At 63.6% G+C, this 56,621-nt stretch carries 53 protein-coding genes and 1 pseudogene (2 of these 54 cut by a window edge); 17 read left to right on the top strand and 37 right to left on the bottom strand.

From position 1 onward, the window contains the following. Positions 1-1,563, bottom strand: partial view of an FAD-binding monooxygenase gene (locus NCR39_RS22270; protein ID WP_250454232.1) — the 5' portion only. The gene continues 351 nt to the left of window position 1, outside the view; the window shows 1,563 of its 1,914 coding nt (coding positions 1-1,563); it begins with the start codon at positions 1,561-1,563; the stop codon falls past the left edge of the window. Between the two features lie 167 nt (positions 1,564-1,730). Then, on the bottom strand, positions 1,731-2,978 hold the full coding sequence (locus tag NCR39_RS22265; protein ID WP_250454231.1) for an NAD(P)/FAD-dependent oxidoreductase: 1,248 nt from the start codon (positions 2,976-2,978) through the stop codon (positions 1,731-1,733). Positions 2,979-3,105: 127 nt separating this feature from the next. Between NCR39_RS22265 and NCR39_RS22260 the strand changes: the two genes are divergently transcribed. Continuing rightward, positions 3,106-3,846, top strand: a complete 741-nt coding sequence (locus tag NCR39_RS22260) for a class I SAM-dependent methyltransferase (protein WP_250454230.1) — start codon at positions 3,106-3,108, stop codon at positions 3,844-3,846. Positions 3,847-3,907: 61 nt separating this feature from the next. On the opposite strand, the gene NCR39_RS22255 is transcribed toward NCR39_RS22260, so the two are convergent. The 17 genes from NCR39_RS22255 to NCR39_RS22175 are packed head-to-tail and all read right to left on the bottom strand — an operon-like array spanning position 3,908 to position 19,306. Continuing rightward, the gene (locus NCR39_RS22255) at positions 3,908-4,342 is read right to left on the bottom strand and encodes a heavy metal-binding domain-containing protein (RefSeq protein ID WP_250454229.1); all 435 of its coding nucleotides are present in this window, start codon (positions 4,340-4,342) and stop codon (positions 3,908-3,910) included. A 25-nt stretch (positions 4,343-4,367) separates the two neighbouring features. After that, positions 4,368-4,793 carry a hypothetical protein gene (locus NCR39_RS22250; protein WP_250454228.1) on the bottom strand — a complete coding sequence of 142 codons (426 nt, stop codon included), beginning with the start codon at positions 4,791-4,793 and terminating at the stop codon, positions 4,368-4,370. A gap of 39 nt (positions 4,794-4,832) precedes the next feature. After that, positions 4,833-6,080: a beta-ketoacyl synthase N-terminal-like domain-containing protein gene (locus NCR39_RS22245; RefSeq protein WP_250454227.1), complete on the bottom strand. Its 1,248-nt coding sequence runs from the start codon at positions 6,078-6,080 to the stop codon at positions 4,833-4,835. After that, positions 6,077-7,303 carry a beta-ketoacyl-ACP synthase gene (locus tag NCR39_RS22240; RefSeq protein ID WP_250454226.1) on the bottom strand — a complete coding sequence of 409 codons (1,227 nt, stop codon included), beginning with the start codon at positions 7,301-7,303 and terminating at the stop codon, positions 6,077-6,079. The genes NCR39_RS22245 and NCR39_RS22240 overlap by 4 nt, the downstream gene beginning before the upstream one ends. After that, positions 7,303-8,028 (bottom strand): 3-ketoacyl-ACP reductase FabG2, encoded by a 726-nt coding sequence (locus tag NCR39_RS22235; RefSeq protein WP_250454225.1) that lies wholly within the window; start codon positions 8,026-8,028, stop codon positions 7,303-7,305. Before NCR39_RS22235 ends, NCR39_RS22240 begins: the two co-directional genes overlap by 1 nt. After that, complete coding sequence (locus tag NCR39_RS22230) at positions 8,025-8,513, bottom strand: hotdog family protein (RefSeq protein ID WP_250454224.1); 489 nt, start codon at positions 8,511-8,513, stop codon at positions 8,025-8,027. Before NCR39_RS22230 ends, NCR39_RS22235 begins: the two co-directional genes overlap by 4 nt. A 6-nt stretch (positions 8,514-8,519) precedes the next feature. After that, positions 8,520-9,704 (bottom strand): beta-ketoacyl-[acyl-carrier-protein] synthase family protein, encoded by a 1,185-nt coding sequence (locus tag NCR39_RS22225; RefSeq protein ID WP_250454223.1) that lies wholly within the window; start codon positions 9,702-9,704, stop codon positions 8,520-8,522. After that, positions 9,701-12,097: an MMPL family transporter gene (locus NCR39_RS22220; protein ID WP_250454222.1), complete on the bottom strand. Its 2,397-nt coding sequence runs from the start codon at positions 12,095-12,097 to the stop codon at positions 9,701-9,703. The genes NCR39_RS22225 and NCR39_RS22220 overlap by 4 nt, the downstream gene beginning before the upstream one ends. Beyond that, positions 12,097-12,765 (bottom strand): LolA family protein, encoded by a 669-nt coding sequence (locus NCR39_RS22215; protein ID WP_250454221.1) that lies wholly within the window; start codon positions 12,763-12,765, stop codon positions 12,097-12,099. Before NCR39_RS22215 ends, NCR39_RS22220 begins: the two co-directional genes overlap by 1 nt. Continuing rightward, entirely contained in the window at positions 12,762-13,199 is a 438-nt protein-coding gene (locus NCR39_RS22210) for an acyl-CoA thioesterase (RefSeq protein WP_250454220.1), read from the bottom strand. The genes NCR39_RS22215 and NCR39_RS22210 overlap by 4 nt, the downstream gene beginning before the upstream one ends. Further along, the gene (locus NCR39_RS22205) at positions 13,192-14,943 is read right to left on the bottom strand and encodes a glycosyltransferase family 2 protein (RefSeq protein ID WP_250454219.1); all 1,752 of its coding nucleotides are present in this window, start codon (positions 14,941-14,943) and stop codon (positions 13,192-13,194) included. The genes NCR39_RS22210 and NCR39_RS22205 overlap by 8 nt, the downstream gene beginning before the upstream one ends. Continuing rightward, the gene (locus NCR39_RS22200) at positions 14,940-16,643 is read right to left on the bottom strand and encodes an ApeI family dehydratase (RefSeq protein WP_250454218.1); all 1,704 of its coding nucleotides are present in this window, start codon (positions 16,641-16,643) and stop codon (positions 14,940-14,942) included. Before NCR39_RS22200 ends, NCR39_RS22205 begins: the two co-directional genes overlap by 4 nt. Beyond that, entirely contained in the window at positions 16,640-17,275 is a 636-nt protein-coding gene (locus tag NCR39_RS22195) for a COG4648 family protein (RefSeq protein ID WP_250454217.1), read from the bottom strand. The genes NCR39_RS22200 and NCR39_RS22195 overlap by 4 nt, the downstream gene beginning before the upstream one ends. Next, a complete protein-coding gene (locus tag NCR39_RS22190; RefSeq protein WP_208863131.1) occupies positions 17,275-17,526 on the bottom strand; it encodes an acyl carrier protein in 252 nt (83 codons plus the stop codon). Before NCR39_RS22190 ends, NCR39_RS22195 begins: the two co-directional genes overlap by 1 nt. 2 nt (positions 17,527-17,528) lie before the next feature. Further along, positions 17,529-17,828 (bottom strand): phosphopantetheine-binding protein, encoded by a 300-nt coding sequence (locus NCR39_RS22185; RefSeq protein WP_250454216.1) that lies wholly within the window; start codon positions 17,826-17,828, stop codon positions 17,529-17,531. Beyond that, positions 17,809-18,600, bottom strand: a complete 792-nt coding sequence (locus NCR39_RS22180) for a lysophospholipid acyltransferase family protein (protein WP_250454215.1) — start codon at positions 18,598-18,600, stop codon at positions 17,809-17,811. The genes NCR39_RS22185 and NCR39_RS22180 overlap by 20 nt, the downstream gene beginning before the upstream one ends. After that, a complete protein-coding gene (locus NCR39_RS22175) occupies positions 18,587-19,306 on the bottom strand; it encodes a beta-ketoacyl synthase chain length factor (protein ID WP_250454214.1) in 720 nt (239 codons plus the stop codon). Before NCR39_RS22175 ends, NCR39_RS22180 begins: the two co-directional genes overlap by 14 nt. 463 nt (positions 19,307-19,769) lie before the next feature. Between NCR39_RS22175 and NCR39_RS22170 the strand changes: the two genes are divergently transcribed. Then, entirely contained in the window at positions 19,770-20,615 is an 846-nt protein-coding gene (locus NCR39_RS22170) for a polysaccharide deacetylase family protein (RefSeq protein WP_250454213.1), read from the top strand. 97 nt (positions 20,616-20,712) lie between these two features. Here the strand turns inward: NCR39_RS22170 and tssJ are convergent, their stop codons facing one another. From tssJ to NCR39_RS22145, 5 genes and pseudogenes are all read right to left on the bottom strand, one after another. Then, positions 20,713-21,465, bottom strand: coding sequence for a type VI secretion system lipoprotein TssJ (gene tssJ, locus NCR39_RS22165; protein ID WP_502800269.1), 753 nt, complete (start codon positions 21,463-21,465; stop codon positions 20,713-20,715). Positions 21,466-21,489: 24 nt separating this feature from the next. After that, positions 21,490-22,470 carry a type VI secretion system baseplate subunit TssG gene (gene tssG, locus NCR39_RS22160; RefSeq protein ID WP_250454212.1) on the bottom strand — a complete coding sequence of 327 codons (981 nt, stop codon included), beginning with the start codon at positions 22,468-22,470 and terminating at the stop codon, positions 21,490-21,492. Between the two features lie 86 nt (positions 22,471-22,556). Beyond that, positions 22,557-24,371: a type VI secretion system baseplate subunit TssF gene (gene tssF / locus NCR39_RS22155; RefSeq protein WP_250454211.1), complete on the bottom strand. Its 1,815-nt coding sequence runs from the start codon at positions 24,369-24,371 to the stop codon at positions 22,557-22,559. A 21-nt stretch (positions 24,372-24,392) separates the two neighbouring features. After that, a pseudogene (locus NCR39_RS22150) lies at positions 24,393-24,638 on the bottom strand (type VI secretion system domain-containing protein); the annotation flags it as partial. A 25-nt stretch (positions 24,639-24,663) separates the two neighbouring features. Further along, the gene (locus NCR39_RS22145; protein ID WP_250454384.1) at positions 24,664-27,405 is read right to left on the bottom strand and encodes a type VI secretion system Vgr family protein; all 2,742 of its coding nucleotides are present in this window, start codon (positions 27,403-27,405) and stop codon (positions 24,664-24,666) included. Between the two features lie 311 nt (positions 27,406-27,716). Here NCR39_RS22145 and tssC (NCR39_RS22140) point away from each other — a divergent pair, with 311 nt between their 5' ends. The 5 genes from tssC (NCR39_RS22140) to NCR39_RS22120 all read left to right on the top strand — a co-directional run bounded on the left by tssC (NCR39_RS22140) (position 27,717) and on the right by NCR39_RS22120 (position 32,004). Beyond that, entirely contained in the window at positions 27,717-29,129 is a 1,413-nt protein-coding gene (gene tssC / locus NCR39_RS22140; protein WP_250454210.1) for a type VI secretion system contractile sheath large subunit, read from the top strand. A 74-nt stretch (positions 29,130-29,203) separates the two neighbouring features. After that, entirely contained in the window at positions 29,204-30,550 is a 1,347-nt protein-coding gene (gene tssK, locus NCR39_RS22135) for a type VI secretion system baseplate subunit TssK (RefSeq protein WP_250454209.1), read from the top strand. 11 nt (positions 30,551-30,561) lie between these two features. Further along, on the top strand, positions 30,562-31,218 hold the full coding sequence (locus NCR39_RS22130; protein WP_250454208.1) for a DotU/TssL family secretion system protein: 657 nt from the start codon (positions 30,562-30,564) through the stop codon (positions 31,216-31,218). A 46-nt stretch (positions 31,219-31,264) separates the two neighbouring features. Further along, the gene (tssE, locus tag NCR39_RS22125; RefSeq protein ID WP_250454207.1) at positions 31,265-31,699 is read left to right on the top strand and encodes a type VI secretion system baseplate subunit TssE; all 435 of its coding nucleotides are present in this window, start codon (positions 31,265-31,267) and stop codon (positions 31,697-31,699) included. A gap of 29 nt (positions 31,700-31,728) precedes the next feature. After that, on the top strand, positions 31,729-32,004 hold the full coding sequence (locus NCR39_RS22120; protein ID WP_250454206.1) for a PAAR domain-containing protein: 276 nt from the start codon (positions 31,729-31,731) through the stop codon (positions 32,002-32,004). 363 nt (positions 32,005-32,367) lie between these two features. On the opposite strand, the gene tssC (NCR39_RS22115) is transcribed toward NCR39_RS22120, so the two are convergent. Beyond that, positions 32,368-33,924 carry a type VI secretion system contractile sheath large subunit gene (tssC, locus tag NCR39_RS22115; protein ID WP_250454205.1) on the bottom strand — a complete coding sequence of 519 codons (1,557 nt, stop codon included), beginning with the start codon at positions 33,922-33,924 and terminating at the stop codon, positions 32,368-32,370. 78 nt (positions 33,925-34,002) lie between these two features. Beyond that, positions 34,003-34,515, bottom strand: a complete 513-nt coding sequence (gene tssB, locus NCR39_RS22110) for a type VI secretion system contractile sheath small subunit (RefSeq protein WP_250454204.1) — start codon at positions 34,513-34,515, stop codon at positions 34,003-34,005. Between the two features lie 589 nt (positions 34,516-35,104). Between tssB and NCR39_RS22105 the strand changes: the two genes are divergently transcribed. From NCR39_RS22105 to NCR39_RS22075, 7 genes are all read left to right on the top strand, one after another. Then, positions 35,105-35,863, top strand: coding sequence for a DotU family type IV/VI secretion system protein (locus tag NCR39_RS22105; protein WP_250454203.1), 759 nt, complete (start codon positions 35,105-35,107; stop codon positions 35,861-35,863). Then, complete coding sequence (locus NCR39_RS22100; RefSeq protein ID WP_250454202.1) at positions 35,860-37,614, top strand: OmpA family protein; 1,755 nt, start codon at positions 35,860-35,862, stop codon at positions 37,612-37,614. The genes NCR39_RS22105 and NCR39_RS22100 overlap by 4 nt, the downstream gene beginning before the upstream one ends. Before the next feature lie 90 nt (positions 37,615-37,704). Beyond that, positions 37,705-38,190, top strand: coding sequence for an Hcp family type VI secretion system effector (locus NCR39_RS22095; RefSeq protein WP_040049754.1), 486 nt, complete (start codon positions 37,705-37,707; stop codon positions 38,188-38,190). A gap of 155 nt (positions 38,191-38,345) precedes the next feature. Continuing rightward, positions 38,346-41,006, top strand: coding sequence for a type VI secretion system ATPase TssH (tssH, locus tag NCR39_RS22090; protein WP_250454201.1), 2,661 nt, complete (start codon positions 38,346-38,348; stop codon positions 41,004-41,006). Between the two features lie 501 nt (positions 41,007-41,507). Next, positions 41,508-42,329, top strand: a complete 822-nt coding sequence (locus NCR39_RS22085) for a hypothetical protein (protein WP_250454200.1) — start codon at positions 41,508-41,510, stop codon at positions 42,327-42,329. A gap of 368 nt (positions 42,330-42,697) precedes the next feature. Beyond that, on the top strand, positions 42,698-43,843 hold the full coding sequence (locus NCR39_RS22080) for a GGDEF domain-containing protein (protein WP_250454199.1): 1,146 nt from the start codon (positions 42,698-42,700) through the stop codon (positions 43,841-43,843). Between the two features lie 178 nt (positions 43,844-44,021). After that, positions 44,022-44,849 (top strand): CHAD domain-containing protein, encoded by an 828-nt coding sequence (locus tag NCR39_RS22075; protein WP_250454198.1) that lies wholly within the window; start codon positions 44,022-44,024, stop codon positions 44,847-44,849. Between the two features lie 12 nt (positions 44,850-44,861). Here NCR39_RS22075 and NCR39_RS22070 read toward each other — a convergent pair whose 3' ends face one another. The 8 genes from NCR39_RS22070 to phnG form a co-directional block, all read right to left on the bottom strand. Next, positions 44,862-45,989, bottom strand: a complete 1,128-nt coding sequence (locus NCR39_RS22070) for a sensor histidine kinase (RefSeq protein ID WP_250454197.1) — start codon at positions 45,987-45,989, stop codon at positions 44,862-44,864. Positions 45,990-46,115: 126 nt separating this feature from the next. Beyond that, positions 46,116-47,249: an alpha-D-ribose 1-methylphosphonate 5-triphosphate diphosphatase gene (locus tag NCR39_RS22065; protein WP_250454196.1), complete on the bottom strand. Its 1,134-nt coding sequence runs from the start codon at positions 47,247-47,249 to the stop codon at positions 46,116-46,118. Further along, positions 47,243-48,025, bottom strand: coding sequence for a phosphonate C-P lyase system protein PhnL (gene phnL / locus NCR39_RS22060; protein ID WP_502800268.1), 783 nt, complete (start codon positions 48,023-48,025; stop codon positions 47,243-47,245). Before phnL ends, NCR39_RS22065 begins: the two co-directional genes overlap by 7 nt. Before the next feature lie 10 nt (positions 48,026-48,035). Continuing rightward, complete coding sequence (phnK, locus tag NCR39_RS22055; protein WP_250454194.1) at positions 48,036-48,806, bottom strand: phosphonate C-P lyase system protein PhnK; 771 nt, start codon at positions 48,804-48,806, stop codon at positions 48,036-48,038. Next, on the bottom strand, positions 48,803-49,666 hold the full coding sequence (locus tag NCR39_RS22050; RefSeq protein WP_250454193.1) for an alpha-D-ribose 1-methylphosphonate 5-phosphate C-P-lyase PhnJ: 864 nt from the start codon (positions 49,664-49,666) through the stop codon (positions 48,803-48,805). Before NCR39_RS22050 ends, phnK begins: the two co-directional genes overlap by 4 nt. Next, complete coding sequence (locus NCR39_RS22045; protein WP_250454192.1) at positions 49,663-50,763, bottom strand: carbon-phosphorus lyase complex subunit; 1,101 nt, start codon at positions 50,761-50,763, stop codon at positions 49,663-49,665. The genes NCR39_RS22050 and NCR39_RS22045 overlap by 4 nt, the downstream gene beginning before the upstream one ends. Continuing rightward, entirely contained in the window at positions 50,763-51,386 is a 624-nt protein-coding gene (gene phnH / locus NCR39_RS22040; protein WP_250454191.1) for a phosphonate C-P lyase system protein PhnH, read from the bottom strand. Before phnH ends, NCR39_RS22045 begins: the two co-directional genes overlap by 1 nt. Beyond that, the gene (phnG, locus tag NCR39_RS22035) at positions 51,383-51,874 is read right to left on the bottom strand and encodes a phosphonate C-P lyase system protein PhnG (RefSeq protein ID WP_250454190.1); all 492 of its coding nucleotides are present in this window, start codon (positions 51,872-51,874) and stop codon (positions 51,383-51,385) included. Before phnG ends, phnH begins: the two co-directional genes overlap by 4 nt. Before the next feature lie 152 nt (positions 51,875-52,026). Between phnG and phnF the strand changes: the two genes are divergently transcribed. The 3 genes from phnF to phnN are packed head-to-tail and all read left to right on the top strand — an operon-like array spanning position 52,027 to position 54,040. Further along, complete coding sequence (gene phnF / locus NCR39_RS22030; RefSeq protein WP_250454189.1) at positions 52,027-52,785, top strand: phosphonate metabolism transcriptional regulator PhnF; 759 nt, start codon at positions 52,027-52,029, stop codon at positions 52,783-52,785. Then, positions 52,782-53,486, top strand: coding sequence for a DUF1045 domain-containing protein (locus NCR39_RS22025; RefSeq protein ID WP_250454188.1), 705 nt, complete (start codon positions 52,782-52,784; stop codon positions 53,484-53,486). The genes phnF and NCR39_RS22025 overlap by 4 nt, the downstream gene beginning before the upstream one ends. Further along, positions 53,483-54,040, top strand: coding sequence for a phosphonate metabolism protein/1,5-bisphosphokinase (PRPP-forming) PhnN (phnN, locus tag NCR39_RS22020; RefSeq protein ID WP_250454187.1), 558 nt, complete (start codon positions 53,483-53,485; stop codon positions 54,038-54,040). Before NCR39_RS22025 ends, phnN begins: the two co-directional genes overlap by 4 nt. A 31-nt stretch (positions 54,041-54,071) precedes the next feature. Here the strand turns inward: phnN and phnE are convergent, their stop codons facing one another. The 3 genes in view from phnE to phnC are tightly spaced (at most 30 nt apart) and all read right to left on the bottom strand, a layout consistent with a single transcriptional unit that may run on beyond the window. Beyond that, positions 54,072-54,863 (bottom strand): phosphonate ABC transporter, permease protein PhnE, encoded by a 792-nt coding sequence (phnE, locus tag NCR39_RS22015; RefSeq protein WP_502800270.1) that lies wholly within the window; start codon positions 54,861-54,863, stop codon positions 54,072-54,074. A gap of 18 nt (positions 54,864-54,881) precedes the next feature. Next, complete coding sequence (gene phnD, locus NCR39_RS22010) at positions 54,882-55,853, bottom strand: phosphonate ABC transporter substrate-binding protein (RefSeq protein ID WP_250454186.1); 972 nt, start codon at positions 55,851-55,853, stop codon at positions 54,882-54,884. A gap of 30 nt (positions 55,854-55,883) precedes the next feature. After that, positions 55,884-56,621: the 3' portion of a phosphonate ABC transporter ATP-binding protein gene (gene phnC / locus NCR39_RS22005; RefSeq protein ID WP_250454185.1), read on the bottom strand. 108 nt of this gene lie beyond the right edge of the window; the window shows 738 of its 846 coding nt (coding positions 109-846); its start codon lies off the right edge, out of view; it ends in the stop codon at positions 55,884-55,886.

Here is a 56,621-nt window from a genome sequence, read left to right as displayed (position 1 = left end):
CGGCGACGCGGCGAGATGATCGCACAGCGCATCGAGCGCCTTTCCGCTTGCATCGGAAAACGCGTACAAGCGCCAGCGGCCGTCCGCGCGCGCCACGTGACCGAGATGCATCGGCTTGGCATCGGCAATGCGGATGACGGGCGACGAATGAAAGCGCGTGCCGATCTCGAAGCCGCTCGCGAGCGACTGATGCGTGGCTTCGCCCGTCAGCGCGCCCGGCCGGTAACGCGTGGCCACGCCCGCCGTGTACCGGCCCGCGCGAACGAAATACGCCTGCAGTTCCGCCGGATCGACGCCGCCCGCTTCCGGACGCGCCGGATCTTTCGGCGGCGCGGCCATCATCGCGGACCATTCCTTGTCGAAGTCGATCAGTTCCTGCGCCACGGGCTGCCGCTCGTCGGAATACGTGCGCAACAGGCTCGCGTCGCTACGTCCCCGCAGCACTGCGCCGAGCTTCCAGCCGAGATTGAAGCCGTCTTGCATCGACACGTTCATGCCCTGACCGGCCTTCGCGCTGTGCGTATGACACGCATCGCCCGCGATGAACACGCGCGGCTCGCGCGCGCCGTGCTCCGTGATGGCATCGTCGAAACGCTCGGTGAGGCGCTGCCCCACTTCGTACACCGAAAACCACGCGACCTCTTTCACGTCCAGCGTGTATGGATGCAGAATGCTTCGCGCAGTCTCGATGATCCGCTCCACTTGAGTCTGCTTGATGCTGTCGCGATTCTCCGGCGTGATCTCGCCGAGATCGACGTAAAAGCGCACGAGATAGCCGCCTTCACGCGGAATGATGAGCAGGTTGCCCTTGGTCGCGGACTGGATCGCCGCCTTCAGGCGAATGTCCGGAAAGTCGGTCACGGCGAGCGCATCCATCACGCCCCACGCGTGATTCGCGGCATCGCCATTCAGCGTCTGGCCGATAGCCGTGCGCACACGGCTTCGCGCGCCGTCGCAACCCACCACGTAACGCGCGCGCACAGTGACCTCTTCGCCGAGCCGCGCTTCGTCCGTGCGACGCAGCGTGACGTGCACGGGATACTCGTCCGTGTCGTCGCGCTTCATGTCGGCGAATTCGAGGCCGTAATCGGGTTCGAGGCGTCTTGCGGACCGGCGCATCAAGTCGAGCAGATACTCCTGCACGCGCGCCTGGTTCACGATCACATGCGGAAACTCGGACAAACCTGTTTCGGTATCCTGAACACGTCCGGTACGCCGGATCTCGCCACGGTCATCCGCATTCGGTCTCCAGAACACGGTCTCGTTGACCCAATACGCTTCACGCAACATGCGTTCGCTGAGACCGAACGCGTGGAACATTTCGACCGTGCGGCACGCGACACCATCGGCCTGTCCCATCAGCAACGGGCCCGCGCGACGTTCGACAATGCGCGTGGTGATCGACGGGAATTGCGACAACTGCGCCGCGAGCACGAGCCCCGCCGGCCCGCTTCCGACGACGAGCACATCCACTGCATCGGGCATCTCGATGTGCGGCGCGCCATCGATGGCCGGTTCGATCATCGGATCGTCCGTACGAAATCCGTTGAGATGAAACTGCATGACGTCTTCCTCCATATGGTCTCGATCGACCCTGGATTCGAATATACTCCGTATGCCAACTATCTCAAAGGATTTCTCGCGAGCCTGCTGTTTACCCTGATGCTGCGATGAATCCGGCCCTGAAACGGGCCGGAGACTACGGGAATGTAAGCGCAGTGCGGCTTTCGTCAGTCTCGCAGCATGCACGCTTCATGCAGCGTATCGAGCCGACGCGCGGCATCCGCGACATACGGATTCGTTTCGTCCCACGCATAACCCGCGAGCACCGCGCAGACCAGGCGTCGAATGGCCGGCGTCTGATCGGGCGTGAAGATGATGTCCTGCAGCTTGCCCGAATACCAGCGTTCAACGAACGCGCGGAACGTGTCGATGCCCTTGCGCAAGGGCGCGTCGTAGTGCGCATGCCAGTCGATGACTTCGCCGTTCAACTGACGCTCCAGCGTCTGAACGGCGAGATGCGCGGAACGCAATGCAATGGTCACGCCCGACGAGAACACCGGGTCCAGAAATTCGCCCGCGTTGCCGAGCAGCGCGTAGCCCGCGCCATGCAGCTTCTCGACGTTCGCGGAATAACCGCCGATATGCCGCACCGGCATCAGGAACGGCGCATGGCCGATCAAGCGGTTCAGCGTCGGCTCGCTCTGGATCAGCGAACGCAGCTTCTGCTCGCGCTCGCTTTCACCGACATCGAGAAACGCCGCTTCGGCCACGCATCCCACGGAGGATCGGCCGTTCGCGAGCGGAATCATCCAGTACCACACGTCGCGATGCTCCGGATGCACGGCCACCGTGATCTTGTTGCGATCGTGCGCCTCGACGGGAATGCCGTCGCGCACATGCGTGAAGATGGCGGCGCGCGTGGCGAGGCGCGTCGGCGCTTCGAGATTCAGGAGGCGCGGCAGCACGCGGCCGAAGCCGCTCGCGTCGAGCACGAAGCGCGCATGCACCTGATATTGCGTGCCGGCTTCGTCGACGACATCGAGCACGGGCGCATCGCCCGTTTGCATGGCGAGCACGGTGTGACCGAAGCGCACGTCGGCGCCCTGCTCCATCGCGCAGCGGATCAGCAGATCGTCGAACACGGCGCGCTCGACCTGATACGTCGTGCCCCATCCTTTCGAATGCTTGTCGCGGAAGTCGTAAGCCGACGCCTGATCGCGATACACGAACTGCGCCCCGTTCTTGTACTGGAAGCCCGCCTCGACGACCGCGCGCAACATGCCCGCCTCTTCGAGATACGCCATGCTTTGCGGCAGCAGACTTTCGCCGATCGAAAAGCGCGGGAAATGCTGGCGTTCGAGCACGAGCACCGACCGCCCCGCTTTTCGCAACAGCGCGGCAGCGACCGCGCCCGACGGTCCCGCGCCGATGATGGCGACATCGACTTCGGCGTTCATCGAATCTTCTTTGTTCATTCTCTACATCCCTTCGTTGCACGCAGCAACAATTGCAAACACGACACATGCGCCGCGCATCAGCGATTACAATCACACGCGGACCATGCATCAATAACACCAAAACACTTCTTTACCGGATTCAATCGTGCAGTTCACCGAAACATCCAATGTGCCGTTCGTACCCGAAACCTCTTTCGGCATCTGGTTCCTGCGCACGCATACGTGGGAGCATCATGTTCTGCGTGTCGCCATCAACGACCTCAAACGCCTCATCGACTTTCCGATGCCCGCGGCACCCGTCATCGTCGATGTCGGCTGCGGACAGGGCCTCTCGTTTCGTCTGCTTGCGCAAGCGTTCAAGCCGCAGCGCATCGTCGGCATCGACTTTCATGAGCCATCGCTCGCGCTCGCAGCGAAATCCGCGCAAGCGTGCAAGCAGCGTCCTGAAACCGCCGCGACCGAAATCGAGCTGCATCGCGGCGATTGCGCGAATCTGCCGCTTCCGGACGCAAGCGCCGATGTCGTCTTCTGTCACCAGACGTTTCATCACCTCGTCGAACAGGAACGCGCGCTCGCCGAATTCCGCCGCGTGCTCAAGCCGGGCGGCGTGCTGATGTTCGCCGAATCGACGGATGCGTACATCAAATCGTGGGTCATTCGGCTGCTGTTTCGCCATCCGATGCAAGTGCAAAAGAGCGCCGACGGCTATCTCGACATGATCCGCAACGGCGGCTTCAGCTTCGGGCCGCACAACGTCTCGCTGCCTTATCTGTGGTGGAGCCGTGCGAAAGATTTCGGGCTGCTGGAGCGCATCGGCCTTTACGCGCCGAAGCCCGGCAAGCGGCGCGAAACGCTCGTCAACGTCGTCGCGAGAAAAGCCTTCTGACTCATATCACGATCACTGGGCGGCGCATGCATCGAGGCATGCGCCGCTTTCAGTTTCAGCCTCAGTTCTTCAGCTTGACCACTTCACCCTTCAACGCGACGCCTGCAATCACGGCGCCCGCGCCGCACGTGAACTGCGTTGCGCTCTCGCGCTCCACGTTCTCGTAGTTGCTCCTGATGTTGACGACCGCGTTGCCGCCTTCCTTGCGTGCACGCTCCTGCAACTCCCTCACAGCCGAAAGGAAGACGTGCTTGCACGCGTCTTCGTCGCTCTTGCCGAACGCGTTGGTCTTCTTGTTCGTCGCGAATACGCCGAGCGATTTCACGACCGCCGGATGCGTTTGCCCCGCGAAATACAGCGGAATGTCCTTGTCGACCTTGTCGGGTTCGCTGACCAGCGCGGACGCGATGGGATAGAACCGGATCGTATTGCGTGCGAACGCTTGCGACGAGAACAGCATGGCGACGGCTGCCGCACAAATGAAAAGACGCTTCATGATTTCCGAGTCCGTTGTTGACCGCTCATTCGACGTCCAGCTTCACGACATCGCCGCGCACGGCGAGCGTCGAGCCGTTGTTGCTCGATCCGCAGATGAACTCGGTCCCCGACGTGGTCTCCGTGTGCTGGAAGCGCGTCCTGACGTTGATGACGGCATTCGCGTGCTGTTCGCGCGCATAGTCGCGCAGTTGATCGAGCGCCTTCGCGAACGCGATATCGCAGGTCGCATCCTGACCGTCCATCGTGCGGGCCACGCGCACCGCCACTTCCTTCCTGCCGAACATCGTCTTGACGCCGGCGTGCTTCTGATCGCCGAAATACAACGTGACGTCCTTCGCGCTTTGCGTCTGCGCCGCAGGGGGCATCGGCAGCGAGCGCACCTGCGTCGTGCAGCCCGCTTGCGTGATCAACACGCCGGTCATCATTGCCAGAACGATTTTTCTTTTCATGGTGCAGTTTCGCTTCTGTTTGTTTATGGAGTGCGCCCGTTATTCGCCGACGGGCAGCGGCTGAATCTTCTCGAACATGAGGCTCGCGGAACTGCCGCCGAAACCGAACGACACCGACATCGCGCGCTCGATGCGCGCCTCGCGTGTCTCGCGCACGAGCGGCATGCGTTGCGCGAGCGGTTCGGGCGAGCCGGCGGTTCCCGTTCCCGCGATGAAACCGTCGCGCATCATCAGCAACGTGTAGATCGCCTCGTGCACGCCGCTTGCGCCGAGCGGATGGCCCGTCAATCCTTTCGTCGATGAAAACGGCGGCACGTCCGCACCGAACACCGCCTGCAACGCACGGAGTTCTTCGGCATCGCCGAGCGGCGTGGAAGGTGCGTGCGTGTTGATGTAATCGGGCGATGCGTCCGCTTCGTCGAGCGCCATGCGCATGGCCCGCGCGATGCCGTCCGCGTGCGGCGACACCATGCCCGCGCCGTCCGTGCTCTGGCCGAAGCCCGTGAGTTCCGCGTAGATGCGCGCGCCGCGTGCGAGCGCGTGGTCGAGCGCTTCGAGCACGAGCACGCCCGCACCGGAGCCGATCACGAAGCCGTCGCGCGCGCTGTCGTAAGGACGCGAGGCTTGCCACGGCGTATCGTTGAAACCGCTCGACAGCGCGTGCATCGCGTCGAACATCAGCGTCATGTTGTCGTGCAGCGCCTCGCTGCCGCCCGCGAGCACAATTTGCTGGCATCCCGTCTGGATCAACTGCATGGCCTGGCCGATGGCGAGCGCCGATGTCGTGCACGCCGACGATGGCGAATACGCGACGCCCTCGATGCCGAACGCCTGCGCGACGTTCGCGGACGCGGTGCTGCTCATCGCCTTCGGGACTGTGTACGGCGGCGTTCTTTCGATACCGCGCGCCACCGCGATGCCGAGCGCCACGTCGTATTCGGCCATTGCGCCGACGCCCGAGCCGATCACCGCGCCGGCCTTCGGCGAACGCAGCATGGCGTGATCGAGCCGCGCATCGTCGATAGCCTTGCGCGCCGCGTGACACGCGAAGCGCGCCGTCTCGCCCATGAAGCGTTCCAGCTTGCGATCGAAGGGCGGCTCGTCCGCCACCGACGCCACCGCCGCCACTTGCGAGCCGAAGCCGCGCTCGCGCCACGCGTCGATGCGCGTGATGCGGGAGCGCCCCGCCTTCAGCGCGGCGCTGACCGTATCGAGCGTATTGCCGAGACACGAGACGATGCCCATGCCCGTGACGACGACGCGCTGCATGCCGTGCGCCTTCTTCATCGAACGCGCCGGAAGACGAGCGACGTATTGATGCCGCCGAACGCGAAGTTGTTGCTCATCACATATTCGGCGTCGATCGTGCGCGCCTCGCCCGCGATGTAGTCGAGCGGCGCGCAGGCGGCATCGACTTCGGTGAGATTGAGCGTCGGCGCGTACCAGTTGCGCTTCATCATCTCGATGGTCCACCACGCTTCCAGCGCGCCGCACGCGCCCAGCGTATGTCCGACGTAGCTCTTGAGCGAACTGATCGGCATGCGCTCGCCGAAGGTCTGCGCGGTCGCATGACTTTCCGCGACATCGCCGCGATCCGTCGACGTGCCGTGCGCGTTCACATACGCGATGGCTTGCGGATCGAGCCGCGCGTCGTGCAACGCAAGCTGCATGGCGCGCGCCATCGTGCCGGCGGTCGGCTGCGTCATGTGCGCGCCGTCCGAATTGCAGCCGAAGCCGACGATCTCCGCATGGATCGTCGCGCCGCGCGCCACGGCGTGCTCGTACTCTTCGAGCACCAGCGTCGCCGCGCCCTCGCCGACGACGAGACCGTCGCGCTTCGCATCGAATGGACGCGGCGTGAGATGCGGCTCGTCGTTGCGCGTGCTCGTTGCGTAGAGCGTGTCGAACACGGCGACGGCCGGACCGGAGAGTTCTTCCGCGCCGCCCGCGAGCATCATCGTCTGCTTGCCGGTCGCGATGGCTTCGTACGCGAAGCCGATCGCCTGACTGCCCGACGCGCACGCCGACGACGTCGGCAAGATGCGGCCCTTCAAGTCCCAGAAGAGGCCGACGTTCACGGCGGTCGTGTGCGGCATCATCTGCACGTAGCTGTTCGATGTCACATCGGTCATCGAACCGGTTCGCAGCATCGTGCCGAACGCGCGGATAGGCTCGACCGATCCCGACGACGATCCGTACGCGACGCCCATGCGTCCGTCGCTGATCGACGCGTCGCCGGCGAGGCCCGCGTCCGCCAGCGCCAGTTCGCTCGCGCGCACGGCGTACATCGACACGATGCCCATCGATCGCGTCTTCTTGCGCGGCCACGCCGACGGCTGCTCGAACGCGGGCAGCGGACACGCGAGGCGCGTGTGCAGCCCATCGAAGAAGTCCCACTCCGGCATGCGGCGCACCGCGTTGCGGCCGCTTTTCAGCGCGGCTTCGATTTCATCCCAGCGGCTGCCGAGCGCCGTGACGCCGCCCATGCCCGTAACGACGACTCGTTTCATCAGATCATCCCGCCGTTCACGCCGATCACCTGGCGCGTCACATACGAAGCCGCATCCGACATGAGGAAGCTGACGACGGCGGCCACTTCGTTCGGCTGGCCGACGCGATTCATCGGCACCGTCTTCAGCGCGTGTTCGACGGGAACGTCGTCGAGCATGCCTGTATCGATCAATCCGGGCGCGACGCAATTCGCCGTGATGTTGCGCGATGCGAGTTCGACGGCGAGCGCCTTGGTCGCGCCGATCAGCCCGGCTTTCGCCGCGCTGTAGTTCACCTGTCCGCGATTGCCCATCACGCCCGACACCGATGCAATGGTCACGATGCGTCCGCCCTTCTTCGCACGCACCATCGGCATGGTCAGCGGATGGATCACGTTGTAGAACGCGTCGAGACCGGTTTCGATCACGACGTCCCAGTCTTCGTCGGTCAGTGCGGGAAACGCCGCATCGCGCGTCACGCCCGCGCTGCACACGATGCCGTAATACGCGCCGTGCGCGGCGACGTCGGCTTCGAGCGCTTCGCGGCACGCGGCGCGGTCGCGCACGTCGAACTGCACGACGCGCGCCGCGCCGCCCTGCGCGACGATGCCCGCCGTCACCGCTTCGGCTTCGGCGCGTCCGGTGCGGCAATGCACGGTGACCGCGAAGCCGTCGGCGGCCAGTTGATACGCAATCGCCCGGCCGATGCCGCGGCTTGCGCCGGTTACGAGGACTCGACGGCTCATGAACTGAAGCTCCCTTCGATGAATGTCTGAAAATCGCGTGGCTGAAAAACCTTGATGACCGCTTCCGCGTAACGCTCGCCGTCGTGGTCGATCGTGCATTCGTACGCGCCGTGGCCCTCTTCGCTGCGCAGCACTTCTTCCACGCGAATGGCGAGCCGCGCATCGCGCGCAAAGGCGCTCACATGCGCGCGATAACTGCGCGTGCCGAGCAGCACGCCGGGACGCGCACGGCCGCCCGCGCGCATCGCGATCAGCGCGACATGCGCGGCCACCGCCTGCGCCATCAATTCGATGCCGATCCACGCGGGCATCGCGCCGTGTTCGTCCGCGTACCACGCGTTTGCGCGCACGGTGGCGAGCGCGGTGAGCGCGGCGTCGCTGCACGCGACGACTTCGTCCACGAGCAGCATCGTGCCGCGATGAGGAATGATCGTTTCGATCGGCGCAAACGCGCCCTTGTCGTCGATGTGTGTGTGTCCGGTCATCGTGCGTCAACCCGCGAGAATGAGGCTGACATTGCTGCCGCCAAACGCGAAAGAATTGCTCATGACATGGCGTGTGCCCGCTTCGCGCGAAAGATGGCGCGCTTCCTGAACGAGATCGAGCGCGGGCAGATCGGCATCGGCTTCGCCGTCCCATCGATGCAGCGGCAACGGCAAGCCGGATCGCGCGAGCGTGAGCCACGCAAAGGCGAGTTCCGTCGCGCCCGCCGCGCCGAGCAGATGACCCGTGAACGGCTTCGTGCCGCTCGTCGGCACGCCTTGCGGAAACACGCGCGCCATCAGATGCGCTTCCATCTCGTCGTTCTTGCGCGTGGCCGTCGCGTGCAGGTTCACGTAGCCGATATCGGCGGGCGCGACGCCTGCATCCGCGAGTGCCGCGCGCAGCGCGAGTTCGCCGCCGACACCGCGCGGGTCCGGCGCGGACACGTGATGCGCGTCGCTCGATTCGCCCGCGCCCGCAAGACGCACGGCGGCTTCGTCGCGCGTCATCAGAAACACGGCCGCGCCTTCGCCGATGTTGATGCCGTTGCGATTGCGGCTCATCGGATTGGTGCGTTCGATGCTCGTCGATTCGAGCGACGCGAAACCTTGCAGCGTGAGTTCGCACAAGGTATCGACGCCGCCGACGACGATCGCATCGCACAGATTGAGTTGCAAAAGCCGCCGCGCCGCGACGAACGCCTTGGCGCTCGACGTGCACGCCGTCGAGAGCGTGAACGCCGGACCGTGCACGTTCAGCGCGGCGGCGGCGAACGGCGCGGCCGTGCCGATTTCCATCTGGCGATAATCGAAACGCTCAGGCAGACAGCCCGCCTGCGCGCGATGCAAAAACGCCTCTTCCGCCTCGCCGATGCCCGACGTGCTCGTCCCCAGCACCACGCCGATGCGCGCCGAGCCATAACGCTCGCGCGCCGCTTCGATGTCGGGGCGGATCTGTTCGAGCGCGGCGAGCAGCAGCCGGTTGTTTCGGCAATCGAAGCGCGCGACGGACGCGGGCGGCGCGATGTCGAGCGGGTCGAGCACGCGGCCGACGAACGCGTCGCCGAGGCGCGTGCGCATCGGTCCCATGCCCGGCGATTGCGACGAGGCCAGCGCGGTCGCGATCGAATCGACGTCGCCGCCGAGCGCATTGACCATGCCGAGCGCATGCAGATAAACGGATGGCAGCGTCACGCGTGGTGTCTCCTTTCAGGCGGCATGCTCATCGGCGCGAGCAGCACCGAAACCAGGATGCCGAGCGCGAGCGTCGCGCCGAAGCTCTTCAATGCGGGCATCGCGCTCATGCCGAGCAGGCCGAACGACAACAGCGTCGTCGCCGCCGAGAGCAGCACGCCCGCCCACACCGCGCCGAGATCGGCGTCGCTGCGCAGGCACCCTTCGCGCAGGAACACGGCGTAATTCGCGCCCACGCCGAGCACGAGCATCAGCGCGAGGCAGTTGAACAGATTGAGCGGCACGCGCGCATAACCGAATGCCGCGAGCGTCACGCCGACGGCGAGCAGCACGGGCAGCGTCGTCGCGATACCGCCGCGCGGCCGGTAACGCGCCATCAGCAGGACGAGCACGAGCAGCAGCGCGCCGCCGAGCCACATGCCGCTGTCCACGCGATACGCGCCGAAGAGCTTCGACACGCTCGCCGCCTTGTCGACGAATGTCACGCCCTCGATTGCGCGCGCCGTTTCGATCAGCGCGGACTCGTTCTTCGGCGTCACGCGGCGCGGCATGACGATGGCCGCGTAGCCGTGCTGACCGGCTGCATCGAATGCGCCGATCCACAAATGCCGATACGGCTGCGACCACGGCGCGGCGAGCCAGCGCTCGATCGTCAGCGGCGCGGCGTTCGCATGGCCGAACGAAGCGATCCACGCATCGGCGATTTCGTCGCGGAAGCCCGCGTGCAAGAGCGTCGCGCGCAAGGCGGCGGGATTCGCGAATACGTGCTGCGCGAAGAGCGCGCGGGCCTGCGCCTGACGCTGCGCCGACGGCACGAATTGCGTGACCGAGCGCCAGCCGTCGGCCGATTGGTCGCCTGTGAGCGCATCGAGCCGCGCGCCGAGCGCTTCCGCGCGTTCGAGCACGGCTTCTTCGGACGCGCCGCGCACCACGAAGAACTGCGCGGTGTCATCGACGCCGACTGCCGCGCGAACCTCGTTTTCCTGCGCCACGAGCGACGGATCGCGCTGGATCAGCAGATGGATGTCGTCGTCGCTCGTCAGACGCAGCCAGCCCGGCAGCGCGATCGCGACGAGCACCGCCGCGACGAACCACGCGCGCTTCCCGCCGATCGCGCCGCGCCAGCGCGCGAGCAGCGTCGCGGCGGACGCGAAGAGACGCCGGCGCGCGGCTTTCGGTCCCTTCACGAGCAGCGCGGGCAAGAGCGACATGACGGACGCGAACGCCACGCCGATACCGGCCATCGCGAAGCACGCGATCTGCTTGAGCGCGGGAAACGGCACCCACGCGAGAATGGCGTAGCCGAGCAGACTCGTGGCGAGCGCGACGCTCAGCGCGGGCCGCACCGATCGCGCGCCGCTTCGCGCATCCCAGCCGCGCTGCGCGCCGAGATAGACCACGAAGTATTGAATCGAATAATCGACGGCCTCGCCGATCAAACTCGCGCCGAACACGAGCGTCAGGAGATGCAGCTTGCCGAACACGAGCATCGTGAAGGCCAGCGCGCATACGATGCCGAGCGCCGTCGACAAGAAGCCGAGCAGCAGGAGCCGCGGCGACCGGAACACCCAGAGCATCAAGAGCGCGATGCCGCACGCCGAGACGACGCCGATCAGATGCACCTCGCGTTCCGACGCGCTGCGCGCCGCCTGCGCGTAAAACACGGCGCCGGCGCGTGCGACCGTGGCATCGGGCCAGGCCGCTTTCACCGATGCTTCCGCCTGCGCCGCCGCAGATAGCACCGCGCGCTGCGTTCGCGATTCATACGCGGAGCCATGCAGCGTCGTGACGACGAGCACGCTCGTGATGTCGCCGCGATGCGCGACGAGCAGATTGTCTTCGAGATCGAGACCCGACGTGGCGAGCGGCAAGTCCGAGAGCCAGTGTTCGAGCCAGCCGAAGGGATCGTCGGCGAGTTGCGTCGCGAGCGGCCCGCGCACGGGGTTGTAGATGCGCTGCATCAGCGCATCGTCGAGCGGCTTCGCAAGCGCGTCGCGGTCATCGCGTGTCAACAGGCCGAAGCGATATGGCGAGTACAGCGCGCCGATCTGCGCGACATCGAAAGGCGGCAGTTCCGCCGTCACCGATGCGAACGCGCCGCTAGTTCGCAGCGCCGCGCCGAAGCGTTTGGCCGCCGCCTTCGCGTGGTCCGCGTCGCGGCTCGATACGAGGAACACGGTGCGGTCGCCGAGCGCATCCGCCAGTCGATCGACGGCTTTTTCGGCGACAGGATCCGCTTCTGTCGCGGGCAAAAGCGCGAGCAGATTCGTCTCCAGCGGCGACGGCCCTTCGAAGCGATGGACGCAATACAGCGCGGCGACGAGCGCGAGCACGAACCACGCGGCCCGTATCGCAAGAAGCGCCGCGCGGCTGCGCTGCCGTTCCTTCAGCATCACGGCGCTCCCAGCAGGCCGCGTTCGGCGGCAGGCAATTCGTCGAGCGCTTCGCTTTTCGAGAAGTCGATCTGCGTGACGTCGCCGTTCGCGAGATCGATCCGCAAGCTCTGCAAGAACGCGCCGCCCTTCATTTGCAGCGCTTTGACGGCCTGCGCGAGCTGCGGCTGATTCGGCTTGAGGTTCAGCGTCCATTGCGATGGCGAGCCTTCTGCATCGACATCGAATTGCGAGTACAGCGCGGACACGTCGCCGCCGAGCATGGCGCGCATCATCTTCGATACCTGCGCGACGCCTCGCACGCCTTGCGCGCTTTTAGTACCGACGCGCTTGCCGTTCGCATCGACTTCCGTGACGCCTGTGTCCGCGATGACGAACGTCGCCTTGTACGGCGTGAGCACGCGCCAGATCACGCCGCGCTCGCGATAGAACACGAGCGTGCCCGTGCTCACGAGCGGCTGCTTCATGGCCGAAAGCGTCTGCGTCTGCGTGAATTGCGCGCGCACGCCCTTGATCTGTCCGAGCCGCGAAGCGACTTGCGATACCAGCGCCGCGTCGTTGCTTGCGTTCTGTGCGGGCGCGGCTGCGGGCGTGGCTGCATGCAGCAAGCCGGCGTTCGCCGTCAGCAGCAACGCGATGAGCGCCGTGCGCGCGCAGCGAAGTTTCATGAACGCGACCATACGCGCTCCAGCTTCTCGAACACCACCGGCGGCGATACGAATTGCAGTTCCTGCGTGGCTGCATCGACGGCGACCTGAATGGTATAGCCCTTCGTCAGCCGGTCGCCCGTCACGCAATCGACGATTTCATACGCTATTTTCAGGCGGTTTTCGTATTCGAGCAGTTCCGTGCGAACGTCGATGCGCTGGCCGTATCGCGCGGGACGCACGTATTTCAGATGCGCCTCGACGATGGGCCACGCATAGCCCGACGCCAGCATGTCGCCGTAGTCGTAGTCGAATGCGCGCAGCAGCGCGGCGCGGCCCGCCTCGAAATACTTCAGATAGTGGCCGTGCCAGCACACGTGCATGGCGTCGACATCGTGAAACGGCACTTCGACGATCGCGCTCGCCGTGAGCGTCTTGTTCTTCAGTTCAGCCATGACGCGTGCTGTCGGTGAAATCGGATACAGGCGTCGGCGCGGTTTTGCCCGCGCGCGCCCAGAAATCGAAGAAATTGAACCATTGATACGGCGCCTTGCGGCAATAGTATTCGAGACGCGACGCGTAGCGCTGCGCCCACGCCGCGATGTGTTGCGCGCGTTCGCGGCGCGGCAATTCGATGCGATCGGCAAATGATTCGAAGTACAAACTATATTTTCCTGCTCGCTCTTTGAGGCAGAAGAACAGATAGACGGGACAACCGAGCGCGTGCGCGAGCACATATGGGCCTTGCGCGAACGGTGCGGTCGCGCCGAGGAAGCGTGCGTCGGTCGTGCGGCCGGACTCGTGCGCCGGCACGCGGTCGCCCACGATCACGAGCAGTTCACCCGCGTCGATGCGCGCCTGCATCATCATCGACGTCTCGGGGCCGAAATCGCTCACGTGAATCAGATGCTTCGCGAAGTCGCCATTCGCCGACGACAGCACGCTGTTGAAGCGCTTCGCGTGCTCCGTATAGACGATGGCCGTGACCTTCGCGCGGCCGTTGCGCGCCGCGAGCGCCCGCGTCATTTCGAGGTTGCCGAGATGCGCGCCGATCACGAGCGCACCGCGTCCGCTCGCGATGAGCGCTTCGAAGGGCGCGGGGTCGTCGAACACGGCTTCGTGATCGGTGATCCGGCCCGACCACGCCGCGAGCTTGTCGAGGCCGGACTGCGCGAACGCAAGCATCTGCCGGTACGCAGAGCGCCAGCCGGGACGCGGCGTGCGCTCGTCCGGCGCGGCCTCGGCGAGATGCGCGAAATACCGGTGCGAAGCCGCGCGCGCATCGCGCCCCGTCAGCAGAAAATAGCCGACGACGGGATGCAGCCAAAGTCCCGTGAACCGCATGCCGAACACGCGGCAACTGAGCGCGAGCAAGGACATGCCGATGCGGCTGCCGCGCTCCGCGACGCGCCACCAGCCGTGTCCTGCGCGCGCGGCTGCGGTCTTGCGCGGCATCAGCTTGTGCGCGAGGAGCATCGGCGAGCGCAGCAGCATGCCGCACGCGAGCCGCGTATGACTCGCGCTGATGCGCACGTTGTCCCAGAGCACGTCGAAATGCGATACGCCGTCCGTCGCATAGACGACGCGCGTCGGGATCGAGCGGAACGCAAGACGCCGCCAGTAAAGACGCACGAGGATTTCGATATCGAAGTCCATGCGCGTGCCGAGCCGCACGCTGTCGATCAGCGCGCACGCGGCATCGAGCGGATACAGGCGAAAGCCGCACATCGAGTCGCGGATGGTGAACGACAGCGTTTCGATCCATACCCAGACGTGCGTCAGATAGCGGCCATACAAGCGCGATTTCGGCACGCTTTCGTCATAGACGGGGCGGCCCAGAATGACCGCGCCCGGCTCCGCGCGCGCCGCGTCGAGAAAGAGCGGCACGTCGTTGGCGTCGTGCTGTCCGTCGGCGTCGATCTGCAATGCGTGCGTGAAGCCCGCGCGCCGCGCCGCGCGCAAGCCCGCCATCACGGCCGCGCCCTTGCCGCCGTTCACCGGCAGACGCAGGAGCGTCATCTGCTTGCGATAGTGGCACGCGAGTTTGCCGAGCACGGCTTGCGTCGCGGCGTCGCTGCCGTCGTCGACGACGAACATCGGCAAGCCGTGAACGCTCAGGCGCGCGACGGTATCGCCGATTGCGTCCTTGTGGTTGTAGATCGGAATGACGATGCACGCCGCGAGGTTCGCATCGCTCATGCGTGCTCCCGATACACGATCGCGCCCGACGCGCATTCGCGTCCGTTCATCCGGTACGCGAACTGCACGCGCCGACGCGCGGCATCGTGCGCGAGCCGCAGTTCGAGCACCGCGCCGGGCGGCACGGGCGCCATGAACTTGAGACGATCGACGCTTTCGACCGCGCGCGCCGCCGCGACGTGTTCCGACGCGAGCCGGATGGCCCAGTCGACCTGCACGACGCCGGGCAGGATCGGCAAGCCGGGAAAGTGGCCGGCGAAATGATCGAGCGCGGGCGGCACGCGGATTTCATGGCGCAAGGTGTCGCCGTCGCGCGATTCCGCGAGCAGCTCGAAGCCTTCGGCGCGCGGACCGAACGCCGACGCGACCGCCGACACCGGCAGCTTGCCGCGCGCATCGAACGGCAGCGCAATGCGAAAGCGCCAGAAGCGCGGCAACAGCACGACGTCGAAATAAGCGGCGAGATGCCGGCGCAAGGTCTTCGCAAGCGCCACGCGGCCCGTGTCATGGAGCGCGGCGCGGCCTTCGTCCGAGAGCGCGATCACCGCGCCGACGCGTTCGCGCGTCGCGCCCGCGAGCGGCACCACGCACGCCTGCGCCACATACGGATGCAGCGCGAGACGCGCTTCGAGTTCGGGCAGCGAGACGCGCTTGCCGTCGAGCTTGACGACGCGGTCGAGCCGGCCTTGCAAGCGGAAGCGGCCGTCGTCGTCGAAGGCGATGGCGTCGTCGGTGCGATGCCAGTCGTCGTGGCCGAGATGCGGCGAGCGCACTTCGAGCGCGCCGTCATCGGCACGACGCACTTGCACGCCGCTGACCGGATGCCACGCCGGCGTTTCATTCTGTCTGCGCCACGCGATGCCGCCCGTTTCGGTGCTGCCGTAGATTTCGACGGGCGCGTCGCCGAACACGGCTGCGTAGTCGAGCGCCGTGTCCGCCGCGAGCGGTCCGCCCGACGAGAAGAACGCACGCGGCGCGGGCGCGAGCGAATCGAATCCGGCGAGCCCGGTCCAGCGCATGAGCTGCGCGGGCGACGACACCATCGCGGTCGCGCCGCACCGTGCAATGCGCGCCTGGATCTGCTGCGGTTCGACGCAGAGCGCGCGGTCGAACGCGCGGCCCGCCGCGAGCGGCCACATCACGCGAAACAAGAGGCCATAAATATGCCGATGCGGCACGCTCGCGAGCATCGTCGCGTCGCCGATCAGCGCGCCCCAGTCGCGTTCGAGCGTGCGCACTTCGGCGTCGAACTGGGCGAGCGTCTTGTGGATCGGCTTCGGCGCGCCGCTGCTGCCCGATGTGTAGAGCGTGAGCGGCGCGTGCGGATCGATGTGCAGCGCAAGCGCGTCGGGCGCGCGGGCGTCGGCTGCTGCGGCGTCGGCTGCTGCGGCGACGTCGGCATCGGTGAGGACGGCGTCGTAGGCATCGGCGAGATCGGCGAGATAGCCGGGCGCGGCGCTCGCGGGAATCACCGGCGTCTTGCCGCACGCGAGGAGCGCGAACAGCGCGCAGGCGAAATCCAGCGGATCGTCGATACACAACGCGTAGCGGCGCGCCGTGCCTTCGCGCAATTCCAGCGCCAGCGACGCCACGCGCGCGCGAAACGCGGCATGCGTGATGATGGCGCCGGTCGCGTCATCGCGGCAGACGGGGGTATGCGCGTCGCGTCGCGCGGAAAACAGTTCGTGCAGCGCGATCATGACACCTCCGCTTCCATTCGCCGTGCGCGCGGCAGGATCACGAGATAACGCCATACGATCTCGCCCACGAGCAGCACGGCGATCAAACCATATGCAATCGCGCCGTTGTACAGCGACCAGGCCTCGCGCGGCCAGTACAGCGCGGTGTAGAGCGAGAACAGACCGTTCGCGGCGAAGAACGCGCACCAGATCTGCGTGACGCGGCGCGTGTGGCGCACGGCCGGTTCGCTCAGATCGGGCGTGCGAATGCGCGCGAATTTTTCGATCATCGATGGACCGCGCACGAGCGTCGAACCGAATGCAATCAGCAAGCCGAGATTCACGAGAGACGGATAGATATGCAGCAGGCGCTCGCTGTCGGTCCATACGATCGCAGCCGACGCCGCGCTCAGCATGAATCCGACCGCCCAGTCGACGCGCGTGAGCGTGCGCAGCGACGCGCCCATGACGCCCGTGCCCGCGCAGCGCTGCAGCCAGATCAGCGCGAACAGCAGGCAGCCGACATAGCGCGGCGCGTTCCAGAACCAGCCGCACAGAATGACGGCGGGATACGCGAGCTTGAACACGACGTTCAGCGCGAGACCGGTCCTCCGATGCGCGTCGTCGCCGGTCCGGGCGGTCTGCGGCTGCATCAGTCCTGCGCTGCCAGCAGCGATTCGACCGCGGCGATCACGTCGCCGACCGTGCGCACGGACTTGAATTCCTCGGGCTTGATGCGGCGGCCCGTCATCTCCTGCAGCTTGATGGCGAGATCGACGGCGTCGATGCTGTCCAGATCGAGTTCTTCGAACAGATGCGCTTGCGGCGTGACGCGCTCGGGCTCGATGCCGAAGTTCTCTTTGAAGATCGCGCGGATGCGCTCAAGGATTTCGATGTCGGTCACGGTCATTCCCCTTTCGTTGCAGTGTCGCCCGATGCGCGCGCGGTCTCGCGCTGGCTCGCGACGAGTTCGGCGAGCGTGTTGATCGAACGGAAGTGCTCGCGCGTGCGCTCGTCGTTGGCGGCGATCGTCAATTGATAGTGTTTGCGCAGCACGATGCCGATTTCGAGCGCGTCGATGGAGTCGAGACCGACGCCATCGGTGGAAAAGAGCGGCGCATCGTCGTCGATGTCGGCGGGCGTCAGGTCTTCGAGATCGAGTGCTTCGATCAGAAGCTGTTTGATTTCAAGCTTTAAAGAATCCATGGTCGATCAAATGCCGGGTAATGTGGGCTTGCACCGCGTTCGTCACGGTGCGTGCGGCGAGCGCGGGCGGCTCGTCCCGAGCGGCGAGCGCATTCGCGCCGACCGGGTCGAGCACGTTCACGCGCATGTGAAACGCGCGCTCGGGCACGTCGTGCCAGCGCATGCTTTTGGTGAAGGCGGGAGGGTCGCAATCCATCAGCACGGGAAGAATCGGCGCGCCGGATTGCAGCGCCATGTGCGCGAAACCGCGCGAGAACGCATGCAGCCGGTTGCGCGCGGGACTGCGCGTGCCTTCGGGGAAGATGATCATCGTGTAGCCGCGCGCGAGTTGCCGTGCGCCCGCATCCACGAGTTCGACGGGATCGGCATTGCTCACGTAATCCGCCGCCCGCATGACGCCCCAGAAGAACGGATTGCTCCAGTGCGCGCTTTTCACGACGCAGCACGCGCGCGGCGTGAGCGACAGCAGCACCATGACGTCGAGCCAGGTCGGATGATTGGCGACCACGATCGCGGCGTGCTGCGCCTGACGATCGAGCGCGTGAGCGCCATTGACGTCGAGCTTCATCACGCGCACGGCCACGAGCACGGCGACGAGCGCGCGGAAGAACGCGTGAATGATCGCCGCGATGATGCGCTGCTTCGACGCGCGATGCGGCCAGATGCATGCGAGCGGAAACACGATCAGCGAGAAGCCGAGACCGCAGATGCCGAAGGCGGTGAACGCCAGCGCCGTCGCGACGAGGCGCCAGTAGTAGTCAAGCGCCTTCATGCCAGCTCCATTGCCATAGCGAGGACGGTCCGCGCCACTGAACCGGCGCTTTCGCATCGAGGCATTGCCGGACCGCTTCGCTTTGCGTGGCGAACCGGGCGGGCGTGGCGGCATCGGCTTCGAACGGCGCGTGGGCGGCGGCGTCGGCAAGGGCCGTGCGCGCGCATTCGAGGCGTCCGGCTTGCGCGGAGGCGTCGAGCAAAATCGCGAGCGCGCCGCCTTCCGCTTCGTCTTCTATCGTGCCGAATGCGGGATCGGCGGGTTCGTCGGCATAGACGAGCAGAACGGGCGACGAGGCGTCCGTCGCGTATTGCGCGTGCGCTTCGAGCAGCGCATAACCGAGCGTCTGCGCCCCCGCCGACACGGCGCTCGCCGGCGCGCGATCGCCCCGCGCGATGCCGAACACGCCGGTCATCGCGTTGAGAACGGAAAGGCTGAAGGATGTCGGCGAGACGGGTTCTCCCGCGCTGATGTCGCACAGGATGTCGGTGGTGCGCCGCAGCTCGCCGTGCCGCGATGCGAACACGACGCGCACCTCGGGCAGCGACGCGGCGCAGTCGTGCGCGACCTTCAGCGCGACCCGCGACAGCGCGCTGAGCCGGCGCCGCGCCATCGGATCGATGAAGCGGATGTCGGGCGCGACGGACGCGGAGGCGGGCCAGAAAGACCAGCGAGCAACCGGAATGGTCCAGTGCAGATCGGGCATATCGGTGTTCGCGTTTTGGAAACTCACAGCACCCGGCAGGACAACCGACGACTGCACGACAAGACGCGCTCGGTCCGGCGGTGGCCCACCCGATGCTTGCTCAATAGGTAAGTGAACCGTCGAATTAACGGCACGAGACAGCAACTATTTAGCGATAAGACGCAAAACTCGGCTCGGCACGCTCGGTTCCATTGACCGGGGGTGGCGAATGATACCGATGTTACGGCGGATTACAGTGAAAAAATCGAGCACTTTTGCCGGTTCGTCTCATCGACGCGACGCGCGCGCCGGGCGGGGCTTGCGTCGCGCGGGTGAAGCGTGTTTTTTGACGGAAGCCGGATTTGGGACGTTTCCTAACGGGTTCACCCGATCTCCGGCGCGAGTGATATCGTTCGACGCTTGATTGAAATCACGGACGTTTGTCAGCTATTTCTTGACGGGAATGGCGCAGAAAGATTGCAAGATGAAGCAACTGAATTCGCGGGCCGACGCCGCAGCGCCGAGACGCTGGCCGCGCACCGCTTACCCGCCGGTTTCCGTGGCGACCGTCGTCTGGCATGGCGTCGCGCTCGCCGGGTGCCTGCTCGACCCGTCGGCGTGGCCGTGGTGGCTGGCAAGCGTCATGGTCAGCCACGTGATCGTGGTGTCGATCGGGCTGTGGCCGCGCTCGAATCTTCTCGGGCCGAACTGGACCCGCCTGCCCGATACGCCTTCCAACGCCGATGCCGTCGCGCTCACGATCGACGATGGCCCCGATCCCGTCGTCACGCCGAAGGTGCTGGACGTGCTCGACCGGCATCATGTACGCGCGACGTTCTTTTGCATCGGGCAGCGCGCCGCGCGGCATCCCGCGTTGATGCGCGAGATCGTGGCGCGCGGTCATGCGGTCGAGAACCATACGCATCGTCATGTGCACACGTTTTCGATGAGCTGGCCGCATTGGCTCACGAAGGATATCGACGCCGCGCAGCAGACGATCGAAGCGCTGACGGGCGAGCGGCCCATGTTCTTTCGCGCGCCGGCCGGATTGCGCAACCTCTTTCTGCAGCCGGTGCTGCAACGGCTGGACCTTCGGCTCGCTGCGTGGACGCGGCGCGGCTTCGACACGCGCGAGGGCGACGCGGATCGCGTGCTCGCGCGGCTCGTCGACGGACTGGCCGCGCGGGACATTCTGCTGGTGCACGACGCGGGCGCGGCATCGACATCGACGGGCGAGCCTGTCGTGCTGGCGGTGCTGCCGCGTTTGATCGAGACGGTGCGCGCGTCGGGGTTGCGGTTTGTTACGTTGAGGGAGGCGGAGGGCGGGTGAGTTATTGCGCCCGAGCCGCTGCAAAACACACGTCCGTTTGCAGCGGCGGGCCACGACCGCTCGAAAGCATTCCTTCGGAGCGCACTATCCCCCGGATTCAAAGTCCAGCGGTGCTGCGCGAAGCCGCGCTCACGCTCGCCTTGGCGCTGGTGACGGCGTCGGCTGCCGCGCTGACGTTCTGAGCCGCCGCCTTGCTCGCCGCCGATGCATTCGCGACACTCGATGCCGCCGCTGCCTCCGATGCGGGCACCGACTGTTGCGGCGCATCGTGCTTGACCGGTTTGGGCTTGGCACCTTCCAGCACGAGCATGCTGCCCTGCACCTGAATCTTGACCGAGTCGGTATCCTTCCACTGTTTCTTCGGAATCAGCAGCTTCCACGGTCTGGCGCTGTTGGGCGTACGAAAGAACGCTACAACGCCTACATACTCCGCGTCTTTCTGCATGGGCTCGCTCACGCTGGCGCTCCCGCCCGGCTTCAGCACGACATCCTTGGTCGCCACGAGGTCCGCCTTGAGCAATTCGAGATCGTCGTTTTGCAACTGAATGTATTCGAGCTGCGCGAAGGTCTTCGAGTCCTTGAGCTGGTAGAGCCGCACCACTGTGGAAAGCGATTGTCCGGAGGCGGTTTCGTTCAGCGCGGCCCGCCCGTCGAAATCGATGTTCATCGTCTTGACCTGAGTCGTGAATAGCCATTGCGCGGCGCTTACGGTGCTGTCCTTCGTGGCCTGCCAGACGCCGCAACCGGCGAAGGTGAGCACGCTGACCGTGGCGAGCGTCATGCTTGCGGCTCGGGCAATGCAGCCGATCGATTTGCGGCTGCGCGATTCGTTATATGAGTTCTGCTGCATTCTGTTGTCCTGCTCTGTTTCGTTCTATGCGTTGTTGGATGCGCTCGATCCGTCCCACCGCCCCAGGTGCACGCGCGTGACGCGCGCAGACGCCGCGCCTGCGCTGCGCGAGGCCAATTGCGTCGTCAATCCCAGACTCGTTTGCCTGGGCGCGAGCACGGGATCCGGCATGAGTTCAGGCCGAACGTGCATTTCGAGATGCGCCTCGCCCTCATAGCCGAGATAAAAGCGCAGAAGCGTCATGACCTCCCGATACGCCGCCTGCCCGGGCGTCAGATCGAGCACGGTCTCGCGCGTACCCGGCGTGATGACCACCCGCACCGCGTTGGAGCGATCGTAAAAGCCGCGCCCTAGCAGACACTGTTCGCCCAGCGCAGCGGGTTCGAAGTCGGTCACCTCGCGCCACACCGGATAAAACTCCTCGACCGCGATGAAGGCGTCGGGCACCGCGTGCTGCAACACGCCGGCGAGCCCTTCCGCAGTGCGCGTCTTCTGCGCGGTGACACCGAGCATCGACATCAGCTTGCGCGGGTCGACGCCGGCTGAAGCGCCAGATGACGCGCCAGCCGGCCTTGTGTCGATCCCCAGTCCGACGAAGCTGAGCAGATAGCGCGACACCGCATCGCTGCCGCCGTGCCGATAACCGACCGGATACCGGTACTTGCGCCACACGCGGTAGTACTGCGTGAGGATGCGGTGATGAAACAGATCGAGAAACGCCGATAGCGGCTCGGCCCCATCGCGATTCTGCGCAACCTCATCGACGAAATACGACGGCATGCGCGCATCGACGCCATATAGCCCGAGAAACGTCGTGCGCACCGTGGGCGGCGCCTTCGGGTTGTCATCGTCGAATTCGATGCGGTCGATCTCGCGCCCCGGGAAACCCAGCCGCGGGCGCGAGCGAAACCGCACCGGCTCCGTCGCGGGCGAATCGGTCGTGCCGATGGGTGCCGCATCGGGCGCGGCAAGCTCGATCAGCTCGCAGAAGCGATAGAAGTTCATCTGCGTCGCGCTGTGAAGCAGTGCCTGCAGAAGCGGCCGATCAGGCTGCGTACGATTCGACGACCCGACAAGTGTGTCCGGCGAATTCAAAACGGTGCTCCTTCGCCCTTCGTTTCCGGCCATTCGATGCGCCTGCCCGTGGGCTGCGAGACGACCACGAGCCTGGTGTACAGGTTGATCGTCGCGTAAAGGCCGAGGAAGCGGTTCAACATGCCGCTGAAGAGCTCGACGTCGCCGTCACCCGCGAAGCGCGTGCTATCGAGCGTCACCGTGATTTCGACGCCACGCATCAGTCCGCCCTTGACGAGTTTCTGCAACGGCCGATGGCGCACATCGGTGATCGCCTCGATACGCCTGCGGTTCAACTCGCCTTCCGTCCAGTCGTAGAGCGCGAGCGATCCGCGCAGAATCTCGGCATCGAGCAGCGACAAGTAGTTCGGCGCGAGATGTGAAAGCACGCGCCACTGGAAACGGTCGCCCGTGGGCGGATACACGGGCAGCGTCGGCGCGGTCAGATTGCGCACGGCGCCCACGTTCGTGAAACCACCGCGCATGCGCGTGATGCCCGCCTCGCGCAGCGCCTTGCGCGGCAGCATGCCGTTGGTGCCCGTCACCGAGACGGATAGCGTTTCCTTCGGCAAGATGCGGGCTTGCTCCCACGCGTGACCGCCAAGCACGAGCCACGTATCGAAGCGACCAGACGGTCCGCGCCGCGTGCGTGTGTGGAAATACCGCTCGGGCAATTCGTGACGCAGCATGCCGCCGCGATGCTTGAACGCCGCGAACGGCACGTATTCGAAACGCCGGCCGCCCTCGAAGCCCTCGACCATATCGACCGAATAGATATCGACGAGCGATCCATACTGCGCACGCGCGCGCACGCGGTATTCGGTCTCCAGCTGCGTCACCTTGACGGGGTCCGCTGCGATCGGAAACAGATTGATCACCGGCGTGCAGTAGAGCCGCAGGTTCTCCTCGGTGAAGCGCATGTCGTCGGGAAACGTCTTTTCGAGCACGATGTCGACGTCGAATGAACGCGCCGAGGCGGGAATCGCCGTCATGTCGAGCCCGAGCAGGTCGATGAACATGAACTTCTCGGGGAACGTGAAGTATTCGAGCAGCAGCTGATAGCCGCCGAACGCGTTGTCTGCCTTCGGCCACAGGCGCTCCTCGGTGGCGAAGCCGGCCGCCTGCAGACGCAGGCCGGGCATCGGCTGCGGCGCGCCGGGGCGGTCAGCCGGGAAGCCGGGCACGCGCACCTGCATCGCGACAGGCTCCGCGCTCAACGCCGCATAGAGCGCGTGCGCCACTGGTCGATCGGCGTTCAGATAGAAGCGCAGGCGCGGCACGCGAAGCCGGTCACGCTGCGCTTGCTGCTGGATCGTGAAGCGAAGCCGGATAACCGAGCGGCCATCCTCGCGCGCATGCGCGCCCGCTTCGGCGAGCGTGAGCGGATACAAATCGACGGCCTGCGTGGTGCGATACACGCATTCGATTTGCGTCTCGTCGCCGGTTGTAAGACCCGTGGCGATGCGATCGGACGTGGCTTCCAGCCCCGCGTCGATGATTTCGTGCTTTTGCAGCGAACCGACGTTCGGCACGAGTTCGAGGATCGAAAGCGAGGGAATCATCCGCAGGTAATGCGGCCAGAGCATGCTCACGAGCCCTTCGGTGAGCTCGGGCAGCTCGTCGTCGAGCTTGTGGCGCAAACGGCCCATCAGAAACGCGAAACCTTCGAACAGGCGCTCGACGTGCGGATCGCGCTCGCCGAGACGGTCGATATCGAGCTCGCGCGCGCGATCGGGATAAGCGCGGGCAAACTCCCGCCCCGCTTCGCGCAGATAGCGCATTTCCGCTTCGTAATAGCGGAGGATTTCGTTGTCCTTGGTCGGAGACGACATCGGTCTTTCTTCCTTGCTCTTTTAGATGAGCGCCACGGCGCGCGCGGCGTCGATCGCTGTGAGGTCGCCCGTCAGGCTTTCGATACGGCTGCCCAGCGTGGTCTTGTCGGCGTCCTTGCGGTTCAGGCGGTTCTTGAGATTGCGCAGCAGGTGATGCTTCGCCTCGAACGCAAGCGACGGTTCCCAGCGCGCGAGCTGAAAGCGTTCGATATCCGCATCCAGATGCCCAAGCAGGTGCAGCGCGGTGTCGGAGCGTTCCGCGCGCTCGTCGTCGGGGCGATCACATTCATTGTCATGCGCTTGCTTTCAGTTTTCCGAGTATCACTCGAGCGTTCATTGTTTCCAACTCGTGCTGTACCAACGGAAGGGATGCTCGGTCCGTGTTCGCTTGTTGGGTGACAAACAGTTGGTCGCTGTAGCCCATCGCGTCCAAAGCTGAATAGAACTGCGAAGCCTCGGCCATGGCGGTCACGTCAGTGTTCAGCATGAGGGAACGCGACTGGCCGGCGTAGACCAACCAGACCTGTCCGGGCCCGCTGTTATAGGCGTCGTGCAATTTCGCGTGGTCTGAATCGCTAAGCGTCAAGTGGCCGCTTCCGTCACTCGTACCGCTCAAAAGAATCTCGGAAGACATCACGGCGCTCTGAGCACTCGTTGCCTGCACCATGCGCCAATCGGTATGGATGTGCGGGTGGCCGTTCGGTCCAGCCATGTCATTGAGGAGCATATTGAATTTGACTGGCCCTTGCTGCGGCTGCGGCGGCAAAGGGCCGAGCTGGGCGTGGATTGAAGCCGCCCCTTGCTTCTGAATAGTGATGACCTTGAAGAACAGGTCGCCTGGCCCACCGAGGGTGACGTTGCCGTCCTTCAACTGGATGAATGCGCCGCCGCATTCGAGCGTGAGTTCCTTGGCCGCCGCGACTGTAACCTTGCCGCTGACGCTGGTGATCGTCATATCCTGATCGGACGCCAGCGACATCGCATCGCTTTGCGCCTGAAGTTCCACCGGCCCCTTGGCCGCGAAGAGCTTCAGCCCCATCTTCTGCGCAAAGATGGACACCAGTTCACCCGCGGCAACCGTGAAGCGCTTCATCACGCTGAAGTCTGCATTTCTGCCTGCCACTGCGGAGATGTTCTGCTTGGCCGCTACCTGCACCCCGCGACCCGCCGCGATGCCCACGCAGGCCGGCGCGCTCGCAAGCAGCCCGGCGTCCTTGAGCCCATCGAGTTCCCGGGTCACGGCTTGCTGCGCCTCCGTGTCCGCAGGAATCGCCTTGGCCGCGCGAGACGAATCCGCCAGCGCTTTGGCCAGTTCTAGCGCACTCTCAAGCTGAGCGACCGTCTGCTGCATGTCCAACTGCTTGCCCGATGCAGCCGGCTGATCGTATGCGGTGATGTACACACCTTGACCACCACGGATCGCACCATGTCCCGACGTCCGGAGCTCGAATCCCTCGCCTCTCTTCTCGAGGGTCGAATCGACCAGATGCCCCAGGTTGAGTTGCGACTTGCCCGAGTGCTCCGTACTGAGCTTGATGCCCTCTTCGCCCGCCCAATCCTCCATCCGGAGCTTGTTATTGCTCTGTGTGCGGATGACGTTTCTCGACAGCCAGCGACGATCGTTCGTGATGTGATCGACCGCCTGGCTGTTGTGATGGAAAGACACAATAAACGGCTTGTCCGGATCGCCGTCGCGGAACCCGATTACGACCTCCGTGCCGTCTAAGGCCGGGAAGTGGAAGCCCGTTTGCAGTGCGCCGGCGAACGGCTTTGCCAGGCGCAGCGGCACGCTTTCGCCCCCAGATGGCCAGTCATCGAAGTCGGTGTCGAACCGGACGGTGTAGTAGCCCGCGGCGGTGATGTAGGCATACTTGTACTTGTCCGGTGAAGTCACACGGCCGCTCAGCGTGCCATGAATCTTCGGGTGTCTGGACTCGTCAATCTTCAACCGGAAACGCCGGTCGGCGGGAATCGCCTTGAATCTGTTGCTGTACGCACTATCGCGTGCGCCGCTGTGCATCGCCTCGATGACTACCAGTCCGTCCTCGGCATCCGGCAGTTCAGTGTCCGTACGCAACACGCGTGCGCACCGCGCTTCCATCACATTGCTTCGGCCTTCGAATACTACCTGCCAGGCAATTGCCGCTTCGTGATAGAGCTGCGCCTTTTGCTTGGCTTCTGCCTGATCGAGATGGGCGGTGCCATACACGTATGGCTGGCCGTAGGTGGTCGGGTCTTGCGGAGCGACATTGCTCTCATCGCGAAAGCGCTCCCAAGCCTTGTTGGGGTTGTAGTCGGCGACTACCACCGACTGCGGCACGACATGCGAGTGATATTCGAGTTCGAACACCGACTCCAGCGCGGCCTCTAGCCCGGCATTCTCCCGATACGGCAGCGTGCGCACGGGCTCATAGACATAGTGATCGATATCGTCCGCAATCACGATCCGGTCGCCGTGCTCGGTCTCCTCGATGTAGAGGTACAAGCCGTTCTTCTCCAGCAGCATCTGGACGAACGCCAGGTCGTCTTGTTGATACTGGAAGCAGAAGAACTTTTGTGGATATTGGCCCCGCAGTCGCCCGATGAACTGGTGGTCTCGCAGATCGTGGCGGCGAAATACGCTTTCTATGATCTGCGGAACGGTTTGATGCTGATAGATCTTGGTATTGCGCACCCCTTCGAGCCGCGCCAGATGCGACTTCAGTACCATCTCATAGGCAACGAAGTCCTTTGTCGTCTTGAGCTTCGAGAATGACGAGATGAACCCCGAGAACGCTCTCGACGTCCCATCGGCCGACTTGATCGAGAAGACGGCATCGCGATTCAGGTAGTCACGGCGGGAGATGACTCGCGGGTGGCTCACCTGAACGCGAACCTCCGACGGCGCACCCATGCGCTCCATCGCGGTGAACGAACTAACCGACAACAACGCCGCGCTTTCGACGCCCAGCACGTCGACATGGTAAGCCTGACGTCCTGGAATCGCCGTTCCTTGCGTTACAAGCTCCCTGCCTTCGTCTACCAGACCGGACATGGTCATACCCACCCCTTCCTCTGCACCGCCATCGACGCCTGCCAAAGGCAAGCGGTGAATCCTTCTTTGCGCGAGAACGCACATGGGGCCAGAACTTATCGCACCTCGGGCGCAGCCATCATCGGAGTATTCCTAATTCCGGACCACCATCCGCCTTCACTTAACTTTTTCCAATGCGTGACAACTTTATATATTCAGGCATGCTATACGTCTCGGTTTCGTAGAATAAAGAGGCGCGACGCTGTACTGTTGCGCCCGCTCACACCGCGGCTTACGCACCACCGTCCGTCCGCAAGAAAGAAACTGCGCTCATGGCACACACTTCGATCGATCGTTCCAAGACTCACACGGAAGTGACCTTTTCCGTGACCGGTCGGCCTTCCGCGTCCGAGCCGTTCACGCTCGATGCGCAACGTGACCATAGCCGCCTCGACATCGAGATCGCGAACATCGACGAACTGATCGGGCATCAACTCGACGCGATCCTGCATCACCATGACTTTCAACGGCTCGAAGGCGCCTGGCGCGGCCTCAAGTTTCTCGTCGACCACACCGACTTCCGTAAGCACGTCCGAATCGAGGTTCTTGATGTCGCGAAAGAAACGCTACGGCACGATTTTGAAGATGCTCCCGACATCATTCAGAGCGGTCTCTTTCGACACACTTACACCGAGGAATACGACACCCCCGGCGGTCAGCCAATCGCCGCGCTGATATCTGACTATGAGTTCGACGGCGGGCCACAGGACATCGCCCTGTTGCGCGACATTTCGAAGGTCGCGGCAGCAGCGCACATGCCGTTCATCGGCGCAGTATCTCCGCAGTTTTTCGGCAAGGCGTCGATGGAAGAGGTTGTCGCCATCCGAGATCTGCGTGGCTATTTCGAACGCGCTGAGTACCTTAGATGGAACGGCCTGCGCAAGATGGAAGACGCGCGTTATCTCGGACTCACCCTGCCGCGTTTTCTCGCTCGCTTGCCTTATGTAACTCACTCGAGCGCGGACTTTGCCTGCGATCGCTCTTTCAATTACAGCGAGGCGGTGAAGGGCTCGGACACGAGTTGCTACGTGTGGGCGAATGCCTCATTCGCGCTCGCCACCAATCTGGTGCGCAGCTTCGTGCGCAACGGCTGGTGTATCCAGATCCGCGGTCCGCGGGCGGGCGGTCTCGTGGAGGATTTGCCCACGCAACTGTATGACCTTGGCGCCGGAAATCTCGCGAAAATTCCGACGGAGGTGCTAGTTCCCGAGACGCGCGAATTCGAATTCGCTCATCTTGGCCTGATCGCGCTGTCGCACTATCAAAACCATGATCAAGTGTGCTTCTACTCGGCGCACTCGGTCCAAAAGCCCGAAGACTTCGACACCAAGGAAGCAAGCGCCAACAGCCGCGTGAACGCCCGGCTACCCTACATCTTCCTGCTCTCGCGCATCGCGCACTACCTTAAGATGATTCAACGCGAGAACATCGGTACGACCAAGGATCGTCGTCTGCTCGAACTCGAACTGAACACGTGGGTCAAGACGCTCGTTACCGAAATGACCGCACCCGGCGATGATCTGCAGGCATCCCATCCACTGCGCGATGCGCGCGTTGACGTTGAGGATATCGAAGATAACCCGGGTTTCTTTCGCATCAAGCTCTTTGTTGTTCCGCACTTTCAGGTTGAAGGCATGGACATCAACCTGTCGCTGACTTCGCAAATGCCGAAGGCGAAGAGCTAACTCAATCCACCCGGAAGAACCTGTCGAGCGATGCATCGAGGCACGCATCTCCGACGACTAACGACTCATCAACGATGAAAATAGCAAGACCGCTTTGGGCGCAAGGCGTCTTCATGACGCCGCAGCACTTTCAGCAACAGGCATTGTGGGAGCAGTTTGCCAATGCTCGACTCGCCGATATCGCCAGCCCCGATCCGTGGGGTGTGATCGATGTTGCGATCGACAAACAGGCGCTGGACATTAATCGTCTCCAACTCACCCGGCTGACGGTGCGTCTGCCGGATGGCACGTTCATCGACAGCGAGACGGCCGACTGGCTGCCCTCCGCGCGCAGCCTGGACGACGTCCCCTCGCACTACGAAGCCGTGACGGTTCTTGCAGGCGTGGCGCTCATCGACGCGCAGGGCGGAAACTGCGTCGAGCCTAGCGCGAAGCCCGCGCGCCCGCGACGGTTCGTGCGCGAGTACGTGCACGTTGCTGATCTGCATGGCGAGGGCAAGGAGGAGATCAGCGTGGAGCGTCACGTCGTCTCCCTGTTGTTCGATTTCGAGGAAAGCGGCGACTACGTGACCTGCCCTGTCGCACGATTCGTCCGCAACGCACAGGGCCGCTTCGAGCCGGATGGCGCGTTCGTGCCCCCATGCCTGTTTCTCGCGGCCAATGCGACGCTGACCGCGCGCATGAAACGTCTGTCGGAAATATTGAGCGCGAAGAGCGCGAGTCTCGCCGTGCGCCGGCGCGAACGCTCGGACCAGATCGCCGATTATGCCGTGGCCGATGTGTCGCTCTTCTGGCTGCTGCATAGCGTGAACTCATCCTGGCCGGAACTCGCGCGCCTGGTGCAGGCGCCCAATCAACATCCCGAGAAGCTGTATGCCCTCTTGTCGCGGCTGGCGGGATCGCTTTTGACCTTCTCCACGACCGAGACACTGCAGGCGATTCCCGCGTACGATCACCGCGCACCGGAGCCCGTGTTCGCCGAGTTGGAATCGCTCATCCGTACGCTGCTCGATACGGTCATTCCGTCGCGCGTCGTGCCGATTTCCCTCGAACGCGTGCGCGGCACGGTCTGGACCGGTCAGATCAACGATGAGCGGCTCGTCGAAGACGCCGACTATTATCTGTCCGTGCAAGCGAGCGTGCCGCCGCACACGCTGATCGAACAGTTCCCGCGGCTGTGCAAAGCGGGCGCCCCCGATGAAGTCGAACAGATCGTCAATTCGGCGCTTTCCGGTATCCCGCTGAGATCCATGTCGCGTCTTCCTGCGGCCATTCCCGTGCGCGTCGAAAACCAGTACTTTGCGCTAGACGGCGCGCATCCAGCATTCAAGCGCATGATCGCCGCGCGCGCCTGCCAGTTCTACGTCCCGACATCGATCGCCGACGTCTCGCTCGAACTGTACGCGGTGCTGCCGACATGAGAAGCGCGAACTTGAAAGCCGACGCGGATCTTCTGCCTGTGGCGCTACGCGATACGGCAGTGACGGTCACCGATTTGGGCGACGTCAACATAGAAAGATCCGTTGCTGATCTGAAACACGAGTGCCAAGCGCAAATCGCAGGCATGCGGGTGGAACTCAGGCAAAGAGGACTTCCACCGGACGTGATCGAAGATGCCGTGTATGCCCAGTGTGCGCTGCTCGACGAGACGGCGCTCGGCCATCTCAATGACGATGCGCGCGGAGAATGGGAGCGCGAGCCGCTGCAACTGGATGAATTCAAGACCAACGATGCCGGCGAGGAACTCGTGCGCCGCATTCAACGGCGGTTGCATGAGTCACAACCCGTGCGCCCCTTGCTGGCAATCTTCGGCACCGTGCTTGACCTGGGATTCACAGGACAGCTCGCGCTGGAGGGCAGCGATTCGAAGGCGAAACTGCGGCAAGCCATCGACGCGCGGCTTGGTGCTGCTCGACGACTGGACACGGATAACGACGCATCCATCATCGTCAAGGCTGCCGTCGTCCGTGCGTGGACGCAGCGCATCTCGCCGCTCGGATGCATTGCGCTCGCCTGTGTGGCCGTGGGACTCGTGTGGTTTGCAGTGGACCGCTGGCTGGATGCGTCGGTTGCGCGGATGATGCACTGAGAGGGGTCGCAATGGCCAATGGCATAAAGCACCGCAAGGGGAAACGATGACACGTCCCGGCCCCGGACTCTTCGAGAGAATCACCGGACACTTCGCAGACGGCACGGCGATCACCGACTATCCGCCCGAAGAGCAGACGTTCTACTCTGTGCGCGATAACGTTCAGCGCATCCTCAACAGTCGCCGCAAGGCACTCGCCCATCTGCCGGACTACGGACTCGACGACTTATCGGAAATTTATCGGCATCTGCCCGCTTCTGCTCATCGGCTCAAGACCGAGATCGAGGCGACGCTTTTGGAATATGAGCCGCGTCTGCGAGCTATCGACATCGAAATCAACAAGCCTGAGCCAGGCATGCTGCTGAGCTTCACGATGGCCTGTCATCTGCGCCGGGAGGGACTGGTGCGCTTCGGTACGGACTTTACGCCTGACGGTCGAACGCGGCTACGGATGCTGCAACAGGCGCCGGATCGGTATTGAGTCGCGCGCCAACAACATACGGAGAAAGTATGGCAAGAATGATGGCTTTGAAAGGGAATCTGACCACTACAGGCGGCCGCGTGCTGGACGGAGATGATTCGATGCTCGACAACGGCACGCCGCTTGCCCGGCATTTGGGACTCGCATCTTGTCTTCGCTGCGGCAAGACCGGGCCCATCCTGGGAACTGCCACGAACTGGGGGTTGGCTGGCACCCGAGGGGTGGTGGATGGCGACATCGTAGTGTGCGAATGCCCACGCGGTTCCAATCGCGTCATTGCACGCTCGACCTTCTACGACGAGTAGGCCGAGCGCTAGACGACACATCGATCTGCGACGCCTTGAGCATTGTGCTTTTGGCAGTCGCCGTCCACGCGTGTCCTTACCGCACCGCCAACTCAATCATTCATAGCGCGTCACAACATACCGCGTGGGTCAAGCGACGCCTTGAGCGCGTCGCGAAGCTGTCGGCGCATGTGTCCTGGCGGTCCCCGCAGTTTCGGCGTCTTCGGTAGATAACGCGAACGCGAGCCGCTCCGAATCGCGTGACCAACTTTCGCGAGCCCGCTCATTGTGTCGTTTGAGAATCGGTAACCGCCCAAACAATAACGCCGGGACTGCCTCTTCAGGGGTCCCGGCGCGTTCATCATTTACTGCGCGAACTACAGGTCAGCTCTTCGCCTTCGGCATCTGCGATACCAGCGACAGACCAATATCCATCCCTTCCACCTGGAAGTGCGGCACGATGAACAGCTTGATGCGGAAGAAGCCCGGGTTGTCCTCGATATCCTCGACCGTCACCTTGGCCTCGCGCAGCGGATGCGATGCCTGCAACTCATCGCCAGGATCCTTCATCTCGGTCACGAGACCCTTGATCCAGTTGTTCAACTCGAGTTCGAGCAGACGACGATCCTTGGTCGTGCCGATGTTCTCGCGCTGAAGCAGCTTCAGGTAGTGCGCAATGCGCGAAAGCAGGAAGATATAAGGCAGGCGCGCGTTGATACGGCTATTCGCCGTCGCTTCCTTGGTCTCGTACAACGCGGGCTTTTGCGTTGAATTCGCCGAGAAAAAGCAAGCGAAGTCGTGATTCTTGTAGAACGACAGCGGAATGAAACCAAGGTTCGCGAACTCGAATTCCCGCGTCTCAGGAATCAGAACTTCGGTCGGAATTTTCGGCTGCACGCCGGTGCCGAGGTCGTAAAGGTGAACCGGCAGATCTTCTACCTTGCCCCCCGCCTGCGGCCCGCGAATCTGCACACACCAGCCGTTGTTGACGAAACTGCGCGTCATGTTGGCCGCGAACGCAAACGACGCATTCACCCACAGGTAGCGATCATGGTCCGGGCCCTTGACCTGTTCCTCGTAGTTGAACGCGCGAACAGGCGTGGTGTCCTTGCCGTACGGCAGACGGCCGAGCACGCGCGGCATGACGAGACCGACGTAGCGCGCGTCATCCGTATCGCGGAAGCTCTTCCACTTGATGTACTCGGCGCGATCGAAGTAGTTGCCGATGTCTTGAATGGCAGCTACTTCCTCCATCGACTTCTTGCCGAAGAATGCCGCGCCCACCGAGCCGATGAACGGCATATGCGCCGCCGCAGCAACCTTCGAAATGTTGCGAAGCAAGGCGACGTCTTGCGGTGAATTGGCGAACTCGAAATCGCTGACCATCGCGCTGATCGGTTGACCGCCCGGCGTGTCGTATTCCTCGATGTACGTCAGTCGATACAGACCGCTCTGGATCAGTTCCGGCGCATCGTCGAAGTCGCGGATCAACGCGTCCTTCGAGACGTCCAGCACTTCGATGCGAGCGTTCTTGCGGAAATCAGTGCGGCTCACAAGCATCTTCAGACCGCGCCAGCGGCCTTCCAGTGCCTGAAACTCAGGGTTGTGCATGACCGCGTCGAGTTGCTTGCTGATCTGACGGTCGAGCTGGCCGATAAAGAAATCGAGCAGCGACTTGTCCAGACGCTCGACCGGCTTGCTCGTCTGCGCGACGAGGTCGAGAAACGCACCCATGCCGCGCGCGAGGCGCTCGTCGGCGGAGGCTTCCGACAGCGTGTCGCTGTCACGGAAGGCTTCGAGCGGACGCGCTTGCGATACCGGGCTCAGATTGATCTTGTTGCACAACGACGCATAGACGCTGTCGCTGAACGATGCCTCTTGCGGTGCGTCCAGTACGACGGCCTTACCCGCGGCGCCCGAACGGGCTTCCAATTTGCTCATGAAACTATCCTGTGCGATGCTGGTCGAGTGACCGGCGTTTGACCTTGCGTTTAAACCTTTTTCGATTCGGCGTGAGACTCAGGCGTGGCCTTCGGGCTGCGTCGCAGCCGTGGCGATTTGCGACAGTTCACCGCGCAGCTTGTCCGAGAGTTCCTTGCTCTTCAGGATTTTCTCGAACTCGCGGCGGAACGTGCCGTTGTCGAGCAGGTTCGACTTCAGGTCGCGCAGCAAATTGCGCACAGCCAACAGCGCCTGAAGCTCGGGGATCTGACGCGCCACCTGTTCCGGCTCGAAGTCCTTCATCGAACGGAACGATAGGTTCACCGGAAGCTCGGAACCGTCATTCGCCAGTGTGTTTTCCGCGCCGAACTTAAGATCCGGCGCATAGTCGCCGAGCACCGCGTCGAAATTGTTTTTGTCGATATTGACCTTCTTGCGCTCGGAAAGCGGTGCCTGCTCGCGCCCGGCGCTAAAATCGCCGGCCACCAACAGCTTCAGCGGCAGTTCGATCTTCTTTTGTGCGCCACCGGTATGAAGATCAAGCGTAATTGAGACACGGCTCTTTGGAATCTCGCGCTGGAAGCTATCCATTAATAGTCCTGATTATTTGAATTGACTGTACACCCGCGCATTCAAGGGTGCAACGCTGTGTAATCTTCATCAGGAACATGCGAAGAGCAAGGCGAATGCACCGTGCGCTCACACTCATGCTCTGACTTTGGGGGCACATTAGCAGGATTCGAAAAGCACCGCAATTGACCCAAGGGCGAGCTAAAAGTTACGCGAATTCGCGCCTCGACAGGCGAAAATCGAGGCCAGTCAATCAGTTGCGCGCAGCCTCACCCTCACCGGTTGCAACTGATGCTAACGGTTTGCCGCTCATGCTCGACACTCTTTGACAAACATGTCGCTACTGACTTCAACCGGCTTTCGGCAAACTAACGGTTGCGAAGCGCGATGCTAAAGAACGTACATGCTACTCAGTGCCAGCCGCCGCATCCTGATTATTAAACATTAGTTATCTTTATTTTATCGATAGCTATACGAACACGATCCATGAATATAGAATTCACGCCCCAATGGGAAGGTGATGGTTACCGCGAAGTACATTCATGCGCAACGAACGCTCGCGGCGTCAGCAAGCTGATGCAGACAAGACTTATAAGTGGGAAGCACGCTCATGATTAGCGTTGGTCAGTTAGGTTCTGGCAGGACCCTGCTTCGGGATCAGGACGCGTCAGCCACGACGCCAGCAGTCTCGTCCGGCATGTGCGACTTGCTACGCGATGCATCGCTCCTGGTGGTCATGCAGAGAGCCGGTGGGGAAGCGGAGGGTTATGAGCCGTTTCGAAAGCGATGCACGCTGTTGATCGAGCGATTTGCCGCCGCGCTCGATCAACGCGGCTATGCCGAAGACGTGTGCCGCGAAGCGGTGGACGCGTTGTGCGCCCTTGTCGACGAGGTGGCAATACGCTTCCTGGGCAATTCAGACAAAGAGGCATGGCTGAGTGAGCCATTGCAGGTGGCGTTGTTCCAGAAACATAACGCCGGCGAGTTCGTCTTCGAGCGGCTCGAAGCCCGTATGCGTGAAACGTCGCCGCAGCTGGACCTCCTCGAATGCTATGCCACCATTCTTGCGCTGGGATTCACTGGACGCTATGCACTCGAAGGTGAAGCGAAGCGTCAGACGCTCATGCGCGGTCTGTCCGCCCTTCTCACCCGCTTGCGTCCGGCAAGCACGCAGTCCTTCCTCACAAACTCGAGCGGTCAGTACCTAGGTAACTGGTATCACCGCTTTTATCGCCGTTTATCGCCGTGGGCCATCGCCGGTCTCGCGTTGCTGTGTGCAATTTCGATGTGGCTCGCCTGGCACGTCGCACTCGACGGTCGAAGCGCATCCTTCCTGTCCCAGCCAGATTCTTCAGTCACCGCACCGTGAGTTCAATCGAAAGGCTGGGCTATCCAGCACGCATCATCGTCGTCTACGCGGCCGTGCTCGCCCTTGCCGTGCAATGGTTCGTAAAGCCGCTCGGACAAGGATGGCTGTGGCCCGGCACAGCCATCATCCTGGTTGCAGCGGCAACGCTGGTCGGCTGGCGGTCGATTCGGCTCGCCCGCGCCCGCGAGCGAAGCGCGGATATGCTCAAGGCGCTCGGCACGGCGACTGCCGAGCTTCCCATCAGCCTTCGGCGGCGAATGCCGCTCGTGCTCGTCACGGGCGACGTGCTCGCCGCGCTCTTCGATCGCCGGTCGGGTGAGAATCGCCTGGTGTTCGTCGGCGACGGCGCCATCTGGGTACGGGTGAATCGTCCGCAAGATCTGCCGCAAGTCGCGCTCGCCATGCGCCAATGGCGCGATGGCCAGGCGCCCGATGGCGTCGTCCTGAGCGTCGCCCCGGCGATACACGCGGACGCAGACGCGCTCGCTCAGAAATTGCGCCTCGTGCGCCAGGCCCGCGCCGATGCATCACGCATGGTGAGTGCGCGCCTGCCAGGCTACGTCGCCGTGTATCAGCGTCTGACCCGGCTCGAGCCCCAAGACACCGAAGCGCGCGCGCAATGGTACGGTGCGTCGGCTGCCACGCCGCTCGTCGATTCGCAATCGTTCGAAGCCGTCGTTCGCGCCGCTGAAGCAACGGCGGTGCACGAGTCTCCCGACCCGTATTACGCAGCCCATGCGGCTGGCCTGGCCTCGATCGTCGGCTGGACGCAGCGGGTGGTGTTCTCCACGCTCTCCGATCCGCGCCAGCCCGCTCAGCCGTGGCCGCTTCATGGCGCAGGCTGGCTCGACTGTGGTCCGGCAAGCGACGCGTCCAGGCCCTGGGAGCGCGATGTGAGGAGCAGCACGCACGTCGCTCCGCCCTCGGTGGCCACGTCGCGCGCACCTTGGTCGCTTCCGCAGCCGCTCATCGAGTCCATGCCACGGCATCTGCGCGCTTCGCCGCGCTTGGCCGCGATGGGACACGCACTCGCGCTCGTCGCGCTCGCCGCCGTGGCTTCGTTCTGGGGCTCAGGCCAGCACAACGCGGAGTTCATTGCGCGGGCTCGGGCCGACCTGGATCGCTATGCCGCGATCCCCGCCGATCGCGACTCGGCGAGGCGCGACGCGTTGAAGGAAATCGTCGCCGATCGCGACGAACTCGATCACTACGCGCGCGACGGTGTGCCGCTGCGCCTCGGCTTCGGCCTCTATCATGGCGCGCGTTTGTCGCCCTCGCTCAATCACGCGATTGCGAGCTATCAGCCGCCCCCGCCTGCGCCGGCCGTCGTCACACTGGATAGCATGTCGCTCTTCGATAGCGGCAAGGCAGTGCTCAAGCCCGGCTCGAATCGCGCGCTCGTCGGATCGCTCGAGATGATCAAGGCGCATCCGGACAAGCGCATTCTGGTGGCCGGCTATACGGACAACGTCGGCGACTCCGCAAGCAATCTGAAGTTGTCCCTCGCGCGCGCGGCGGCGCTGCGCGACTGGCTGGTCGACGCCTCCGGCATCGCCGCGACTCAGTTCGCCATTCAAGGCTACGGCGACACGCGTCCGATCGCGTCGAACGAAACCGACGAGGGCCGCGCCCGCAACCGCCGCGTGGAAATCACGCTCGTGCCGGATAACACGGCGGCGAGCGCTCACGTAAGCTCTGTGCAAGCGCCCTCGCTGGCGAACGCAGCCGACAGGCGCAACAACATGCAGTAGCAATTGAATCCCCGAAGCCCACGCTTCGGGATCTTGTTGTCTGGAATAGTCTTCCAGGCATTGCTTTGTTGTACTAATGAGGAGAAGTAAATGGCAATTCCCGCATACATGTGGCTAAAAGACGACGGCGGCGCCGACATCAAGGGTTCCGTCACGGTGCACGGCCGTGAAGGCAGCGTCGAGATCGTCGCGTTCGATCACGGCGTGCATATCCCGACCGATGGCAACACCGGCAAGCTGACCGGCACGCGCGTGCATGCGCCGATCACGCTGACGAAGGAAACCGACGCGTCGTCGCCGTACCTGTACAAGGCCGTGACGAGCGGCCAGACGCTGAAGTCCGTCGAAATCAAGTGGTACAAGATCGACGACGCGGGCAAGGAGAAGGAATACTTCAACACCAAGCTCGACAACGTCAAGGTCGTCGCCGTGCGTCCGAAGATGCTCGATATCAAGAACCCGGATTACGAGAAGCACAACCATCTGGAAGAAATCGAGCTGCGCTACGAACAGATCACCTGGTCGTACAAGGACGGCAACATCATCCACAAGGACACGTGGAACGAGCGCGCCTAATGCGCCTCATGGTGAGCAAGGTCGTTGAAGTCTGATCTCAACGACGGCTGACCGCTGCCAGTTCGCCGTGCTGCACGGCACGCGCGAACTGGCGCTTCTCTCGAACCGCACCCGCGCTACGCACCCTTCCTGACTCTCCCTGCTATCGAATTCCTATGACCTCGCGTGACTCCACCCATCTGCTTCGTCGGCTCAACCCGCACTGCGCCCGGACGCTCGAAGCGGCCGCGAGCCTGTGCCAGACGCGCCTTGCCGACGAGATCACCGTCGAGCACTGGCTGTTGAAGCTGATCGAGTCGGACGACGGGGACGTTCCGGCAATCCTGCGCCACTACGAAATTGACATCGACGCGATCTGGAACGCGCCGCTCGCGGCTATCGACCGGCTACCCCGCAATCTGCGCGGCATGCCGGCCTTGTCGATCCAACTGGCGAGCGTACTGCAGGACGCCTGGAATCTCGCCTCGCGCGAGAACATCGATGGCACCATTCGCTCGGCGCATCTCCTGCGCGCGATCATCGATGCGCCGCATGTGCTGCGCACGCAGGATGCGTGGCCGCTGCTCTCGATCTCCAGTGCGCAGATCGAGCGCCTGCTGCCCCGGCTTGGGCGTCACTCGTGCGAGAACGGGACGCAGGACGAACAGGACGATGACGCACCCCAAATTGCCCAGGTTGCATCGCAGCCGAATGCGGACAGCGCAACGGCATCTCCAGCCGAGACCGTGCAGCGTTCGACCGACGGCGAAGCCCTCGCGCGCTTTGCCATCGACCTGACCGAGAAAGCACGTCGCGGTGACATCGATCCTGTATTCGGTCGCGATCGTGAAATCCAGCAGATGATCGATGTACTGGTGCGCCGGCGCAAGAACAACCCGATCCTCGTGGGCGATCCGGGCGTCGGCAAGACTGCGCTTGTCGAAGGACTCGCTCTGCGCATCGCGGAAGGCAGCGTGCCGAGCCTTCTGCGCGAAGTGCGTATGCTCACGCTGGATCTCGGGTTGCTGCAGGCCGGAGCGGGCGTCAAGGGCGAGTTCGAGCAACGTCTGAAAAACGTGATCGATGAAGTGAAAGCGTCGGCGGTGCCGATCGTTCTTTTCATCGACGAGGCGCACACGATCATCGGCGCGGGCAACTCGGCGGGCGGCTCGGACGCGGCCAACCTGCTCAAGCCCGCGCTCGCACGCGGCGAATTGCGCACCGTGGCGGCCACGACGTGGAGCGAATATAAGGAATACTTCGAGCGCGACGCGGCGCTGGAGCGGCGCTTTCAACTCGTGAAGGTCGAAGAACCGGATGACGACGCGGCTTGCCTGATGCTGCGAGGCTTGGCGAGCCGTTACGCGACGCATCACGGTGTGCATATCCGCGATGCGGCACTCGTCGCCGCGGTAAAACTCTCGCGCCGCTATATTCCCGCGCGGCAACTGCCGGACAAGGCGGTCGATTTGATCGATACCGCCGCCGCACGCGTGCGGATGGGCCTCGACTCGCCGCCTGCCGAATTGCAACGCGCCCGCGCGGCGGTGGCGGCGCTGGAGCTGGAACGTTCGACGCTCGACGGCGACGAGCACGCGGGCGTCGAAGACCTGAGCGCGCGCCGCAGCGCCCTCGAAGCGGCTCACGCGCAGGCGAGCGCCGAACTGGAAGCGTTGAACGCGCGTTACGACCATGAGTTGTCGCTTGTGCGCGCGCTGATCGAGCAACGCGGAGACGGCAAGACGCCGCTCGATGCCACCGCATTCACTCGGGCGCGCCAGGCGCTCGCCGATGTGCAAGGCAAAGCCCCGATGATCTTCGCTGACGTCGATGCGCAAGCCATCGCGCGAGTCGTCGCGGAATGGACCGGTGTGCCGGTGGGCAATTTGATGGAAGATGAACTGCTGAGCCTGTTGACGCTGGAAGACCAGCTCGCGCAACGCGTCGTCGAGCAGGACGATGTACTGGACGCGCTGGCCGACAGTCTCCGGACCGCGAAAGCCGGCTTGAAAAGCGAGAACGCGCCGATGGGCGTGTTCCTGCTCACCGGCCCATTGGGTGTCGGGAAGACCGAGACGGCGCTGGCGCTGGCCGATGTGCTCTTCGGAGGCGAAGCCGCGCTGACAACCATCAACATGTCCGAGTATCAGGAAGCGCACACCGTTTCGCAGCTGAAGGGATCGCCGCCCGGCTACGTGGGCTATGGGCGCGGCGGCGTTCTCACCGAGGCCGTGCGTCAACGCCCATATGGCGTCGTCTTGCTCGATGAAGTCGAGAAAGCGCACCGCGACGTACTCGATATTTTCTATCAGGTGTTCGATCGCGGCACGATGCGGGACGGTGAGGGGCGTGAGATCGATTTCCGCAACTGCGTGATTCTGATGACGTCCAATCTAGGCAGTGCACAGATCGACGAGGCGACCACCGACAATCCCGAAATTGCCCAGGCCGCGCTGCGCGACGTGGTGCAGGCGCCGTTGCTGGCGCATTTCCAGCCAGCGCTGCTTGCGCGCTTCCAGACGCTTGTTTATCGGCCGCTGGATGTTGCTGCACTCGGCACCATCGTGCGTCTGAAGCTCGCGAAGGTCGCCGACCGGCTGCGCCGTCAACACGACGTCCGGCTCGCTTACGACGAGTCGCTCGTGAACTCGCTCGCCGAACGCTGCCTTGCGCGTGAATCGGGAGCGCGCAACGTGGACGCCTTCTTGAATCAGCGAATTCTGCCGAGCGTGTCGCGTGAGTTGATCGCGCGCATGGCAAGCGGGGCGACGCCTGCGGAAGTGCAGTTGTCGTGCTCCGCGGAAGGCAGTCTGACGATCGAGTTCGTCGATCGCTGAAGCGAGCGTTCGTCGTGGCAGCGCGGCGCTTCTTTGCAACGCCGCGCTGTCCTCACGCGCATCTCACACGTTAGATGTTCTGCCCGCGTCTCTTGTCACCGACTGTTTCACCGCGGCTGCACAGTCAGTCCGGTGCCGGTGCGATCAGTCGATCGAAAGCGCTTCGCGCCACAGGCGTTGACTTGCTGGACGAATGCCGATATTGCTGAGAGACGTCGCCCAAGTCGAGATGAGTGACGGCCTTTCTGCCGTGATCGACGTATACGTTAGGAACACTAAATGTCACACACTCCCGAGATCGCGACCCTGCGTTCTCCCGGTCAACGCCCAACCAACCCATCCGCGCCATGGCGTAAAACGGTCCGCGCATTCCTGATCACGACTGCACTCGTCGCATCTTCCCAATGCTTCTTGCACGCCGCATACGCAGCACCCGCCGATGACTCCGCTCCCATCATCCGCGGTCCCGACGTTCAAAAGCGCGCGAACGCAGTCGTCGCGATGCTCTCCTTCTCCGTCACCCCGGACCTCTCGGCAAGCACGCTCGGCATTCGCAACGGCGCGACCGGCAATCCTTCGCTGAGCATGGTGCAGTTGGGCGGCGGATTCACGCTGAGCCCGAATTTCCCGCTTTATATCGAAGGCGCGTTAGGCGGCTCCCGCTACGATCCCAAGCTGCTCGTCTCCGACGGCCAGGAGCAGCACATGCTGCCCGTCCGATGGACGAACGCAGCCGCGACGGGCGGAATCGGCTGGGACATTCCGCTCAATGCAAACAAGGACCTCGTGATCCGGCCCATCTTCAACTTCTCGATCGGAGAAGCGACGAGCGATGCAGCCGCGGCGCAATTCTTCATCAACCGTCGAACGGATAGCAACATCGATTTCATCAAGAACGGATCGCTGAACGTGTACGGGCTCGGCGGATCGCTGATGCTGGGCTGGTATCCGCGCAAGGAACCCTACGAGTTCGACCTGGAACTGCGTTACACGGATATCTATTTGCAGAGCTTCGGCTCGTCGAGCGCGGTGCGCGGCTCGGCCAATGCGCAGTCGACCAGCCTCTACACGCGCTGGCGTGCGCCTACGGGCGCAGTCGTATTCGGCAGACCGCTGCGATACGTGCTCGAGCTATCTCATTCGACTTATCTCGGCAGCCAGGCGGACATACTCGGCTTCAATCAACTGACCTCGTTGGGCGCCGGTCTTGAAATCGATACAGGCGCGGTCACGAAGCTGTTCTCGCGATTGCGCATCGTCGCGCGATACGCATTCGGGAAGGACGTCACAGGGGCATCGGTGGGGGCGGCCTTGAGCTTCTGAGAATCATTTGCGTCGCAATTGGCGTTTAGATAAGCGTTCAGTGACAAAGCCACCTCGACGCATCGAGAAATAGCGGTAAAAACCACGCGCGATCACGCTTTCGCATTGTTTACGTGTGAAAAACCGCAGTCTTGTTTATCATGATTCGCACCGCCGCCTGGCGGTTAATCGACGAGTCCGCGAGCAATAATTTCCGACTCGTCCAAATATTCCAGAGCCGCGATGCTCGATAGCCATTGACGCTCGATCCCGTTTCTGTCGGGTCGGTTCTGCGAAAACGCGGTTCATTCAGGCATCGGCTCGAACCACGACTTACCGCATTCATCGCACCGGCCATTACCGGCGCGTAACGACGTTCGACGTTCGCAATGTTTCATACACCCGACACCGAGACAGTACGCCTCTGCAGCATTCTGTCGAGCGCCGCCTTCGGACTGGTCTTCGCGCTTCTCTTCCTCGATCGCCGGGGCGAGCGATATTACCTGCACTGGTCCGCGAGCGCGCTGATCTATTCGGCCGTGCTCATCGGTTTCGGCTTCGCGCGCGGCCACGCGCTTCTCATGAGCACGCTGCTCGCGGCGCTCGCGGGCACCAACATGCTCATCGTCTCGGGGCTGCGCGCCTTCGATGGCAAGCCGTCATTTCGTTGGTGGATGACGCTGCCCGTCGCGGCGTGCTTCGTCGTGCATCTCGTAGCGCCGATGGCGGCGCGCGATCCCAAGCACGCGTTCATCGCCACGCAAATCGGCGATACGCTGAGCGTCGCGCTTTCGATGCTCATCGCCGGCGTGATCTGCCTGCGCGGCGGATCGCAAGATGCGGGCACGCCGGGCGCGCGGCCATGGGTCAACCGCGGCCGCCGTCTCGCGGGCTTCGCGATGCTCGGATATCTGCCTTGCTATGCGATCACCGTCGCCGGCTATCTGTGGACCAATTCGGCGCTGAATCTGCTCGCGCTCATCCCGACGATGTCCGATCAACTGCTGCTCGGCATCCTGAATCTCGGGCTGCTGGCGATTCCCGCCGAGCACGCGCAGCAACGCCTGAGCGACGCCGCCCTGCGCGATCCGCTAACGGGCGTATGGAATCGTGCGGGTTTCGAGTCGCAGTCGATGCGGCTGATTGCGCCCGGCGCGACGGTGCTCGCCATCGACCTCGATCACTTCAAGCAGATCAACGACCGCCACGGCCACCTCATGGGCGACGACGTGCTCGTCGCGCTCGCGCGTCTTGCCGGGAGCGAAGTCGCGTCGCTGGACGGCGAATTCGGGCGGCTCGGCGGCGACGAGTTCATCGCGCTCCTGCCGAAGCAGCGCACGCCCGATGCCGAAACCTGCGCGCGGCAAATTCAGGACGCATGCCGCCGTTACGCGGACGGCATGCCCGAATGGACCATCAGCATGGGCATCTCGCAGATCCATCCCGGCGAGCGCGATCTGCGCGCCGCGTTGCAGCGTGCGGACCGCGCGCTGTATCGCGCGAAAGTCGATGGACGCGACAAAGTGATCGCGTGAGTTGCGCGCGTGGATCGACTGATCTCGCTCAAAGATGCTCCATCGCACGCGCGCGAAGATACGCGTCGGCGCTCGAATAAGCGCTGCATCGGCCGGCCGAAACCATCGGATGATTGAGGAATTGTCCACGGCACCGTCCTTGCTTGCTGCAAAGCATCCCCATGCAGGAGACACGCGTATGAGAAAGGACGAGGGTAACGACCGCGCGAGCGAAGCGTCGGCGGAAAGCAGCTTTTCGAGCTACGCCGATCCGCTCGTGCATGAGGCCTTGCAACACGCCACCGCGCTCGAAGGCAGCGCGGAAGCCGAGCAGTTGCACAAGCTGCGCGTCGCGCTGAGGCAGTTGCGCACGCTGCTCTGGGCATACGGACCGACGCTCGACAAGGACTTCGCCACGCAACAACGGGCGCTGCTCAAGTTCTGCGCGAACGCGGCGGGCAGCACGCGGGACTGGGATATCGTCATCGATCTGGTCGGGGAATCGGGCGGCAGTGCGCTCGTCGATGCATTCCGGCGCAACCGCACCGAGGCATCCGAAACCAGCCGCGAAACGCTTTCGAACGCCAATCTGAAGAAGGTGCTGCGCGAAGCGATCGCCGAGGTTAATCGCGAACTGAACACGCAGGCGAGCCGCACGCCGCTCACGCTCTTCGCACGACATCGCGTGACCGCAGCGGAGAAGCAGCTCAAGAAGCGCATGCGTGCTGCGATGAAGTCCGGCACATCGGACTACGCGTGTTTCCATGAAGTGCGCAAGGCGGGCAAGAAGGTGCGATATCTCATCGAGTTCTTCGATCCGCTACTCGCGAAGAAGCAGCGCAAGGGACACAAGCATCTGAAGCGTCTGCAAAAGCGCCTCGGCTCGCTGAACGATGTGGTGGCAAGCCGTCACTTGCTGAAGACGCATCGCGCGATGCTTCCCGATAGCGATGCCATCGACCAGGCGCTGCGTTCCCTGAAGAAGGAGCAGAAGCGGCGCATGAAGGCTGCATCGGCATTGCTGTGAACGCGCGAAGCATCATTGCGACGATGACGAACGCGGCACCTGCACGGTGAAGATGGTCCCGCGTTCGTCCGATTCGGCGTCGATCGTTCCGCCATGCGCGCGCGCGATGCATCGGCAGATATAGAGACCGAGGCCCATTCCCGAAGCCGCGCGTCTTTGTCCGGGCGATGAACCCGCGCGCGTCAACGGATCGAAGAGCGTGGGCAGCGCATTCGCCGGAATGGGCGATCCCGCGTTGCAGACCGCGAGCGTGACCTTCTCTTCCTCGCCGACAGCCTTCACCGTCACGGGGCCGCAGCCGTGCCGCACGGCATTCGTGAGCAGATTGACGAGCAGTTGATTCATGCGCGCGCCGTCCCAGACGCCGGCGAGTTCGCCTTCGAGATGCACATCGATTTGCGCGTCCGGACACGCTGCGCGCACTTCGTCGGCGGCGCCTTCACAGATGCGGCCCATGTTCTGCTGCGTCAATTCGATGGGCAGCGCATCGCCCAGACGTGCGCGCGTGAACATGAAAAGGTCGTCGATCATCTGCTTCAATCGCATGCTGCTGCGTTGCAGATTCGCGACCGCCCTCACGCTCACGTTCGACAACTGTTCGTCGAGCAGCAACAGCTCCGTGCCGTTCAATATCGCCGCGGCGGGCGAGCGCATGTCGTGCGCCAGCACGCCCGCGAACAGGTCGCGGATGCGTTCGGTCCGTTGCGAGTATTGCTGGACCGATCCCGCGACCATCTGATCGATCGCCTCGTTGAAGCGGACCATCTCCTGAAATGCGCCGGCGTCCAGTTCCGCCGCAAGCTCCCACCGGCGAAGCACGCTCGCCCGCAGCGCCCGATACTCCGCGATGATGGCGTTGATGCCGAAGCCGTGTTCGAGCCGGTCACCCGCATGCCGCTGAGCGACCTGATCGAAACCCGCGTCCGTGCGAGGCCGCTGTCCGAGCGACTTGGCCTTCTGCTGCGCACCGGTCTGCGTTTCCCGCATGTCGGCCGCGACGCTTAACAGCATCTCACGCGCGGAGTTTCGCAATTGCGCATCGGTGAGATGGATCTCGTCCGCACTGAGCGCGCGCGCATACTTCGTCCAGTCGTCTATCAACCCGGGAAGGTTTGCCTCGATGAAGTCGGACAGCGTCATAAAGTCCCCCAGTGCTGGGTGCGTGCAGCAGGAATGATCGGCTGATCGACGCTGCGTCGTACGGCTTTCGCACGCAGCGGCGTGCCGACATTATCGCCCCACCATGGCGCCTGCTGCACCGCGCGCTCAGCAGACCCTTCGCCCCGCCCGATACGTTTCGCGCGGCACGGCAAGCCCCGGCGCCCACGCCACGCGCACGAAGTCCGCGCGCAAGCCCACTGCGATCGCGCCGCGATCATGCAATCCCGCTGCGCGCGCCGGCGCCCACGAAACGGTCGATACCGCGCGCGGCAAGCTCCAGTCTGCCTTCGCGACGAGATCGAACACGGCGATCAGCAAGCTCGACGGCACGTAGTCCGACGACAGGATATCGAGCAGCCCTTCGCGCGCCAGTTCGAGCGCGGACACGTTGCCCGAGTGCGATCCGCCGCGCACGACATTCGGCGCGCCCATGATCGTCGCGATGCCTTGCTCGCGTGCCGCGCGCGCCGCTTCGAGCGTGGTCGGAAACTCCGCGAGCGCGATGCCGTCGCGTGCGGCTTCGTCCACGTGTTCGACGAGCGTATCGTCATGACTCGCCAGCGATATGTCGAGCGCCTTGCAGCGCGCGACGATCTGCGCACGATGCGCCGCTGCGTAGCGTGCCTGATGATCCGCCAGTTGCGCGAGCACCGCTTCGGCATGCTCGTCGCTCCACTTGCCATGACGCTCCTGATACTTGCGCCACTTCGCATGGTCCTGCCATTGACGCTGCCCCGGCGTGTGATCCATCACCGACGCGAGCTTGAAAAGCGGATGCGTGCTGAGCGAATCGAAGACTTCGACGACATCCGTCGTGCCCACTTCGCAACGCAGATGCAGGAAGTGATCGGCACGCAAGAGACCGCTATCGACGAACCTGCCGATAGCATGCGCGCACTGCACCTGAAGCTCGCGGCCACGCACGCCGTCTTCGGGACGCGAGCCCACGCCGAGCGCGTCGAACACGGTCGTGATGCCCGCCGATGCGATCTGCGCGTCATGCACGATGATCGCCGCTTCGTGATTCCACAGCACGCCGGGACGCGGCGCGAGATGCTTCTCGATGTTGTCCGTATGCAGTTCCACGAGCCCGGGCAGCAGATAATCGCCGTTCCAGTCGATGGCATCGCGGGCCGCCGTGCCGCCCGGCGCGATATCGGCGATATAACCATTCTCGATGCGCACGGTGCCCGTGAACGCTTCATCGCGCGTGACGATTTGCGCATTGCTGATCAGCATGTCTGTAATGCTCCGGCTTCGTTGGTGTCGGTCGTTGACGTAGGCGTTGGCGATTCCAGCCGCACGATGCGTGTCGCGACGCGCTCGCGCGTGTCCTCGTCATGGAAGATGCCGACGATGGCCGCGCCCCGCTCGCGCGCCTCTGCTATCAAGTCGGCGACGACATCGCGGTTATGCGCATCAAGCGATGCGGTCGGCTCGTCGAGCAGGAGCACCGGATGTCCGGCGATCAATCCGCGCGCGATGTTCACGCGCTGTTGTTCGCCACCCGAGAAGGTCGCGGGCGCGAGCGTCCATAGACGGCGCGGCACGTTCAATCGTTCGAGCAACGCACTCGCGCGCTCGCGGGCGTCGTCTTCATTCACGCCTCGCGTGATGAGCGGCTCCGCGACGAGATCGAGCGACGACACACGCGGAATGGCGCGCAGAAACTGGCTCACGTAGCCAAGCGTGCTCGTCCTCAAGCGAATGATTTCGTGCGGCGCGGCTTCGGTCAGCGAGACATGACGTTCGGCGCGGCTATCGTCGCGCACGGCGATCGTGCCGCGCGTCGCAAGATAGTTTCCGTACATGCAGCGCAACAGCGTGCTCTTGCCCGCGCCGGACGCGCCGGCCAGCACCACGCACTCGCCGCGTTCCACATCGAGCGAAACGCCTGCGAGCGCATGAATGCGCGCCCCGCCCTGCTGATGCAGCGTGAAGGTCTTTTCGATGCCGCTTGCGCGCAACATCAGGTCGTTGCGCGTAGCGAATGCTTCGTGATCGGTCATGGTCATCTCTCGCCTCTCAAACGGGCAGCACGGACGCAACGAGCGTCTGCGTATAAGGATGCTGCGGGTCGTCGAGCACCTGATCCGTCAGTCCGCTTTCGACGACACGCCCGTCCTTCATCACCATCAATCGATGCGCAAGCAGCCGCGCCACGCCGATATCATGCGTCACGATGATGGCCGCCAGATGCAGCTTGCCCGTCAGCGTGCGCAAGAGATCGAGCAGCCGCGCCTGCACGGATACGTCGAGGCCCGCAGTCGGTTCGTCCATGAAGACGAGGCGCGGACCCGTGACGAGATTGCGCGCAATCTGCAGGCGCTGCTGCATGCCGCCGGAAAATGCCGAAGGCAATTCGTCGATACGCGCGGCATCCAGCTCCACGCGGCTCATCCAGTCGCATGCGGTTTCGCGCAATCGACCGTAATGCCGTGCGCCGATGGCCATCAGCGGTTCACCGATGTTCGCGCCCGCCGATACGTTGCGGCGCAGACCGTCACGCGCATTCTGATGCACGAAGCCCCATTCGGTGCGCGAGAGAAGCCGCTTCTTCGGCTCGCTCAGCGTGAGGAGATCGAGCGCTTCGCCTTCGCGCGTCGTATAGGTGAGCGTGCCACTATCGATGCCTGTTCTCAGCGCGAGCGCATTGAGCAACGTGGACTTGCCCGATCCCGATTCACCCACGATGCACAGCACTTCGCCGGGATACACGGCAAGGTCGACATCGACGCAACCGCCGCGCCCTTCATAGCGTTTCGTCAGACCGTTCGCTTCGAGCAATGCGTTCATCGCGTTGCCCCCTCGTTCTCCTGTTCCTGCGCATCGCGGCGGCCATGACAGTAGTCGCTATCGGAACACACGAACATGCGCTTGCCCTCGTCGTCGACGATCATTTCATCGAGAAAACTTTCATGCGATCCGCACAGCGCGCATGCATGTTCCCACTTCTGCACGCTGAACGGATGATCCTCGAAATCCAGGCTCTTCACTTTCGTATAAGGCGGAATGGCGTAGATGCGACGCTCGCGGCCCGCACCGAAAAGCTGCAATGCGGGACTCATGTGCATCTTCGGATTGTCGAACTTCGGAATGGGCGATGGCGACATCAGATAGCGATCGTTCACGAGCACCGGATAGTCGTACGTCGTCGCGATGCTGCCGTGCTGAACGATATCCTCATAATATTTCACGTTGATGAGACCGTAGTCCGCGAGTGCATGCAGCTTCACGCATTCCGTCACGCGCGGCTCGAGACGAAACAACGGCTCGGGCATGGGCACCTGATACACGATGATCTGCGCATCCGTGAGCGGCGTTTCCGGAATGCGGTGCCGCGTCTGAACGATGCTCGCGTCCGCTGTGCGCGTGGTGGTCGCGACGCCGGCCGTGCGCGCAAAGAAGCGCCGGATGTTCACGGCGTTCGTGGTTTCGTCGGAACCCTGGTCGATGACCTTGAGCGTATCGCGTGCGCCGATGATCGCCGATGTCACCTGCAGGCCGCCCGTGCCCCATCCATAAGGCAAGGGCATTTCACGCGATGCGAACGGCACTTGATGCCCCGGCACCGCGACGGCCTTGAGCAGCGCGCGGCGAATCATGCGCTTCGTCTGCTCGTCGAGATAGGCGAAGTTATAGCCTTCGGTGCTCATGCCGCGTTCTCCTCGTGTTGATCCTTGCCATGCGATGCACGCAGGCGGCGCAGCAGTTCCAGCTCCGACTGAAAGTCGACGTAATGCGGCAGCTTCAAATGCTGCACGAAGCCCGACGCCTCCACGTTGTCGCTGTGATAGAGGACGAACTCCGCATCCTGTGTCGGCGATTCCATCGATTCGCCCAGTTCTTCCGCACGCAACGCGCGATCGACGAGCGCCATTGCCATCGCCTTGCGTTCCGAATGGCCGAATGCGAGGCCGTAGCCTTGCGTGAATGTCGGCGGCACATCGCCGCTGCCCGCGAACTGGTTGATCATCTGACATTCGGTAATGTCGATGTCGCCGATCTCCACGGCAAAGCCCAACTCATCGACGTGCATTTCCACGGACACATCGCCATGTCGAATCTCGCCCGCGAACGGATGACTATGCGCGTAGCCGCGCTGCGTCGCGTAACCCATTGCAAGCAGGAAGCCTTCGTCGCCGCGCGCGAGGTTCTGCAGGCGCGTCGCGCGATCGGCCGGGAACGCAAGCGGCTCGCGTGACAAGTCGCCCGGTTCGGGCGCGTTATCGCGTGCGCGTTCCTGCTCGATCAAACCTTCCTTGTCGAGCAGCGCGAGCACGCGTGGCATCGCATCATGTTCCTGCAGCGATTCGGGCGCGCTTGCATCTTCAGGCGCATCGCCTTCGGCAAGCAGCGTGAAGTCGATCAGGCGCTGCGTGTAGTCATACGTGCCGCCCAGCATCTGCCCGCCGGGAATGTCCTTGAATGCCGCCGAGATGCGTCGCTCGATACGCATCGCTTCCGTATTGATCGGCAACGTATAGCCGAAGCGCGGCAACGTCGTGCGATACGCGCGCAGCAGAAAGATCGCTTCGACAAGATCGCCCGCTGCCTGCTTGATGGCCAGCGCGGCGAGTTCTTCGTCATACACGGAGCCTTCGGTCATCACGCGCGCCACCGCGAGGCGCATCTGCTCGCGAATCTGCGCGACGGATAGCTCGGGCACGGACGCATCGCCGCGACGCTGCTTCGCCAGCAGATCCCATGAACGTTCGATGGCGCGTTCACCGCCCTTGACCGCGACGTACATCAGTCCACCTCCACATGCGTCGTGCGCGGCAATCCGACGAGCGCGCCGCCCGCCACGAAATAGCAATCGATGCCGCAAGGAAACTGCGCCGCGAGCGCCGCGCGTTCATGCCAGAAGCGCCGAGTGACGCCCGCAATCGCGACACTGCGCTGCTCCTTGATTCCCGGCCCACGCCATGCAAGCGGCTCGCCTTCGGTCAGCGAAGGCACGCGGATGAACAGCGTGGCCGCATCTTCGGGCGTCTCGGGATCGCCTTGCGCGAAGGCATCGAGCGAAGGCATGGCGTTCATGTCGTCGATATAGGCGAACGCGGCCGTCCGGCGATCGTGCGTGAGCGGTGCGCTCGAATGAAAGCGCAACGCATCGCCGAGCGTGCGTTCTTCGCGTTCGACATACACCGGCGTCGAATAATCCGTCAGCGCCAGCAGCGATGCGAACGCGGCGAGCGGCACGCGCGCGCCGAGCGCATCGCGCATGGCGTGATTGCCGGGCAACGCGGCATCGATGGAAACGATCGTGCCGGGACGCGAGAGCGCGTCGAGCAGCGCGCGAAAGACGCGCTGCGAATCGTGAACCGTATCGTTGAAGCCGGGCACGAGTGTGCTCATGTCCATCTGCATCATGCGCCTCTCACCATCGTGAAGAATTCGACCTTCGTGGATGCCGCCTCCGCCTGCTTGCGCCGCCGCTCGTGTGCGATATGCGCGGCAAGCGGCGCGATCAGATGCGTTTGCAAGCGCTCGGCGTAAAGCGGCGATTGCAGCAGCGCATCGGCAAGCGCCGCGAGCGTCGCCCGCTCCTTGTCGCGCCCCATTTGAACCGCGACGCCGATGGCCGCGCCGCCATCGGCGAGCGTCACGCGCAAGGTCGCGCGCGTGACGGTGACTTCGCCGAGATTGAAGGCATCGCCCGTTCCGCCGATGCGCCCCCGCACCATCGCCAAGCCGATCTCCGGTGCGCGCAGCCACACATACGCGGGCGCGCTCGCGCCTTCGAGCGCCGCATCGATGCCCGCCTTAAGGCGCTCGCGCGGCGCGCGGGCGAGCACGGCCATCCATTCGCGGCGGTTGACGGATTGAGCCGAAGTCTGCGGCCCGTTTGAGATGCTCATGGCTTTCCCTGTGGTTCCTGACCGATTCGATGCTACTCGCGTTTTGATCTAAACGTCTAGACGTCTATCCGTCCGCGCGTTCACATTTCCATCACGACTTGCGCACTACAATGCAAGAGAACGATATTCAAACCGAAGGGAATGACAGCGAAATGACATCGAACGAAAACGCGGCGCCGGGGCACGCCGTCGAGCGCGGCGCGGGGGTCGCCGTCTGGCGGCAGATCGAACAGATTCTGTCGGCGGAAATCGCGGCGAAGAGCTTCGGCGACGAAGGCCGCCTGCCGAGCGAGGCGGAGCTTGCACGACGCTTCGACGTGAATCGTCATACCGTGCGGCGCGCGATGCTGCGTCTCGCCGCGACGGGGCTCGTCAGCGTCGAACAAGGGCGCGGCACGTTCGTGCAGCCGGGCGCGATCGATTATCAGATCGGCCGCCGCACGCGCTTCACCGAAAACCTGCGCCGGCAGAAGCATACGTCGGCAGGCGTCGTGCTTTCGTCCGAGCGCATGAAGGCGGACCCGGCCGTCGCGAAAGCGCTCGGCCTGCGCGCGGGCACGCTCGTCTATCAGATCGAAACGCGGCACGACTCGGACGGCGTGCCGCTCACCTATGCGCGCAACTGGTATCCGGCGGCGCGCTTTCCCGAACTGCCGGCGGCGGTCGAAGCGGCGGGCGGCGTCACCGCGGCGCTCGCGGAGTTCGGCGTGAAGGACTACACGCGCAAATGGAGCCGCATCGGCAGCGTGCTGCCTGCATCGGATGTCGCGCGCCGTTTGCAGATCAACCGGCAGCAGCCGGTGCTTTGGGTCGAGAACGTCGATGTCGACGAGAAAGGCGTGCCGGTCAAATACGGCGTGACGCATTTCGCGGCGGATCGCGTGCAATTGATGGTCGAGCACGACGCATGACGAACACGTTCATCGATACGCCCAACGCGCGCGTCGCGCTGTATTACGCGCCGCCCGCATCGTCGGCGTGGTGGCGCGAAGGCTGCGAATGGCTCGGCCGCGATGCGGAAAGCGGACTGGAAAATCCCACGCGCGTGCATGCATGGACGCACGCGCCGCGCCGCTATGGATGGCACGCCACCCTCGTTCCGCCGTTTCATTGCGCGGCGGGCGTCACGGTGTCCGACGTGCTCGCTGCCGCGCGCGCGTGGGCGAGCGGCGTGCCGCGCTTCGACATGCCGGTGCGCCTCGCGCAGATGAATCGCTTCGTCGCTCTGCGCGCGGTGCAGGACGACGACGATGAACGCCTGCGCGACATCGCCGCCGGCGCACTGCAAGCGCTTGCGCCGTTGCGCGCGAAGCCTTCGGCGCAGAGCATCGAGCGGCGCATTCATGCGGGCATGAGCGCGCGGCAGATCGAGTTGTTGCGCGCGTGGGGCTATCCCTATGTATTCGACGAATACCGCTTTCACATGACGCTTTCCGATTCCCTCGATGACGCGCACGCGCGCGCATCGATCATGTCGGAGTGGACGCAACGCATCGGCAAGCTCGGCGCGTTGCCTGTCCACGGCGCAGCGCTCTTCGTGGAACCGGAACCGGGCGCGCCATTTCTGCTATGGCAGCGCCTGCCCTTCAACATGGCACAGGACGAGGCATGAGCAAGCTGGACGGCGCAAGACTGATCTACGTGATGGGCCCATCGGGCGCGGGCAAGGACTCGTTGCTGGGTTTCGCACGCGAGCGCGTGGGCGCGAACGTGATGTTCGCGCATCGCTACATCACGCGCGCGATGGGCGATGGCGAGAACCATATCGCGCTCACGCACGACGAATTCGCATCGCGCCTCACGCACGGCCTCTTCGCGATGCATTGGGAAAGCCTGGGCTTGCGCTATGGCATCGGCATCGAGTTGGATGCATGGCTCGCGCGCGGCGTGCCCGTGGTGGTGAACGGTTCGCGGCAGCATGCGCAAGCGGCGCTCTCGCGTTATCCGGACGCATGCTTCGTGCATATCGATGCAGCGCCCGCCGTGCTGGCCGCGCGTCTCGCGCGTCGCGGACGCGAAGATGCGCGGCAGATCGAAGCGCGCCTCGCACGCAAGCCGCCGTTCGAATTGCCGTCGCACGCGCGTGTCGTGCGTATCGACAATTCCGGTTTGCTTGCGGATGCGGGCGCGCGGTTTCTGAGTCTGTTCGAAGGCACTGCGCGTTAGCGCAATCGGGCTCCAGACGGAGCCCGATTGCTTAGATCACGCGTTCCCTTATCCAGCCCGAGATTAGATCGATGAGCGACACGATCACGATGACGATCAACATGACCGCCGCCGTCTGCGCATAGTTGAACGATCGAATGGCCTCGTAAAGCACCACGCCGATGCCGCCCGCGCCCACCATGCCCACGACCATCGCGGATCGCACATTCGATTCGAAGCGATACAGCGCGAATGAAATCCAAAGCGGCAAGACTTGCGGCAGCACGCCATAGACAATTTCATCGAGACTGCTCGCGCCCGTTGCGCGCACGCCTTCAGCGGGACGTGAATCGACTGCTTCGACCGCTTCGGCAAAGAGCTTCGCGAGCACGCCCGTCGTGTGCACCCATAACGCCAGCACGCCTGCGAAGGGACCGAGTCCCACCGCGACGATGAACAGCATCGCGAAGACCATCTCGTTGATCGCGCGGCATGCGTCCATCAAGCGGCGCACCGGCTGCGAAATCCACACGGGCGCGATGTTCTGCGCGGATAAGAGTCCGCACGGCACCGCGCAGAGCAACGCGAGCGCGGTGCCCCACACGGCGACGGCAAGCGTCACGATCATTTCATGCGCATACGTGCGCCATTCCGTGAAGTCCGGCGGAAAGAAGTCGCGCGCGAACTGACTCATGTTGCCCGATGCGCCCAGCAAGTCGAGCGGGCGCATGTCCGCGCTTTGCCACGAAAGACCGAGCACGGCGATGACCGCGGCCCAGCCGAGCATCGAGAGGCAGCTACGCTTGATATGCGCGGGCCGGCTCGCGACGGCCTGCGCCGCCATCATGTCGAGCGGCTTCATTTACTTCGCCGCCGCGTTTTCGAGCGCGGCGAGCTTCTGATCGAGCGCCGCGATCTGCGCCTTCTTGTCGGCATCGTCGAGATGCGCGTCGTTGCGCACCTGCTCTTTCTTCTGGAAGATCGCCATCTGACGAATGGGCATCAGTTGCGCATCGGATGAATCCGCGAAGCCCGAATAGCCCGAGATCGCCGCGACTACCGTCTGTTCGCGCGGGTCTTTCTCGGCATAGTGATCGAAGAAATTGCGCAGCTTGTCCTTCGTCGCTTGCGGCAGATCGCGACGCCACACGAGCGGGTCCGACGGAATCAGCGGCGACTTCCACAACACGCGCACCTTCGGATAAAGCTCCGGATGCTGCGTCTTGATGGTGTCGAGCATGTCGGTGTTGTTGGTCGCGACATCGATCTTGTCGTTGACCACGGCGAGCATGTTGGCCTCGTGGCTCGAAGGCAGCACGCTCTTGAACGCGGTCTTGACCGAAAGCCCGTTCTTCGCGAAGAGATAGTACGCAGGCACGAGCGTGCCCGACGTGGAGTTCGGATCGCCGAAGCCCAGGTTGATATCGTGGCTGTTCTTGAGCACCTGATCGACGCTCTTCCACTTGCTGTTCACGTTCGTGATGAGCACCGAGTAGTAGCCGGCCTCGCCGCTCTTGTACTTCACCTTCGCGAACACTTCACCATTCGAGCGATCCACCGCTTCGATCGCCGATGCATTGCCGAAGAAGCCGATCTGCACTTTATTGAAGCGCATTGCTTCGATGATGCCCGCATAGTCGGTGGCGAAATAGGCCTTCACGTCGAGGCCCGTTTGCTTGTTGAGATCGTCGATGAGCGGCTGCCAGCGTTGCTTCAGCGCGGCAGACGAATCCGTCGAAATGATGCCGAAATTAAGGGTCTCCGCCCACGCGGTCTGGGTCAGAAGGCATGACGCAAGGGCAGCGCCAGCAACGAAAAAGCGTGCTGATTTCATGAGGCGATCCAGGGATTGAAGAACGAGTAGTCAGGAAGTGGCGGCGGACGCAAGCGCTGCGAACGCGCCCGCCGGATTCGAAGGCGCTGCATCGGCGCGTTCGTGCGAAAGCAGTTCGCTTGCAGCCGCGCCGTAAAGCTCGCGCAACACGGCGGGCGTGAGCCGCGCGGACAGGCCGTCGTAGACGACGCGCCCGTCGCGCAATGCAATGGTGCGCGGACAGTACTTCATCGCGACATCGATCTGATGCAGGGACACGATCACCGTCAGCTTGTGATCGCGATTGAGCGACTGCATCAACTCCATCACGCGCCGCGCGGACTCGGGATCGAGCGATGCAATCGGCTCGTCGGCCAGCACGATACGCGCGCGTTGCACGAGCGCACGCGCGAGCGCCGCACGCTGTTGCTGGCCGCCGGAGAGATTGCTCGCGCGTTCGAACGCATGTTCGCCGATGCCCATTGCATCGAGCGATTCCATCGCCAATGCGCGCTCCGCATGCGGGAAACAACCGGACAGGCGTCGCCATAGCGGCACACGCGACAACGCGCCGATCAGCACGTTGGTCATCACCGAAAGGCGGCCGACGAGATTGAATTGCTGAAACACGAACGCGACGTCGCGGCGAATGGACCGCACTTCACGCACGATCCTGCCGTCATATTGAATCGGCCTGCCGAGCAGCGTGACGTGCGACGGCGCGGCGTCCGATGCGATGAAGCCCGCGATATGCCGCAGCAGTGTCGATTTCCCCGACCCCGATGCGCC

This window comes from Caballeronia sp. ATUFL_M2_KS44 (genome assembly GCF_023630965.1).
GTDB classification, from domain to species: domain Bacteria; phylum Pseudomonadota; class Gammaproteobacteria; order Burkholderiales; family Burkholderiaceae; genus Caballeronia; species Caballeronia concitans.
Note: the sequence above shows the minus strand (reverse complement) of the source record. Positions and strands in the feature narration are given on the sequence as shown.

What these genes read in the sequence shown, in the direction of transcription:
- NCR39_RS22265 (WP_250454231.1), bottom strand. Translation starts at nt 2,978, where the DNA reads ATGAACAAAGAAGATTCGATGAACGCCGAAGTCGATGTCGCCATCATC.
- NCR39_RS22255 (WP_250454229.1), bottom strand. Translation starts at nt 4,342, where the DNA reads ATGAAGCGTCTTTTCATTTGTGCGGCAGCCGTCGCCATGCTGTTCTCG.
- NCR39_RS22250 (WP_250454228.1), bottom strand. Translation starts at nt 4,793, where the DNA reads ATGAAAAGAAAAATCGTTCTGGCAATGATGACCGGCGTGTTGATCACG.
- NCR39_RS22245 (WP_250454227.1), bottom strand. Translation starts at nt 6,080, where the DNA reads ATGAAGAAGGCGCACGGCATGCAGCGCGTCGTCGTCACGGGCATGGGC.
- NCR39_RS22240 (WP_250454226.1), bottom strand. Translation starts at nt 7,303, where the DNA reads ATGAAACGAGTCGTCGTTACGGGCATGGGCGGCGTCACGGCGCTCGGC.
- NCR39_RS22235 (WP_250454225.1), bottom strand. Translation starts at nt 8,028, where the DNA reads ATGAGCCGTCGAGTCCTCGTAACCGGCGCAAGCCGCGGCATCGGCCGG.
- NCR39_RS22230 (WP_250454224.1), bottom strand. Translation starts at nt 8,513, where the DNA reads ATGACCGGACACACACACATCGACGACAAGGGCGCGTTTGCGCCGATC.
- NCR39_RS22220 (WP_250454222.1), bottom strand. Translation starts at nt 12,097, where the DNA reads ATGCTGAAGGAACGGCAGCGCAGCCGCGCGGCGCTTCTTGCGATACGG.
- NCR39_RS22215 (WP_250454221.1), bottom strand. Translation starts at nt 12,765, where the DNA reads ATGAAACTTCGCTGCGCGCGCACGGCGCTCATCGCGTTGCTGCTGACG.
- NCR39_RS22210 (WP_250454220.1), bottom strand. Translation starts at nt 13,199, where the DNA reads ATGGCTGAACTGAAGAACAAGACGCTCACGGCGAGCGCGATCGTCGAA.
- NCR39_RS22205 (WP_250454219.1), bottom strand. Translation starts at nt 14,943, where the DNA reads ATGAGCGATGCGAACCTCGCGGCGTGCATCGTCATTCCGATCTACAAC.
- NCR39_RS22200 (WP_250454218.1), bottom strand. Translation starts at nt 16,643, where the DNA reads ATGATCGCGCTGCACGAACTGTTTTCCGCGCGACGCGACGCGCATACC.
- NCR39_RS22195 (WP_250454217.1), bottom strand. Translation starts at nt 17,275, where the DNA reads ATGCAGCCGCAGACCGCCCGGACCGGCGACGACGCGCATCGGAGGACC.
- NCR39_RS22185 (WP_250454216.1), bottom strand. Translation starts at nt 17,828, where the DNA reads ATGGATTCTTTAAAGCTTGAAATCAAACAGCTTCTGATCGAAGCACTC.
- NCR39_RS22180 (WP_250454215.1), bottom strand. Translation starts at nt 18,600, where the DNA reads ATGAAGGCGCTTGACTACTACTGGCGCCTCGTCGCGACGGCGCTGGCG.
- NCR39_RS22175 (WP_250454214.1), bottom strand. Translation starts at nt 19,306, where the DNA reads ATGCCCGATCTGCACTGGACCATTCCGGTTGCTCGCTGGTCTTTCTGG.
- NCR39_RS22170 (WP_250454213.1), top strand. Translation starts at nt 19,770, where the DNA reads ATGAAGCAACTGAATTCGCGGGCCGACGCCGCAGCGCCGAGACGCTGG.
- tssJ (WP_502800269.1), bottom strand. Translation starts at nt 21,465, where the DNA reads ATGCAGCAGAACTCATATAACGAATCGCGCAGCCGCAAATCGATCGGC.
- tssG (WP_250454212.1), bottom strand. Translation starts at nt 22,470, where the DNA reads ATGAACTTCTATCGCTTCTGCGAGCTGATCGAGCTTGCCGCGCCCGAT.
- tssF (WP_250454211.1), bottom strand. Translation starts at nt 24,371, where the DNA reads ATGTCGTCTCCGACCAAGGACAACGAAATCCTCCGCTATTACGAAGCG.
- NCR39_RS22145 (WP_250454384.1), bottom strand. Translation starts at nt 27,405, where the DNA reads ATGTCCGGTCTGGTAGACGAAGGCAGGGAGCTTGTAACGCAAGGAACG.
- tssC (WP_250454210.1), top strand. Translation starts at nt 27,717, where the DNA reads ATGGCACACACTTCGATCGATCGTTCCAAGACTCACACGGAAGTGACC.
- tssK (WP_250454209.1), top strand. Translation starts at nt 29,204, where the DNA reads ATGAAAATAGCAAGACCGCTTTGGGCGCAAGGCGTCTTCATGACGCCG.
- tssE (WP_250454207.1), top strand. Translation starts at nt 31,265, where the DNA reads ATGACACGTCCCGGCCCCGGACTCTTCGAGAGAATCACCGGACACTTC.
- NCR39_RS22120 (WP_250454206.1), top strand. Translation starts at nt 31,729, where the DNA reads ATGGCAAGAATGATGGCTTTGAAAGGGAATCTGACCACTACAGGCGGC.
- tssC (WP_250454205.1), bottom strand. Translation starts at nt 33,924, where the DNA reads ATGAGCAAATTGGAAGCCCGTTCGGGCGCCGCGGGTAAGGCCGTCGTA.
- tssB (WP_250454204.1), bottom strand. Translation starts at nt 34,515, where the DNA reads ATGGATAGCTTCCAGCGCGAGATTCCAAAGAGCCGTGTCTCAATTACG.
- NCR39_RS22105 (WP_250454203.1), top strand. Translation starts at nt 35,105, where the DNA reads ATGATTAGCGTTGGTCAGTTAGGTTCTGGCAGGACCCTGCTTCGGGAT.
- NCR39_RS22095 (WP_040049754.1), top strand. Translation starts at nt 37,705, where the DNA reads ATGGCAATTCCCGCATACATGTGGCTAAAAGACGACGGCGGCGCCGAC.
- tssH (WP_250454201.1), top strand. Translation starts at nt 38,346, where the DNA reads ATGACCTCGCGTGACTCCACCCATCTGCTTCGTCGGCTCAACCCGCAC.
- NCR39_RS22085 (WP_250454200.1), top strand. Translation starts at nt 41,508, where the DNA reads ATGCTCTCCTTCTCCGTCACCCCGGACCTCTCGGCAAGCACGCTCGGC.
- NCR39_RS22080 (WP_250454199.1), top strand. Translation starts at nt 42,698, where the DNA reads ATGTTTCATACACCCGACACCGAGACAGTACGCCTCTGCAGCATTCTG.
- NCR39_RS22075 (WP_250454198.1), top strand. Translation starts at nt 44,022, where the DNA reads ATGAGAAAGGACGAGGGTAACGACCGCGCGAGCGAAGCGTCGGCGGAA.
- NCR39_RS22070 (WP_250454197.1), bottom strand. Translation starts at nt 45,989, where the DNA reads ATGACGCTGTCCGACTTCATCGAGGCAAACCTTCCCGGGTTGATAGAC.
- NCR39_RS22065 (WP_250454196.1), bottom strand. Translation starts at nt 47,249, where the DNA reads ATGCTGATCAGCAATGCGCAAATCGTCACGCGCGATGAAGCGTTCACG.
- phnL (WP_502800268.1), bottom strand. Translation starts at nt 48,025, where the DNA reads ATGACCATGACCGATCACGAAGCATTCGCTACGCGCAACGACCTGATG.
- phnK (WP_250454194.1), bottom strand. Translation starts at nt 48,806, where the DNA reads ATGAACGCATTGCTCGAAGCGAACGGTCTGACGAAACGCTATGAAGGG.
- NCR39_RS22050 (WP_250454193.1), bottom strand. Translation starts at nt 49,666, where the DNA reads ATGAGCACCGAAGGCTATAACTTCGCCTATCTCGACGAGCAGACGAAG.
- NCR39_RS22045 (WP_250454192.1), bottom strand. Translation starts at nt 50,763, where the DNA reads ATGTACGTCGCGGTCAAGGGCGGTGAACGCGCCATCGAACGTTCATGG.
- phnH (WP_250454191.1), bottom strand. Translation starts at nt 51,386, where the DNA reads ATGATGCAGATGGACATGAGCACACTCGTGCCCGGCTTCAACGATACG.
- phnG (WP_250454190.1), bottom strand. Translation starts at nt 51,874, where the DNA reads ATGAGCATCTCAAACGGGCCGCAGACTTCGGCTCAATCCGTCAACCGC.
- phnF (WP_250454189.1), top strand. Translation starts at nt 52,027, where the DNA reads ATGACATCGAACGAAAACGCGGCGCCGGGGCACGCCGTCGAGCGCGGC.
- NCR39_RS22025 (WP_250454188.1), top strand. Translation starts at nt 52,782, where the DNA reads ATGACGAACACGTTCATCGATACGCCCAACGCGCGCGTCGCGCTGTAT.
- phnN (WP_250454187.1), top strand. Translation starts at nt 53,483, where the DNA reads ATGAGCAAGCTGGACGGCGCAAGACTGATCTACGTGATGGGCCCATCG.
- phnE (WP_502800270.1), bottom strand. Translation starts at nt 54,863, where the DNA reads ATGGCGGCGCAGGCCGTCGCGAGCCGGCCCGCGCATATCAAGCGTAGC.
- phnD (WP_250454186.1), bottom strand. Translation starts at nt 55,853, where the DNA reads ATGAAATCAGCACGCTTTTTCGTTGCTGGCGCTGCCCTTGCGTCATGC.